At 54.5% G+C, this 57198-nt stretch carries 44 protein-coding genes (1 of these 44 only partly in view); 20 read left to right on the forward strand and 24 right to left on the reverse strand.

Annotation, left to right across the window (positions count from 1 at the left end):
* The 3 genes in view from VLX68_16550 to VLX68_16560 are tightly spaced (at most 1 nt apart) and all read left to right on the forward strand, a layout consistent with a single transcriptional unit that may run on beyond the window.
* Window positions 1–614, forward strand: the final stretch of a protein-coding gene (locus VLX68_16550) for a hypothetical protein (protein ID HUI93855.1). It extends 694 nt beyond the left edge of the window; 614 of the gene's 1308 nt are visible here — the last part of the coding sequence; the start codon falls outside the window, past its left edge; its stop codon occupies window positions 612–614.
* A gap of 1 nt (window position 615) precedes the next feature.
* Window positions 616–1518 carry a cytochrome c3 family protein gene (locus tag VLX68_16555; protein HUI93856.1) on the forward strand — a complete coding sequence of 301 codons (903 nt, stop codon included), beginning with the start codon at window positions 616–618 and terminating at the stop codon, window positions 1516–1518.
* Complete coding sequence (locus VLX68_16560) at window positions 1515–2405, forward strand: CxxxxCH/CxxCH domain-containing protein (protein ID HUI93857.1); 891 nt, start codon at window positions 1515–1517, stop codon at window positions 2403–2405. Before VLX68_16555 ends, VLX68_16560 begins: the two co-directional genes overlap by 4 nt.
* Window positions 2406–2527: 122 nt before the next feature.
* Here the strand turns inward: VLX68_16560 and VLX68_16565 are convergent, their stop codons facing one another.
* The 12 genes from VLX68_16565 to VLX68_16620 all read right to left on the reverse strand — a co-directional run bounded on the left by VLX68_16565 (window position 2528) and on the right by VLX68_16620 (window position 20745).
* Window positions 2528–3847 (reverse strand): glycoside hydrolase family 88 protein, encoded by a 1320-nt coding sequence (locus tag VLX68_16565; GenBank protein ID HUI93858.1) that lies wholly within the window; start codon window positions 3845–3847, stop codon window positions 2528–2530.
* A 96-nt stretch (window positions 3848–3943) separates the two neighbouring features.
* On the reverse strand, window positions 3944–5617 hold the full coding sequence (locus VLX68_16570) for a BNR-4 repeat-containing protein (GenBank protein HUI93859.1): 1674 nt from the start codon (window positions 5615–5617) through the stop codon (window positions 3944–3946).
* Window positions 5618–5752: 135 nt separating this feature from the next.
* Window positions 5753–7318, reverse strand: coding sequence for a BNR-4 repeat-containing protein (locus tag VLX68_16575; GenBank protein HUI93860.1), 1566 nt, complete (start codon window positions 7316–7318; stop codon window positions 5753–5755).
* A gap of 15 nt (window positions 7319–7333) precedes the next feature.
* Window positions 7334–8911, reverse strand: a complete 1578-nt coding sequence (locus VLX68_16580; GenBank protein HUI93861.1) for a BNR-4 repeat-containing protein — start codon at window positions 8909–8911, stop codon at window positions 7334–7336.
* 14 nt (window positions 8912–8925) lie between these two features.
* Entirely contained in the window at window positions 8926–10638 is a 1713-nt protein-coding gene (locus tag VLX68_16585) for a BNR-4 repeat-containing protein (GenBank protein HUI93862.1), read from the reverse strand.
* Window positions 10639–10652: 14 nt separating this feature from the next.
* Window positions 10653–12365 carry a BNR-4 repeat-containing protein gene (locus tag VLX68_16590; GenBank protein ID HUI93863.1) on the reverse strand — a complete coding sequence of 571 codons (1713 nt, stop codon included), beginning with the start codon at window positions 12363–12365 and terminating at the stop codon, window positions 10653–10655.
* 14 nt (window positions 12366–12379) lie between these two features.
* Window positions 12380–14104: a BNR-4 repeat-containing protein gene (locus tag VLX68_16595; GenBank protein HUI93864.1), complete on the reverse strand. Its 1725-nt coding sequence runs from the start codon at window positions 14102–14104 to the stop codon at window positions 12380–12382.
* Window positions 14105–14230: 126 nt separating this feature from the next.
* Entirely contained in the window at window positions 14231–15874 is a 1644-nt protein-coding gene (locus VLX68_16600; protein ID HUI93865.1) for a BNR-4 repeat-containing protein, read from the reverse strand.
* Between the two features lie 40 nt (window positions 15875–15914).
* The gene (locus tag VLX68_16605; protein ID HUI93866.1) at window positions 15915–17087 is read right to left on the reverse strand and encodes a sialate O-acetylesterase; all 1173 of its coding nucleotides are present in this window, start codon (window positions 17085–17087) and stop codon (window positions 15915–15917) included.
* A gap of 79 nt (window positions 17088–17166) precedes the next feature.
* The gene (locus tag VLX68_16610; GenBank protein ID HUI93867.1) at window positions 17167–18288 is read right to left on the reverse strand and encodes a sialate O-acetylesterase; all 1122 of its coding nucleotides are present in this window, start codon (window positions 18286–18288) and stop codon (window positions 17167–17169) included.
* 46 nt (window positions 18289–18334) lie between these two features.
* Window positions 18335–19471 (reverse strand): hypothetical protein, encoded by a 1137-nt coding sequence (locus VLX68_16615; protein HUI93868.1) that lies wholly within the window; start codon window positions 19469–19471, stop codon window positions 18335–18337.
* Window positions 19472–19518: 47 nt separating this feature from the next.
* Window positions 19519–20745, reverse strand: coding sequence for a hypothetical protein (locus tag VLX68_16620; GenBank protein HUI93869.1), 1227 nt, complete (start codon window positions 20743–20745; stop codon window positions 19519–19521).
* Window positions 20746–21273: 528 nt separating this feature from the next.
* Here VLX68_16620 and VLX68_16625 point away from each other — a divergent pair.
* From VLX68_16625 to VLX68_16645, 5 genes are all read left to right on the forward strand, one after another.
* A complete protein-coding gene (locus tag VLX68_16625; GenBank protein HUI93870.1) occupies window positions 21274–22155 on the forward strand; it encodes a TIGR02147 family protein in 882 nt (293 codons plus the stop codon).
* A complete protein-coding gene (locus VLX68_16630) occupies window positions 22152–23600 on the forward strand; it encodes a hypothetical protein (GenBank protein HUI93871.1) in 1449 nt (482 codons plus the stop codon). The genes VLX68_16625 and VLX68_16630 overlap by 4 nt, the downstream gene beginning before the upstream one ends.
* Before the next feature lie 330 nt (window positions 23601–23930).
* Entirely contained in the window at window positions 23931–24983 is a 1053-nt protein-coding gene (locus tag VLX68_16635) for a family 16 glycosylhydrolase (GenBank protein HUI93872.1), read from the forward strand.
* A gap of 313 nt (window positions 24984–25296) precedes the next feature.
* Window positions 25297–26397: a glycoside hydrolase family 16 protein gene (locus VLX68_16640; protein ID HUI93873.1), complete on the forward strand. Its 1101-nt coding sequence runs from the start codon at window positions 25297–25299 to the stop codon at window positions 26395–26397.
* A gap of 461 nt (window positions 26398–26858) precedes the next feature.
* The gene (locus VLX68_16645; protein HUI93874.1) at window positions 26859–27944 is read left to right on the forward strand and encodes a family 16 glycosylhydrolase; all 1086 of its coding nucleotides are present in this window, start codon (window positions 26859–26861) and stop codon (window positions 27942–27944) included.
* 80 nt (window positions 27945–28024) lie between these two features.
* Here VLX68_16645 and VLX68_16650 read toward each other — a convergent pair whose 3' ends face one another.
* A complete protein-coding gene (locus tag VLX68_16650) occupies window positions 28025–32512 on the reverse strand; it encodes a hypothetical protein (GenBank protein ID HUI93875.1) in 4488 nt (1495 codons plus the stop codon).
* Between the two features lie 352 nt (window positions 32513–32864).
* The gene (locus VLX68_16655; GenBank protein HUI93876.1) at window positions 32865–33680 is read right to left on the reverse strand and encodes a hypothetical protein; all 816 of its coding nucleotides are present in this window, start codon (window positions 33678–33680) and stop codon (window positions 32865–32867) included.
* A gap of 257 nt (window positions 33681–33937) precedes the next feature.
* Between VLX68_16655 and VLX68_16660 the strand changes: the two genes are divergently transcribed.
* The 5 genes from VLX68_16660 (at window position 33938) to VLX68_16680 (ending at window position 39203) form a co-directional block, all read left to right on the forward strand.
* On the forward strand, window positions 33938–34738 hold the full coding sequence (locus VLX68_16660) for a carbohydrate binding domain-containing protein (GenBank protein HUI93877.1): 801 nt from the start codon (window positions 33938–33940) through the stop codon (window positions 34736–34738).
* 176 nt (window positions 34739–34914) lie between these two features.
* Window positions 34915–35604, forward strand: coding sequence for a tetratricopeptide repeat protein (locus VLX68_16665; protein HUI93878.1), 690 nt, complete (start codon window positions 34915–34917; stop codon window positions 35602–35604).
* A 117-nt stretch (window positions 35605–35721) separates the two neighbouring features.
* On the forward strand, window positions 35722–36078 hold the full coding sequence (locus VLX68_16670) for a hypothetical protein (GenBank protein ID HUI93879.1): 357 nt from the start codon (window positions 35722–35724) through the stop codon (window positions 36076–36078).
* Window positions 36079–36090: 12 nt separating this feature from the next.
* Window positions 36091–37932 (forward strand): AAA family ATPase, encoded by a 1842-nt coding sequence (locus VLX68_16675; GenBank protein HUI93880.1) that lies wholly within the window; start codon window positions 36091–36093, stop codon window positions 37930–37932.
* A gap of 455 nt (window positions 37933–38387) precedes the next feature.
* On the forward strand, window positions 38388–39203 hold the full coding sequence (locus tag VLX68_16680) for a Cof-type HAD-IIB family hydrolase (GenBank protein ID HUI93881.1): 816 nt from the start codon (window positions 38388–38390) through the stop codon (window positions 39201–39203).
* Window positions 39204–39681: 478 nt separating this feature from the next.
* Here the strand turns inward: VLX68_16680 and VLX68_16685 are convergent, their stop codons facing one another.
* Window positions 39682–40494: an MBL fold metallo-hydrolase gene (locus VLX68_16685; GenBank protein ID HUI93882.1), complete on the reverse strand. Its 813-nt coding sequence runs from the start codon at window positions 40492–40494 to the stop codon at window positions 39682–39684.
* Window positions 40491–42566 (reverse strand): response regulator, encoded by a 2076-nt coding sequence (locus VLX68_16690; GenBank protein HUI93883.1) that lies wholly within the window; start codon window positions 42564–42566, stop codon window positions 40491–40493. Before VLX68_16690 ends, VLX68_16685 begins: the two co-directional genes overlap by 4 nt.
* Before the next feature lie 193 nt (window positions 42567–42759).
* Here VLX68_16690 and VLX68_16695 point away from each other — a divergent pair, with 193 nt between their 5' ends.
* Both VLX68_16695 and VLX68_16700 read left to right on the forward strand, forming a co-directional pair.
* A complete protein-coding gene (locus VLX68_16695; GenBank protein HUI93884.1) occupies window positions 42760–43815 on the forward strand; it encodes a hypothetical protein in 1056 nt (351 codons plus the stop codon).
* Between the two features lie 269 nt (window positions 43816–44084).
* The gene (locus VLX68_16700) at window positions 44085–45188 is read left to right on the forward strand and encodes a T9SS type A sorting domain-containing protein (protein ID HUI93885.1); all 1104 of its coding nucleotides are present in this window, start codon (window positions 44085–44087) and stop codon (window positions 45186–45188) included.
* Window positions 45189–45283: 95 nt separating this feature from the next.
* On the opposite strand, the gene VLX68_16705 is transcribed toward VLX68_16700, so the two are convergent.
* The 6 genes from VLX68_16705 to VLX68_16730 all read right to left on the reverse strand — a co-directional run bounded on the left by VLX68_16705 (window position 45284) and on the right by VLX68_16730 (window position 52127).
* A complete protein-coding gene (locus VLX68_16705) occupies window positions 45284–46045 on the reverse strand; it encodes a tetratricopeptide repeat protein (GenBank protein HUI93886.1) in 762 nt (253 codons plus the stop codon).
* Window positions 46042–47919 (reverse strand): BatD family protein, encoded by a 1878-nt coding sequence (locus tag VLX68_16710; protein ID HUI93887.1) that lies wholly within the window; start codon window positions 47917–47919, stop codon window positions 46042–46044. The genes VLX68_16705 and VLX68_16710 overlap by 4 nt, the downstream gene beginning before the upstream one ends.
* Before the next feature lie 161 nt (window positions 47920–48080).
* The gene (locus VLX68_16715; protein HUI93888.1) at window positions 48081–48953 is read right to left on the reverse strand and encodes a tetratricopeptide repeat protein; all 873 of its coding nucleotides are present in this window, start codon (window positions 48951–48953) and stop codon (window positions 48081–48083) included.
* Complete coding sequence (locus VLX68_16720) at window positions 48950–49972, reverse strand: VWA domain-containing protein (protein HUI93889.1); 1023 nt, start codon at window positions 49970–49972, stop codon at window positions 48950–48952. Before VLX68_16720 ends, VLX68_16715 begins: the two co-directional genes overlap by 4 nt.
* A 153-nt stretch (window positions 49973–50125) precedes the next feature.
* Entirely contained in the window at window positions 50126–51127 is a 1002-nt protein-coding gene (locus tag VLX68_16725; protein ID HUI93890.1) for a VWA domain-containing protein, read from the reverse strand.
* The gene (locus tag VLX68_16730; protein ID HUI93891.1) at window positions 51117–52127 is read right to left on the reverse strand and encodes a hypothetical protein; all 1011 of its coding nucleotides are present in this window, start codon (window positions 52125–52127) and stop codon (window positions 51117–51119) included. The genes VLX68_16725 and VLX68_16730 overlap by 11 nt, the downstream gene beginning before the upstream one ends.
* 286 nt (window positions 52128–52413) lie before the next feature.
* Between VLX68_16730 and VLX68_16735 the strand changes: the two genes are divergently transcribed.
* The 5 genes from VLX68_16735 to VLX68_16755 all read left to right on the forward strand — a co-directional run bounded on the left by VLX68_16735 (window position 52414) and on the right by VLX68_16755 (window position 55835).
* The gene (locus VLX68_16735; GenBank protein HUI93892.1) at window positions 52414–53307 is read left to right on the forward strand and encodes a hypothetical protein; all 894 of its coding nucleotides are present in this window, start codon (window positions 52414–52416) and stop codon (window positions 53305–53307) included.
* A 61-nt stretch (window positions 53308–53368) separates the two neighbouring features.
* Window positions 53369–53530 (forward strand): hypothetical protein, encoded by a 162-nt coding sequence (locus VLX68_16740; protein ID HUI93893.1) that lies wholly within the window; start codon window positions 53369–53371, stop codon window positions 53528–53530.
* Window positions 53527–54693, forward strand: coding sequence for an HD domain-containing protein (locus tag VLX68_16745; GenBank protein HUI93894.1), 1167 nt, complete (start codon window positions 53527–53529; stop codon window positions 54691–54693). The genes VLX68_16740 and VLX68_16745 overlap by 4 nt, the downstream gene beginning before the upstream one ends.
* A gap of 281 nt (window positions 54694–54974) precedes the next feature.
* On the forward strand, window positions 54975–55247 hold the full coding sequence (locus VLX68_16750) for a hypothetical protein (GenBank protein HUI93895.1): 273 nt from the start codon (window positions 54975–54977) through the stop codon (window positions 55245–55247).
* A gap of 87 nt (window positions 55248–55334) precedes the next feature.
* A complete protein-coding gene (locus VLX68_16755) occupies window positions 55335–55835 on the forward strand; it encodes a hypothetical protein (GenBank protein ID HUI93896.1) in 501 nt (166 codons plus the stop codon).
* An 8-nt stretch (window positions 55836–55843) separates the two neighbouring features.
* Here VLX68_16755 and VLX68_16760 read toward each other — a convergent pair whose 3' ends face one another.
* Together VLX68_16760 and ispE are read right to left on the reverse strand one after the other, a co-directional pair.
* Window positions 55844–56083, reverse strand: coding sequence for a hypothetical protein (locus VLX68_16760; GenBank protein HUI93897.1), 240 nt, complete (start codon window positions 56081–56083; stop codon window positions 55844–55846).
* A 120-nt stretch (window positions 56084–56203) separates the two neighbouring features.
* A complete protein-coding gene (gene ispE, locus VLX68_16765) occupies window positions 56204–57070 on the reverse strand; it encodes a 4-(cytidine 5'-diphospho)-2-C-methyl-D-erythritol kinase (protein HUI93898.1) in 867 nt (288 codons plus the stop codon).
* Between the last annotated feature and the right edge of the window lie 128 nt (window positions 57071–57198).

Raw genomic sequence — 57198 nt, forward strand, 5'->3', positions numbered from 1 at the left:
CGAAAACGCTGGACGACTATTACCTCTCGGCCCGCCTGATCCGCTGGGACATGGTACAGTTCGGCCTGCATGCCGCCGGCCGCGCCAGCCAGATCGATTCGGTTGAATATTACGAGCGTATTTTCCTAAACCGCTATAACGAGGGCGGATTTTTTATCGGGTTATATCTTATGAAAAATTTATCGCTCTATGGCACGTATTCGCTGCGGAATTTCGGAGAAGGCGCCGACCATCTTGCCGACTGCCGCATTCTGTTCGAGGGCCTGTCGGTGGTGCTCAATGCCAATACGGGCGTGCACGGCACCATGTACGAGATCACTCCGGGATATACCTTTTCGTATGCGCAACTATTTGATCTCGGCGCAGCGTTCCAATATGATCAATACAAGACGGAGTTGTGGCCGGATTGGCGCAAGGCATACACGGCCGAGGTCTTCATGCGCTGGTTTGTGCCCTGGCTCACGCCGTTAGTGAGCCTTGTTCTCGAGCCGGAAGTGCAATATCTCTCGAACGATTATTACAAAAAAGACTTCAGGGTATTGTTCATGTCGCGTTTCAACTTTCACGGGTTCTGGCAATCGGGACAGAAACAGGTAGCGGAAAATGGGCAATAGGATGATGAGCCGTTCCCGGATAAAAACTTGCTGGTGCAATTCGCGATGGCTGTGCTTTTTACTGCTTGCGTTCGCCGCGCCGTCCGTGAATGCGCAGCTCAATGTGTTTTTTCCGGACACCATCAAGACCGACACCGTGACGATCACGCCTGCCGATTCTTTCGTGACTGCCGCAGACACAGGTATCAATCACCGCGCCGGATGGGAGCTCGGGCCCGTGGGCATGCCGCACCGCGTCCACGAAAAATGGGGCGTCACGTGCATCACCTGCCACCACCGGAAAAACAACGACGAGCGGATCAAGCAGTGCGCGCATTGCCACAAGGGAATCGCGGGCATGGAGAACCTTCACAACAAATGCGGGCAGTGCCACCTTTACCGCGCCATGGACATGACCTGCTCCAAGTGCCATTCGGTCCCGCAAAAAACCATGGGCGGCCAGCTCAAGAAAATAAAGTTCTCTCATGTAAAACACTATGCCCGGCAGAAGGACTGCAAGTTCTGCCACGGCGAGCCGCCGCGCCAGGCATGGCTTTCGGGCAACAACTATCCCGCGATGAAAACATGCCTCACGTGCCACGACGACCGCAAATCCTCGGGACAGTGCGCGGTGTGCCACAACGATGTCGCGCAGCTCAAGCCCGCGTCGCACGACTACCGCTGGGTGGGGCGCTACGGCCACGGCCTCGAGGCCAACTACAACAAACAGGAATGCCTGCAGTGCCACGCGAAGCGGGAATGCGACCAGTGCCACCTCGGCCAGACCTCGTGCCGCGTCCACCCGCCCGGATACCGGTATACGCACGGGCTTGACGTGAGGATGGGAATTGTCAACTGCGCCATGTGCCATGACACGAGACAATCGTGCAGCAAATGCCACGAGAACAGGTATGGGATACAATGAATACCTTATTAAAAATTTTTACTGCCGGGCTGTTGCTTGCAGCGCTTTCCTGCACCGAGAAGGGGAACGAGCCGGTGGTGTCGGCCGAAACCTGCGGCATCTGCCACGGCCTGCCTCCCAATGACAGCAATCATGCGATATACTACAGCGGCGGGCCCAGAAAACAACAGTGTTCCATCTGCCATATGGGATATTCCGCAGATTCTTCGACAGGGCAATATTCCGTTAACAGCGCCACTCACATGAACGGTAAAATAGACGGTCCATCGATTGCTTCCTGCACACAATGCCATGAGCTACCGCCTCAGGACGAAGAACATCTGTATCATGTCGATTCGCTGCATTACAAGTGTTCTTATTGTCACGCCGGATATTCCGTCGATCCGGGTTCGGGAAACTTCGGCATCAGCGGGCAGCTTCACCTGAACGGCGTTGCCGACGTGATTTTCTCAGCGCCCTGGAACGACAGTGGCCGCGCCGCCTACGATGCCGGCCTCAAACAATGCAGCAACGTGTATTGCCACGGCGCGATTCCGCAGGGCACGTACGCCTCCATCCATTGGAACTTGGGAGATACGGTGCACGGAGACTGCAGGCTCTGCCACGATCTGAGCGCGACCGCCCCCGGCATTTATGCAAAGCATTACGGGCATTCGCGGATGGGGCTCACGGTCAACGGCGTCAAGCAATTGGGATCAAACGTGCAATATTGCTTCTACTGCCATGGAGACAAACTTGAAGACACGCTGTACAGCGTTGGCTTGAAAAGGGTCGACCCGGTCCACCATATCAACGGCGTTTTTGAACCGGCCTCTTGCAGGACCTGCCATGCGTGGACGACGTGGGACGAGTATGTGGCCGCCAATCCGGGGGTAACGCCGTACTAAAAAGTCATTGCGGAAGTGGTGCTGGGCCTGGCGCCCACGCGCGGAAAAAGGATTTTTAAACGGAAAAGCCGCCTGGTTTCAGGCGGCTTTTTTTATCGAGCAGTTTATCTTGTCAAGCATCATTAGTAGAATTTCGCGATCAACATCCCGTTTGACTTTTGCAGATTCACCGGCAGCGTCACTTTTCCGGTTTGTAAGACGCGCGTTTCGAAAAGCTTTTGTCCAGCGCATGAGTAAACAACAAGGTGCGTTGCGCCCGAAGGCGCTATGATGATGGACGAAGAACCTGCGTTCCCCAACATCCGGATCGTGGAAACAGGGGATTGAACAGGGCTGACCGTTGTAGTGAAAACGGATACTGCACCTTTGTCGATTCCCTCGGTCAGCAGCCGGTAAAATTCGTTTCCCGCCAAAAAGAAACCGCCCTCGGTGTAATCGTCGTGGTTGGTGGCGTCGAAATTGTTGGACGCAGAACCGCCCACGCCCTGGGACCAGCCGATGCGGTTGGGCTGGGCCGGGTCGGCCCCGATGCAGTCAAGCAGCCCCTTCCACGCCTTTTTTGCCGGCCCGATGAACGTTGCGCTGTCGATGATGCCGTTTCTGATCGCATAGAAATAACCGAACGCGAAGAAACCGGTGCAGCTCGCCTCCTTGTTCCATTCGGGGTGGTTGAGGAGGTCGCTGCGCCACATGCCGTCGGTCTGGTTCTGGACCCTCAGAAGCCGATAGAGCACGGCCCTGAGTTTTTCTTTGTACCATGGAGCGGAATAATGGTTGCGGGGGAGCATCTGGAGTATCCTGCATTGCGCCATCACGCCCCAGCCGCAGCCGCGGCCCCAATACGAGTCCCGAGGCTGCGAGGTGTCGCTGCAGTTGCTGTTGAACAGGCTGTCCTTTACGTTGTAATGCCGCATCGCGATAGTGGTGCAGAACTTGTATAGCGAATCCAGGATCACGCTGTCTTTCGTAACCGCGGCCACGCGGGGGAAATTAGAGGCGGACATGTGGTATTGATCGACGATGGGCCACGACGGCGGGAGCTGATACGTGTACCTGTTGACATACACGATTGGCGCCGCGATCCATGCCGCATTCGCGGGCAGCGGCCTTTGCATGTAGGCTTCCAGGTATGCCTGATAGCACCCCACGTTGTCGGAGTTGGTGGGCGCGCTGTCGCCCGACGAGGAGATCCAGTTGTGGAATTTTCCCCAGGCGATCGTGGAATCGAGATACGCGCTGTCTTTGGTCATGTAATAGAGGGCCATGACGCCCTCAAAGTAGGTGCCGTCCTGCCAGCCGTTGCCAAGGGTCGATTTCAACTGCGCCTTCGCAACGCGCTTGCACGCGCCCTTGATGCTGTCGGGGGTGAATTCAACCTGGGAGAAAGCCGGAAGGCACAGCGCGGCAATTGCCGCGGCAAGCAGAAAGATCCGATTGCGCATACAAGCTCCTCTTCCCGGAAAAGCAGGTGTGCTGAATTATTTCGATTTGGATGATTCGCGGCACGCCGGCAAAAGCGGGCGGGCCTGCCAGGTTCTTTACCTGATGATCACCACATTCCTTTCGGCCGTGCTGTTGCCGTTGTCAAGTTTCGCGACATAGGTCCCGTTGCCCAGCTTCAGCGCCGACAGCGGGAGAATCCCGATTCCGGCGGCCATTCCTCTCAACAGCGGCGTGAGGTCGGCCGCCAGCGTTCCGTTCAATGTGTAGACCCGAAGCGACGAGGCTGCCGGCCTAAGCAGGGTAACCGTTATTCCACGCGGCGATATTGCGATATCGCGTGACACAAGTTTTGCGGGAATGACCGGCGCCGCCATGGCATCAGCCCTGTCGGTCGGGTACATTCTCACGGCCATGTTGTACCCGTCGCCGCCCATGCTCGTACAGGTGCCGTCAAGCCAAATAAGGTTGATGTTCATGTTGTCCTTGTGGCCGCGCGGCACGCAGGGACGGAGGTTTTTATTGGCCGAACCGCGGGTAATGGCGACGGAGTCCCAGGTGAGGCCGCCGTCGGCAGTGGTCCACTTGTCGATTTCGAATTGGGTGTTGACGGTAACGAAATCAGCGGTGGAGATTTTTTTGTAGTTCGCGAAACTCGTGTCTGCAAGATTGAACGGGGTCGCGCTCGGTTTCACGGATTGGCGGGACATATAGATAACATTCGGGTTTTCATGGTCGAAGGTGAAACCGCCGCAGAATTGTTGCCCGGAAACGCCATCGTTCGCGCCGCTATTGACAAGCGGCCTTTTAAACCAATAGCTACCGGTCCACCGCAGATACCAGTACACATGAATCGCGTTATTGGCGAAAAACATATCATAGAGGATACAGGGATTGTCGTTTGCGTCGTACATGATGTCCCACACCGTGCCGCCGCCGCCGTAGTTGCCGGGCATGATCACCGTGTCGAGCACCGTGTTGACAATTGGCAGCTGGTCAATGGTGGCGATGAGCTTCCCGCTCGCCTGGTAGAACGCGCCATTCTTGTATTTCATGTAATAGGTGGGGATAGAACCGCCGCCGGCCCGGTTCTCGCGCTCGATGTCCATGTGAATTTCGTCTACGCCGTTGGACGCGCACTTGAAATAAGGTTTATAGCCGTGAGGATTGTTTGTGTACAGCCATTGTTCCTTGGCCCAGGTTTTTCCCCAGTCATCGCTGGTCCGGAAATGCGGTTCCTGGAGCGAGTCGCGGAAGAAGAGATAATATCTTCCCTGCGTGCCTTCCTTGCTGAGAAAGGAGACGTCCGGGTAGCAGCACCAGTCTTCTATCGTCACCGTAAAGGTATCGAGCGCCGAAATATCTTCGGGCTGCTTGGAAATGTACTCGGAAATCTCCTTGCCGTCGTGGCCGGTGTGGAAGATCATGATGCGGCCGTCGGGCCTTACAATCACGCTCGGGTGGTTGTGGTCGTCCGCCGGATAATGGCGAGGCAATTCAACCGATGCCGTTGTCTTGGTGTCGTGGTCGTAATATCCGACATACTGGGCACCGCTGCTTATGTTGGTGTTCCATCCGATATACGTGCGGCGGTGCGTTCCCTCATAGTAAACCGCCTTGGGCTCGCCATACCAGGTCCACATGCCGTTGTCGGTGATGGCGGTGAAATTTTCACCGGGTTGGGGAATGGTTTGGGCGTGAAGCAATGGTGTGAAAAAGGCGCAAGAAATAATGGATGCAAAAACACATGACAGGATTTTTAAGGATTTCATTGAGCCCCCTCCGTTTTTAATGATTCCAAATTAAACGATTAAATATTGTCGCATCCCGGTCTTTTATTTACACATGACCGAAAGTACCTTCCGTAATATAATAATAAAAAAAAGAAAATGCGCCCAATAGTTTTCTTACCGTTGGGAAACTATGATCCGCTGAAACGAGGTCTTGCCCCCGCTTGAAGCGGCGACCAGATAGACGCCGCTTTTGCATCCCATGCTTGAATAGGGAATGCTCACCGGTCCGGCGTTCATGGCGCCTACCACGCCAGTGAGGTCCGAAAGAAGGCCGCCGTTGAGTTTGTAAACCTTCAGCGAAGAGGCCTGCGGTCGCACCAGGTTGAAGGTTATGCCGTATCGCGTAGCTCTCAAATCGAGCTCGTTTCCGACCGCGGAAGGTTTCGCCGGCACTCCGGCTTCAACCGTTTCGTTGTACGGATACATCTTCACCGCCGTATTGTATCCGTCCCCGGTGAAGGCGGAGTAACTGCCGTACATCCACACCACGTCGATCTTGTCGTAGGGAATATGGTATCTCGGTACGATGGGCCGCGTGTTCTTGTTGGCCGAGCCGCGCGTGATTGCCGTGGAGTCCCAATTGGTGCCGCCATCCGGTGTTGACCATTTGTCAATTTCATGCATGCCGTTTATCTGGCGCGACATGTAGATGTTACCCGTGTTCTCGTGGTCGAGGGTGATGCCGCCGGCGAACCCGTCCTCCGCGCCCATGTCTGCACCGCTGTTGACAAGTTGCTTTTTGAACCATGTCGTGCCCGTCCAGCGGACGTAATAATACACGTGGTTGTTGGCGTCCTTGAACTGGTCGTAGGCGATCACGGGCAGACCGGAATTGTCAAGCGCGATGTCCCAGGCTGAACCGTGGCAGCCCGCGGCCTGCGGGTCCATGACGGTGTCCAGTTCGGTGTTGATGACGGGCAGCTGGTCCATGGTCGCCAGTTTCGTGCCGTTTACTTTCCAGAATGCGCCGTTCTTATACTTGAGGTAATAGAGCGGCCAGTAGCCCGCGCGGTGCCCCTTTTCGATCACGATGTCTATTTCATCCTTGCCGTTGCAGCAGTAATTGGCATAGGATTTTGGCGTGCTGTCAGGATTTGTGTAATAGTTTTTCGTAGGAGTCCACGTTTTCCCCCAGTCGTCCGAGGTGGAAAAACACGGCTTGAGCCCCATGCTCCGGTAGAAAAGGTAGATTCTGCCGCTGTCTCCCTCGTCGCTCAGCCACATGGGGTTGGGATAGCAGTAGGTGACGCCGGGCGCGACTTTTATCAAAGGGTCGAATGCCGAGATGTCCTCCGGGTTGGTGGAGATGTACAGATTCATAGTGGCGCCGTCATGGCCGGAGAAAAACACCATGAGCCGTCCGTCGGGACGAATGAGCAGGCTTGGGTGGCTGTGATCGTCTGCCGCCATGCTTCCCATCACGTGGGTGACCATCGCACCCGTCGTGTGGTCGTAGGTGGCGACGGAGACCACGCCGGCGTTGGAGATCCAGCCCATATAGGTCTTCTTGTACGTTCCCTCGTGGTAAACGGCAACCGGATTGCCGTACCATGTCCATGCGCCGTTGTCGGTGGCGGAGGTGAAATCGGCCCCGGCTTTCGGGATGGATTGGGCATGTGAAAACACGGCGATTAACGCGATCAGGACTGCAATAGCGATGACTGACTTGCGTGCCGGCATTGTATACCTCCGTAACTATCTGGAAAGAACCACGGTTCTTGAAATCAGACCTTTCCCATCATCAAATATAGCAATAAATGTTCCGTTTGCATGACGAATCTTTGCAAAGGGGATAACCGTTTTACCTGACGGATGGGATTGGATGAAGGACGAAAGATCGCTTACAAGACACCCGTTCAATGAAAACACCTTCAGGGATGATGCCCTCGGGTCCTTTACAAAAAGCGAGATGCCGGAACGCATCACAACCATCGGTCCTGCAGCCACGTCTTTGCTTTTCATGACAGGATCTTGCACGCCCACCGCCTGCCTGAACGGGTACACGTTGACCGACATGTTCCAGGCCCCGCCGTCGTAGTTGGTATAGTCGCCGTAGAGCCAGATAAGCTCGAGGTTCCCGCCCTCTTTATGGCCGCGCGGAACGCACGGTCTGCAGTTCTTCTTTGCCGACCCGCGCGTTATCGCCATGGTGTCCCAGGTTGTGCCGCTGTCCGTGGTCACCCATTTGTCAAGTTCAGGCACCGATCCGATCTGGCGGGCAAGATAAACGATTGACGGATTTTCATGATCAAGCGTTATGCCCGAGGCGAATCCGTCCTGCCCGCCCATGTTCATGCCCGCGTTGAGCAGGGTTTTTTTGAACCATGACGTTCCGGTCCAGCGGAAATACATGTAGTAATGGTTGTTGCCGTCCGGGAATTGATCATAGACGATAATGGGTCTTCCGAACGCGTCAATCGCCACGTCCCAAACGGACCCGTTGGCTTTTGCAAGAGCCGGATTGTGCAGCGTGTCAATAAGGTAATTCCAGATGGGGAGATGCGCCGTGTCGGCGATCGGCGTCCCGTCGGCCTGGTAAAATACGCCGGCCTTGTATTTCATGTAATAGGAGGGATAACTGGCCTGCCTATTGCCGCGTTCAATGACCATGTGGACTTCGTCCTTGCCGTTGCCCGCATACTTGCAATAGGGCTTGGGCGTGCTGTCGGTGCTGTGGAAAAACACCCGCGCGTGCGTCCAGTTCTTTCCCCAGTCGTCCGAGTACAGATAGGAGGGAAGCGTTTCAAACCCGCGGATAAAGCAGTACAGCCTGCCGCTGTCGCCTTCGGCGGAAAGCCACAGGAGATTTGGATAACAGAATCCGGCGCCCGGATCGGCATGGACTTGGTTTTCGGGCCCGAACGACGAAACGTCCTCGGGGTTCGTTGCTATGTAGATGCTCAGGATTGCGCCGTCGTGCGCGGCCAGTGCGACCAGCAGCCTGCCGTCGGGCCTCATGATGATGCTCGGGTGCGCGTGGTCGTCGAGATCGTAGTTGGTGCGGATGACATGCGTGAGCGTGTCGCCGGTTTCGTGATCGTAGGACGCCACGGCGACGGTGCCGGCATTGGATATCCAGCCGATATAGGTCCGTTTATGAATTCCCTCGTAGTAAACCGCCTTGGGCTCGCCGTACCATGTCCAGACGCCGTTGGTGGTTATGTTCGAGAAACTCGCGCCCGGCTGCGGAAGCGCGGCGCCCGTCCGGCCCGCCACAAAAAGCGCGAATACCGCCGCACCAGCGCACAGCGCGAAAACCTTGCGGAACATCATGAGATCCCCCTTTACTATTTCGGAACGAACACGCTCCCTTCGGTCCTGGTTTGCCCATTGTCAAGATCAATAATATAGGCGCCCGAGACGGCGCGCATCGCGGCAAACGGTATGGTCGCATAGCCGCGATTCATGGCGCGAACCAATGGAGTAAGGTTAGCCATAAGTTTGCCATTCAGCGAATACACCTTGCACGACGCCTTTGCCGGATCTGTCAGGTAGAAGGTCACGCCCGCGCCGTTGCACACCATTCCGTGCGGCGCAATTGTTGACCGGGCGGCAGGCTGCACGGCAGTGGTCGGGAGCGATTCGCCGTCCTTGTACGGGAATATACGCACGGCGCAGTTATAACCGTCCGGGCTCATGCTCGTGTAAACGCCGTTGAGCCACATGCAGTCCACCTTCATGTTGGGTTTGTGGTTGCGCGGAACGCAGGGCAGCATGTTCTTGTTTGCCGAACCGCGGGTGATGGCGAGGCTGTCCCACGTGATGCCGCCGTCATTGGTGGTCCACCGTTCGAGTTCGTGCACCGCGTCCACCGTTGTCCAGTCGGACGCCTTGATGGTCTTGTAATTGGCAACGGAGGTGTCCATGAGATTGAACGGCGTGCCGGAGGGTTTCAACAACTGCCGGCACAGGTAAATGTTGCGCGCGTCGTCGTGATCAAAGGTGAGGCCGGCAAAGAACCCGCTCTGGGCGCCGCGATACGCCCCGCTGTTGACAAGCGGACGCTTGTACCATGATGTTCCGGTCCAGCGGACGTACCAGTACTCATAAACCGACGTGTCGAGGAAGGAACAGTAAAGGATCACGGGATTGTTGTTCGCGTCGATTGCTATGTCGCAGGCGGTGCCGCTGAATCCGGCTCCATACGCGTATGCATAGAAAACTGTGTCGAGTTGTGTGTTGAGAATGGGCAGGGTGGCCATTGTAGCAAGCACGTGGTTGTCATCCGCGTAAAATGTCCCGTTGCTGTATTTCACGAAATAATCGGGACGACCTTTTCCGTCTCCCTCTCGGTTCTGGTATTCAATGGATATATATATTTCGGAAAGCCCATCGGTCGCATATTTGAGATAGGGCTTGTATGCGCTGCCCACATACAAGTACAACCGTTTTTTTGCGCTCCACGTTACCCCCCAGTCGTCGCTGGTGCAGAAGGCGGGACAGTAATTGTCCGTTTCCCCGGCGTATTGCGTATTGTCACGGTAGAAAATGTAAAACCGGCCCTGGGTTCCTTCGTTCTTGAGGAATACCGCGTTCGGATAGCAGTAGCCGCCGTTGCCGCCCGGGTAATAGGGACCATTCCAGCCGGAAGTGAGGTCTTCGGGATTCTTCATGATATATTCCGTTACCTCATTGCCGTCATGTCCTGTACAAAAGAGAATAAGCCTGCCGTCCGGCCGCATGATGATGGAGGGATGGTCGTGGTCGTCGCCGCCGTAGGGCATGTGCGGCATGATCACCGAGAGCGTCTCCTTCGTGTCGTGGTCGTAATAGCCTACCTGCTTGTCGCCGGTGCTTTTGTTCCAGGCCATGTAGGTGCGGCGGTGCGTTCCCTCAAAGTAAACCGCCTTGGGCTCGCCGTACCAGGTCCACATGGCATCGTTTGACATGGCCGCAAATTGCTCGCCGGGCTTGGGGATGGCCTGGGCATGGGAAGGCGAAACGAACGCCAGCAGCGTGAGTGCGCCCGCATACAAACCAACAACCTTGAAAAGTGACATGACGACCTCCTTGGTTACCGTAGAATAAAGATGCTTTTTTCGATTCGTTCTTGCCCGTTGTCAAGCATTAAAATACATGATCCGGACGCCGCACGCAGGGAATTGAAGGAGAGGCGCGCCCTGCCCGGCGTCATGCCGCGAACCAGCGGCGTGAGATCGGCGATCATCCTGCCGCCGGGAGAGTAGAGAACGCAGGCCGCACGCTCCGGACGCACGAGAACAAACGACAGGCCCGTCCGCGAACATAGCGCACCTTCGGCACGCTGCGGTCTGGTTGGAACGGGCTCCGCCGCGGTCGTCGGCAGCGCTTCGCCGTTCTTCCAGGGAAATACTCTTACGGCGCAGTTGTAACCGCTCGGATCCATGGCGGTGTATACGCCGTTGAGCCACATGCAGTCGATCTTCATGTTGGGCTTGTGGTTGCGCGGCACGCACGGCAGCATGTTCTTATTGAGCGAACCCCGGGTGATGGCGATGCTGTCCCAGGTGACGCCGCCGTCGCCGGTTGTCCATCTGTCAAGCTCGTGCACCGTGTCGACGGTCACCCAGGCCGCGGCCGAAAGGGTTTTGTAATTGGCGACCGAGGTGTCCATGAGATTGAAGGCCGTGCCGGCCGGCCTGAGCAGCTGCCTGCACAGGTAAATATTATCCGGGTTCTCGTGGTCGAAGGTGAGGCCGGCAAAAAAGCCGCTCTGCGCGCCCCGGTACGCGCCGCTGTTGATGAGCGGCCGCTTGAACCAGGAGGAGCCGGTCCAGCGCTCATACCAGTATTCGTACAGGGTGGTGCTCTGGAACGAGCAGAACAAAATCACCGGATTGTTCGTAGCGTCGTAGGCGATGTCGCAGCAGGTGTTGCTGAAACCGGCGCCGTAGGTGTACGAGTAGAAAATGGTGTCGAGCTGCGTGTTGATCACCGGCAGTTTGTCGATGGTGGTGATGACCGAATTGTCGGCGTTGTAGAAGGTCCCGTTGTTGTATTTCATGTAATAAACCGGCCGCGACTTACCGTCGCCTTCACGGTTCTGATATTCTATGCAGATATGGATCGTCGAAAGCCCGTCAGACGCGTACTTGAGATACGGCTTGTATGCGCTGCCGACGTACAGGTACAACCGCTTCTTTGCACTCCACGTTACTCCCCAGTCGTCGCTGGTGCAGAATGCCGGGCAGTAATTGTCAGTTTCTCCGGCATATTGAGTGTTGTCACGGTAGAAAATGTAGAAACGCCCCTGTGTCCCTTCGTTCTTGAGAAACACCGCGTTGCAATAGCAGTACCCGCCGTTTCCGCCCGGATAATAGGGGCCGTCCCATGAAGTGATGTCTTCCGGGTTTTTGGTAATGTATTCGGTCACCTCTCCGCCGTCGTGGCCGGTGCAGAAGATGAGCATCCTGCCGTCCGGCCGGAAGATGATGGCCGGATGGTTGTGGTCGCTGCCGTTATAGGGCATCTTCGGGGTGAAGGTCGTGAACGTATCGCCCGTCTCGTGGTCGTACCAGCCCACGCCCTTGGCGCCGGTGCTTGTGTTCCAACTCATGTAGGTGCGTTTGTGCGTTCCCTCGTAGTACACCGCCTTCGGTTCGCCGTACCAGGTCCACATGCCGTCCATGGAAATGGCGCCGAATTGTTCCCCGGGCTTGGGGATCGCCTGCGCGGGGGAGTTGACATATGCGATAAACACGGCGGCGCATGCTGACGCGAGAATCAGGAATTTATTACGTACCTTCATGAGCGCTCCTTTTATCAGGGAATAATGATCCTGTCCGCAATTGAATATTGTCCATTCTCAAATCTCAGCAGGTAAACGCCCTTTGGAACCGAAAGGGATGAAAATGCTATGAATGACGTACCGGATGCCATTCTGCGGACTAGCGGCGTGAGGCTTTTCGCGAGCTTTCCGTTGAGCGAATACAGCGTGAACGACGAGCGTTGCGGATTTACAAGAGTGAATGAGATTCCGGTCCTGCTCAAGGTAAAACCGAGGTCGCGGGAGGCGTGCGGCTGCGCGGGCTGCTTGGTGCCAACGGGTTCGAGGAACGGATACACGCGCAAGGCCAATTGATATCCGGGAGTCCCGTTGATCGGCGTCGGGCTCATGCTCTGGTAGATGCCGTTGAGCCACATGACCTCGATCTTCGTTCCGGTCTTGTGATGGCGCGGCACGCAGGGAAGGCAGTTGGTGTTCATGTAAATGGTTGAATTAGTGTTGCGGGTGATCGGCATGGTATCCCAGGTGGCGCCGCCGTCATTTGTGGTCCACTTTTCAAGCTCATGCGGATAGGCCGCAGTTGTCCAGCACGTGGCCTTGAGGTTGGTTTTATAATTTGTGTAGCTGGTGTCGGCCATGTTGAACGGCGTCGCCGACGGCTTGAGCATCTGGCGGCACAGATACACGTTGCTCGGGTTCTCGTGGTCGAGGGTGACGCCGGCGGCAAAGCCGCTCTGGCAGCCGCGGTACATGCCGCTGTTGACAAAGGGCGTCTTGAACCAGGTTGTGCCTGTCCAGCGCATGTACCAGTAGATATTAATCGACGTGTCCTTGAACATGTCCATCACGGTAACGGGGTTGTTGTTCGCGTCGAGCGCGACGTCATAACAGGTGTTGCTGCAGCCGAACCGGTTTGCGTAGAAGATCGTGTCCATGTCGTAGTCGTGCACGGGCAAGGTGGCCATGGTGGCTAGTTGCCTGCCGTTGGCGCAATAAAACGTGCCGTTCTTGTACTTCATGAAATAAATCGGCTTGACTGCCGAGTTGCCCTGGCGGTTTTCGCGCTCGACAACCATGTGGATTTCGGTGCTGTCGTCCGAAGCGTACTTGACATATGGTTTATAGCTGCCGCCGGTGAACATGTGGTACTTGCGGCTCCAGGTGACGCCCCAGTCGTCGCTGAAGCAGAAGCACGGTTCCCACACCACCGTGCCGTCAGGATATCCGCCGGCATTGTCGCGAAAGAAGAGGTACAAACGGCCCTGGGGGCCTTCTCCCTTGAGGAAGACTGCGTTGGGGTAGCAGTAGCCGCCGGCGCCGCCGGGGTTGATGGCAGTTTGCCAGGAGGTGATGTCTTCGGGATTCTTCGAAATCAATTCGGTGATGGTGCCGCCGTCATGGCCGGTGCAAAAGATGACAATCCTGCCGTCGGGCCGTGCGATGATTGCCGGGTGATTGTGGTCGTCGGCGCCGTAGGGCATCGGCGGAAGCGTGGTGACGAACGTGTCCTTTGTGTCGTGGTCGTAGTACGCGATGCCCTTGGTGCCCGTGGAGGTGTTCCATGCCATGTAGGTGCGCTTGTGCGTTCCTTCGTAGTAAATGGCCTTGGGCTCGGCATACCATGTGTAAATCGCGTCCTTTGTGATGGAGGAGAACTGCTCGCCCGGTTTCGGAATGGCCTGAGCGCTTAAACGGAAGGCTATGGCGGTGACGAGAAACGTTAATAGACAAACGGGAACAAACATCGTTCTCTTGTTCATAATTCCCCCTGCGAATGAAGAAAAAAATAGTAAAGCCCGCACGCATTCTTTCTTGTCAAAAAGAACGCGTGCCGCTTGTTGCTTCAACCTGTTTTCATCCGCAGTGTTGATCTGCCGATGAAAAAATTACCGCGCTACAATAAAGTTCTGCGAATAATAATTCGCGCCGTCAAACAGTTTTGCAATATACGATCCGTGGGCGAGCCCCATTTCGCTCCATAACGCCGAATTCATCCCCGTTCTCATCGAATGCACCTTGGCAGTCAGGTTTGCGACGCAGCGTCCCTGAAGGTTGTATACACGGAGCGTTGCCGATGCAGGGGAAGCGAGCGAAAACGAAAGACCGCTCACGAGAATGTTGAAACCCGATGCCTTGGGCTCCCGCCGCTCGAACCCGGACTTGATGGGCGTCTGGCCCGCCGCGATTTTCGTGGAATCGAAGGTGTACATTTTCACGTCCATGGAGAACGGGCCGCCCCACGTGGTGTAGGTGCCGTAATTCCAGACCACGTCGATCTTCCCGCCGGGCGTGTTGCGCGGCACGATCGGCCTGCAGTTCTTTGCCGCGGATCCTGAGGTGATCTGCCAATACGTCCACGTCGCGCCCTTGTCCGTCGTCACCCACCGTTCGAGTTCGAATACGCCGTTCACGTGCGTGCTCAGATAGACGATGTTCGGATTCACATGGTCGAGAATGAGGCCGCCGCTGAAGCCGACTTCCTGTCCGCCCTCGGTCATGGGGCCGCCGCTGTTGATGAGGAAATGATGGTTCCATTTTGCTCCGTCCCACCGGTAGTAGTAATAGCGGTGGTTTGCGCCCGACGGATCATAAATGTCGTAAACGAACACCGGATATCCGTCGGGGTCAAGCGCCACGTCCCATCCGGTGCCGATGGTGCCGCTCAATCCGTCCGGAGGGTTTGCCGGATAGTAAACGGTGTCCACCTCCGCCGTGGTGATGGGCGCGGCCGCGTCCTGGGCGACGGTCTTGATGAGCGTGCCGTTCATTTTATAGAACCCGCCGTTATAATAGTACATGAAATAAGTGGGCTTTGGCGGCGGGTTGTTCCGGTTGTCATTTTCGATAAGCATGTAGATCTTGTCTTTTCCGTTCGAGCAGTATTTGCAGTACGGCCGCATGCCCGCGCCTTCGGTGCCGCCGAAGAAATATTTTGTCGCCGTGCTCCAGGTTGCACCACCGTCGTCACTGGTCTGGTAATAGGGCATTCCCGCGTCACCGCCCTCCGTTGAAGGCCCTCTGAAAAACAAGTACAGCCTGTTGTTCTCCGCGCTCAACTGGCAGACGTTCGGATACGTGCATCCGACATTAACGGTTTTTTCCGCGCCCCAGGAAGTGATGTCTTCGGCATTCGTCGAAATGCGGCTGTACCACGACGCGCCGTAATGCTCGCTGTAAAAGGTGATGATGTGACCGTTGGGGAGAATCGTCAAGGTCGTGGTGTTGTGGTCATCAAACCCGAAGCCCGTTTTCAGGTCAAAGGTCTGAATGGTTCCATTGGAATGGTCGAACGAGGCGATGGCGGCCTCGCCCGGGTTGTTGTCGGAGTGGAAAAAGCCTACATAGGTTTTTTCCTTTGTGCCCTTGTAATACACCGCCCTTGGATCATGGTACCATGTCCAGCATCCCTGCGGCGAAAGCGTGGCGCAGGACGCGCCGGTTTTGGGATACTCGGTTTGTGCGACAATGCCGTTTGCAAAGAAGGCTACCGCCAGTGCTGCGAGCATGAGCGGCTTGAAAATCCTGATCATGGGAGGTCCTTTCTTTTAAAGTGGGGGTGATGTTTTTTGGTTATTTATTTTCGATTCTGATGATATACACGCCGGGCCGTACATTGTTTCTTCCTGATGCCGCTACGGCCGACGAACGGATGATTTTTCCATCAAGTGAATATATCGCGGCTATGTTTCCCTCCTTGTCAAACACGGACAAATCGTTACCGTTGAAAAGCACTTTTTGCAATCCGTAAAGGTGTTTTGTGTTCCCCGCCGAACGAATTGTGTTAACGCCGTTTCGTGTGGAGCCGCATTTATTGACCGGCCCCCAGTCGCGCGCGCAAATCGAGTCGGCCACGCGATTCGCCCACTTGTAATCGCCGTTATGGTTGTAATGGGTGTACAATCCGTCTTCGGAGTACATGGTGAGGCTGTCGGTCGGAATCAGCACCGTGTTGGAAATGGTTTTCGCCGCGAGCTTGTTCTGGGCCATGAGGGCCCTGATCGCGCCTGCCCACGGCCCGGTGATGCTGTAATCATCGGTGGTCGGTTTCTTGGGGTCACCACCCATGACGGGATAATCGGACTGTATCAAGGGGAGATTGGGCAGTCCGAGACTGTCGCGCAGGTAGGTTATGACGCTGTCAATATGGCTGCAATAATTAATAATGCTCACATAGTTCGAGTCGCCGTTGCAATATTGAATCTCAACAATATTGAAGATCATCACCACACCCGCGAGATGGCAATTTTGTTCGAGAATTTTTCCCTGCTTCACAAACGCCTTTAGATCACCCGAGTTCGGCGGCTGGAAATGCGTAAGCTGCCACGCCGAGCCCGAGAGCTGCGCCACACCAAAATGATAGCCCGGATAGTCTTTCACCATCCGTTTAAGAAAAGGGGTCCCCGGGCTGTACTTGACAACTGCGTTGAGGGGGTTTTTCGAGTCGAAGCACATCGGGTCGATTCCGGGCTGCCAGGAATATTGCGGCGGACAAGGGTCGGCATACGTGTAGCAATTGTCGGTCATGACGTATTTCCAGGCATAATTGTCGGTGATCGTGTCCGCCGGCGTGTCCCTGCCCGACATGACGGAGTTCCCGAGAAAGAAATAGAGGTAAATCGAATCCTTGGGGAAAAACTTGCCGCCAAGCGTGAGGCCTGCCTGACCAAATGCCGAAAGCGAAAGCAGCATGATGAAAGCAACGGAATAAATCGTTTTTATTTTTCTTCCCCCGGTTTCCTTCATGTAAAAATCCTCCCCCCGCTTAATTTTATCCGGCGCGTGGCCGCCCTGCCCCGGAAGGCAGAGCGTCATGCCGGCACTATTACTTTTCTACAGCCGGTCGCACAATGTAAATACCCGGTGTAAGGTTTTGCCTTCGCACACTCGAAGATGAAAGGCCGAGCATCAATTTGCCGTTAGGTGAATAGAGGCTGAAAGATTTTCCGGCCTTTTCAAATACGGACCAGTTGGTTCCGTCGAACAGCACCTTTTGCATAAGCGGTGTATTATATGAAAGAAGCTGGCGTTGCTGAAAGGGCGAGACAGCCGTACTCATCGGCGGAATCCAAGCCCGCGCAAACACCGTGTCCGCCGTGCGTGTTCCCCAGCCGGCGTTTCCGGCCGAGTCGTAATGATCCAAATAGCCTTGCGGATCACAATTCAGGCAAATTGTCAGGCCATCGGTGGGAATAACCACAGAGTTCGATACAGTGCCTGGAACCTGGGAAATTTGCCTCATAATGCTCTTGGTCTGTGCCAGCGAGGTATCATACTGGGCCGTAGTATTGCTTTGAGCCAGAACAGGGTAGCCGGCATGAATGTAGGGCACTGTATACGAAACCCCCATATAAGACAAGCTTCCCAGGTAGGAACGCATGTTACTCACCATGGTACTGACGTTTTGTAAATAATTGCCTGTGTCCTTTAATTGAACCTCAACAGTATTAAACATGGAGACAAGGCCCGCGATGGTAACATTGGGCTTAACAACATTCGCGTATTTCATCAATGTATCATATTCCGCCTTTGTATTATTGAGAAAGTGTTGACTAAGTTCCCACCCGGAATTTGACAGCTGGATGACCCCGAAATAATAAGTGGGGTACAGTGCATGCAACGCCTTAAGAAAAGGCATGATCGGACCGCCCTTCGGATTGCCAGTAGTATTATATGCATCAGCGCATATCGGCTCTGCCGCAGGCAGCCAATCGTGGTTCGCTGGACTTACCTCATACTTCCAGAGATGAGGTTCAGAAACAAGGTCGTGGGATTTGGTGCGGCCTGACATCGCAGAATTGCCCATGTCAATGAAAAGCATGAAACTGTCTTTGGGGATAAAGTGGCCGCCTAAATTAAGGCCCGGCTGTGCATAACTTGACACGGCGAACATTGCAAGCACCGATAACAACAACGGAACCTTTTTAGTACTAAAATTAGAATACATAAGTAAATCCTTTCAAAAAAGGTTATATGTTTAATTCGTGATTATCTCAATATATCGGAAATTTGAACCCGATTCCCAAGGAAAAACCACTAAAATTGAGCCTGTCATCATAATCCATTTTTACCATTCCGCCGAGGAAAATAGGAAACGACGGGTCATTTTTTTCGATGTTGTATTGCACAATGAACCAGGGGAAGGCTTTGGTGTGAAGCGTGGTTTTGGTTACATACGCCCAAGTACTGTCGGTCTTCTGCCCCGCGACGAACGACTTCTGGTCGGCCACGGTGTCGCTTGCGTCAAGAAATGCCTGGGCGAGCGTTCTTGTGGCAAAGGGGGAGGCGGTGTTGCCCCTTGAAAGAACGTCGTAGCCGGAGAATAACTGGGTCGGATAATAATAGCCGATGCTGAATCCGTGATTTACCACTTCGGTCTTAATTCCAAAATCCGCAAACAATCCGATGCGGTCCGGCGTGACCACCCCTGCGTCGTTTTTCGCGCCCCAGCCGTCGCGTGCTACCTGGAAGGCCTTGGTATCGTAGGTGATCTCATCCGTGACCTGATCATACCCGTATTCCGAAGTTCGTATCGCAAAAAGTCCGGCGGCGTACGACGCGCCTATGTTGATAATTCCCCAATCCGGCGCAAACGCATAGCTGGCCCGCGCCGTTGCGCTGAACAGGCCGTTGCCGACCTGGTTCTCGGAAGAGAGGAATGTCGTGTTGTCGCTCATGATCGTGGAATATCCCACCGGGAAACCAAGGGTGAGCCCGGCCGAAAACAGATTTGTCGTACCCCACGACCTGCCGATATCAAGCATCAGGTCGCCGAACGGACCGGTTTTTCCTTCCGGTCCCTGTTTGATGAGAAACGGCATGCTAAGCTTGAGGTCAAGCACTTTTCCCGGATGAAAATAAAGACTTGCCAGCGCCTCGGTTGTCTTAGTGCGGAAGAGTCCGTCGTATGCGGAACCGTAAAGCTTTGAACTGTCGGCGATCATTCCCTCACTCAGGATGACATCGGCGTCGAACAATTTCCCGGGAATTCCTTTTCCGATCCATCTCAAATTCATGTCGCCCGACACTCCAAGGCTGTTTTCACCGACCTGCATGGTCTGGCTCGACGCTGCAAAAACCAACGCCACTACCGCGATGAAGGGGATGGCTTTGCAAGTATGTGATTTCATCTAACGATCCTTTCTCTTTTACCCCGGCTCGCCGTGCCGCATTACCGTTAATAGACAGGGAATTTGAATCCCACTCCAAGAGAAATTCCCGCGAAATTAAGCCTGTTTAGATATTCTAGTTTGACAATGCCGCCCACGAGTATCGGGAACAGCATATCGGTCTTTTCTAGACTGTACTGTAAGGTGAGCGTCGGGGGCGTCGATCGCGGCGTAGGAGCTTTGATCAGGTAATCCCATGTGCCGTCGCCCCTTTGACTGAGCAAAACATGTGAGGTATCACCATGGGGCACGTCTCCGGTTCTGCATGTGTCAAGATATCGCTGCGCATCCGCTCTTGTGGGCAAGCTTGTATAGGTGGTAAGCACGTCCCATATTTGCACATTTCCCTGGGCCATCGGATACGAGTAAGTAACGCAAAAGCCGTGGGTATAGCCCTCTGTTCTGATACCGAAATCCGCGAATATGCCGAGAAAGTCGGGGCTATAAACACCGGCGTCGTTTCGCGCGCCCCAGCTTTCGCGAGTGAATTCGAGGTTCTGTGTCTTTGGGGATAACGTAAGATCTCTTATTTCCCTGTTGTTGTAATCCACGGCAGTATCATAATTATATTCGGTGGTTTTTAACGCGAAAAGCCCTGCCGAGTAGGTGGCTCCGAGATTGATTATCCCTCTGTCAAGGTCAAAAGTATAACTGCCGCGAAGACACGCGCCAAACAACCCTCCGCCTAATTGATTCTCGGATGCAAGCGGGTCTTTGCTTGTATTCATGATGGTGGCATACCCTGTCGGGATGACAAGAGAGAGGCCGGTTTGGATATTTCCCGATGTGCCTAATTTGCGGCTAACATCCAGTAGAAGGTCTCCAAACCCTCCGGTATTTGTGCTGTTTCCTTCTTTGAGCAAAAAGGGCATGCTCAATTTGATGTCCATTATCCTCGGCGGGTGATAAAACACGCTAAGCAATGCGGTAGTGGTTTTAAGGCGGAGCCTCCCGTCGTATGCGGAGCCGCTTATGAGTGAACTGTCCGAAAGCGTCCCTTCGCTCATGATGAGCTCGGCATCGAACAACGTTCCGGAAACGCCGTTGCCGATCCATTTCACGATGACATCGCCTGTCGCGCTTCCCGCGCTTGATCCGCATCCGCCCACGGCGGACCAGGGCATCATGGTGCTTGATATGTGCGAATGAAGACGGCTGTGTCCAAAAGCCACGATGCAGACGGCGATGCTAGCCGAAGCCAGTATTGCAAGGAGCTTCTTTGCCACGTCTTTCATTCTCATTCCTTAATAGGTAATAAGCCGGAGAATAATTCTTGCCTTAAAAAGAGCGTCCATGTTTTTTGTTTCAATAATACCACTAAATATTTGTTCAGGCAATAGTTATATATTAATAATTACAGGAAAAACATTCAAGGACTTCTTCTGCCCTTGAATAATTTATTAAATATTTGTAAAAGTGACCATGTATTTTTTCTTACCCCTAGTAAGATAAAACCGCGTTTTTCCGCGCAGGATATCTCATTGATTATTAAGTAATTATTTGCTGCGGTATAATTTGTGGAAACCAGGAATTGTCAGCCGAATCCGGTAAGATTGTAATCCGACTTTATTTTTTAATAAAAGTTGATTAATTTCCAAAGAATAATCTAGAGATATGTTCGCAAAAAAAAATATTAATATATAGTTTAAAATAAAACGTCTTTTAAAATCAACTTGTTACAACTAAATATGTTCGCAGAAAATAGATGAATTTATAAAAAAGATATTTCTTTTTAATGGTTTTATGATTATATTTATTTTGGTATGAGTTCAAAAAACATAAAAATATTTGAATACACCGATTACCGTTTCTTTTTAAAGGATTATTATTCTTTTCAAAAGAAGAATAACCGCCGTTTTTCATACCGGTCTTTTGCCATTCAATCCGGCGTTGCTCCCAGCTTGTTCAAGGACGTTGTATCGGGCCGGCGGCAGCTCACGCTTAAGGTCATGGAAAAATACGCCGCCGCCATGCAGATGTCTCCGCGGGAGCAGAGTTATTTTAAGGCCCTCGTCGAGTTCGTGAATGCAAAAAACAACCAGAAGAAAAACGAGGCCTTCGGCCGGATGATGCAGCTCAGGCGGCACATTCCACTGACCTTTCTCGACGAAAAACAATATGAATTTTTTTCCAATTGGTATTACAGCGCGATTCGCGAACTGATCTCGCTGCCCGAGTTCCGCGAGGACCCCGAATGGATCGCCAAGGCAATTACGCCGCCCATCACCGCGGGCCAGGCCAAAAAGGCCCTTGAGGTACTTTTACATCTGAAGCTCGTGAACAGGAACGCAAACGGAAGGCTGGAGCTTTCCGATACGGTGGTTTCTTCGCGGACTGAAATGAATTCAATGCTGCTGAGGAATTTCCACCATTCCATGATCCAGATCGGGCAGGAGGCGCTTGAGCGGTTCGATCCGCAGGAAAGGGAAATCAGCTCGCTCACCCTCGGCGTTTCCAATGCGAGTTTTGAAAACATCAAACAGCGGATAAAAAGCTTTAAGGAAGAAATTCTGAATGTGGTGGTTGAGGACAAGACCGATTCGCAGACCGTTTGCCAGCTCAATTTCCAGCTGTTCCCGCTTGTCGCAAAGGGAAAAAAGCAGCCTCCTGCGGATGTAAACCCAGAAAATCCCAAGGTGGTATGATGAAACGAATATTCCTTTTTTCCGCTGCAATTCTCACCGAGGTGGGCCTCTGCATTCTCATGCATTGTTCGTCGCAGCGCATTGCGGGCACTGGGTCTTCGGCGGGCAACGGCAGGGTGGAATGTTTTGTGACCGACAGCACGGGCGGCGGCTGTTCCGGTTTGGAGGTGGTTCTCAAAAGGATCTCGATAACCGGCCACAACGATTCCGTCATCGGGGAATGGACCACTTCAACGGATATCAACGGCTTTTGCGGGTTCGACAGCCTTCCTGCGGGGAGTTTTGTCGCGGGGTGTCAAATAAAAGCCCTTGGTGTCGTGGCGATGAACTCAAAGGTCCGATCCAATATGGATTCCACGATTACGCTGAACCTCAACCGGCCGATCGTCTATAAGGGGCGCCTCCTTTTGGCCGCGGGAGTAGATTACCGGACGGTTTCGGCTTTTATACCCGGCATGCTGGCGCCCGCCGGCATCGATTCAAACGGGTTTTACGTTTTGTCAAACGTCCCGCTGGGACAGAACGACATCAGCTTCCGGTATGGCGCAATTGTCAATTACCTGCCGGTGAGCGTCGATAAGGCGACGGGCGATACGCTGTTTGTCCGCGACGCTGTGTTCGCGCAGGATGGGTCTCAGGCAAGTGCAACGTATAGCTTCTACCAAACCACCCTGCCCCGGACCTATGCGGTCCTTTTCAAGGACTACGACACGCTTAATACGCCTTCATGGTATGCTGGGAAGGATTTCTCTTCAGTACAATATTACAAAGTGGTGAATGGATCCCTTGTCGAAGTTGATGCCGTGGGAAATCCCTTTGTGATCCTCGACAATTTCGATGACGGAGACAGCCTCACGTGTATCAACCCGATAACGGGCCACAGCGGATGGCAGGTGGTGACGGACGCCAAGGACGGCGGCACCACGAAACTGCTTCCCGACAGCACGGCGTGGCATTTTCCAAGGGCGATCACCGACGTCAACAGTTACAGCGGAAAGAGTTTGAACATCACGTTTCTGATGGGCACCACTCCTCCGACGCTTGCGCCTTATTCCTACATCACCTGCTCGGTCTCTCCGCGCGGAAGCGGCTATCTCGACCTTACCCCTATGACGGAATTTTCATTCTTCTGCAAGGGCAAGAACAGGATACGGGTGGTGTTCCGTTCCCATAAAGCGCTCGCAAACTATGCGCCGGGCGACTGGTGGGGCCAGATGAGCGTCGTGTTGACTTGCCCGCCGGATTGGCAGAGAATTTCGATTTTGCCAAGCGACATAAAGGCCCCGGCGGGATCGAAGCAGGCGGCCGACGGTTTGACCTGGCCTGCGGTGCGGGACAGTATTGACAGAATAGAATTCGCGGCATGGATGAACGCTGGCGATACGGTGGTGATGGGCCTGGACGACATCGTCATCCACGGTGTTTCCGACGAGGATTTCAAATGAGGCAGGAAGCATGCGCTCATTTGAGTATTTTTTCTTGAATGGCACAGCCCGCGCGTTGTCACTACGTTCCATAAGGTTAGGTAGTTGCGCTGCGCGCTTTTTATTATGCCATTTGCCTTTTCCCCGCTACTTGGGGCGGCATTTTTCAATATTCGCTCATCCTTGATAAAGAGGAGATCAGAAGCATATCATACTTAACCGATTTAAGAACACCGCTGGCGTCGTCAAACTGCGGCTCGGCAAAGGAGAGTACCTTTTGATAATAGAGAATAACCGGAAGACCGGGACGCTCAGGTTCATTTTCCCGTAATACGAAGAAAGAGACCCCCGATGACCATAAAATCCTTTTTGCTTTCCGTACTGTTTGCCGCATGCATGACGGCCCAGGCCGCGGGAGCAGGCGGATGGAAGCTGTTCTGGTCCGACGAATTCGACAGCACAGGATTTTTGGACCCGAATAACTGGTGGGTCCGCGTTGCCAGTCCGGGCTGGGTCAACGGCGAGCAGGAGGCATATACGGCCGGCCACGACCAGGCAAACGCGAATATTTTCGTGAAGAACGGCTGCCTCATCATCGAGGCGAGAAAAAGCGGCAGCGACATCACCTCGGGACGCATCGAGGGAGAAAACTTGCAGAATTTTGAGTACGGCCGTATGGAGGCGCGGGCGCGGCTCCCCCTATCCAAAGGAATGTGGCCCGCGTTCTGGATGGAGGGGTGGGATATCAACAAGGGGGCGGGATGGCCGGGCGCCGGCGAGATTGACATAATGGAAGGTAAAGGCAGGCTGCCGAGCTGGACGTCGGGTGCGTTCCACTGCTCCGCCGGCGGGCCGGCGGGCAACTACACCCTGCCCGCGGATGTGCCGAATTTCCACGACGCGTTCCATACGTTCGCCATCGAATGGAGCCAGGATTCCATCCGGTGGTACGCCGATACCGTGAATTTCCTCACCATGACGAAGTCGCAGATTCCTACTGCGCCCATCAACAAGAATTATTTCTTTCTTGTCAATCTTGCCGTCGGCGGCGGGTTCGACGGCAACACCGACGCGACGACCATTTTTCCCGAAAGCCTCATCGTTGACTACGTGCGCGTGTATCAATGGGACCCGAATGTGGGAACAGGTGCGGGTCCTGCAAAAGCGCCTTCCCTGGGAGTAAAGCTCGCGGAAGAAAAAACTTGTTTTACTGTTTCGCTTCCCTCGTTCCAGCGCTACGCCTGCCGCGTGGTATCGGTCCAGGGTAAAGAAGTGATTTCACGAAACGGTTTAGGGAAGTCATTTAAAATGGAAACCGGCTCTTTAGCGCCGGGTGTCTATTTGATAACCATACACGGTGGTTTCGGTGTGTTTACCGAGCGTTTGGTGGTGCGGTGTTCGTGAGCAAGTCTGTTACGGATAAGAGAAACAGCGAAGAAAAATGATGTAGTGTAAAAAGGCCGCCGTATGTGATTGTCCGGTTTAACTGCCCCCCCTCACAAAGCAGACCGGGCACACATGCGGCGCGCCTCTTTATAAAAATCAATTGGCTGGAGTGATTTTTTATTAAAGCATCGTGAAAATAATCGTATATTTTGTTATATTAAGTTATCGTGGGGAGAAAGGAGAAATCACTGATAAAGGAATCTAAGAATATGAACCAGGTAAGGTTAGATTGTTTTTACAAAATTAACCCATTTTTTTAAAGGGGGATAGGATGAAAAAAAATTTAATGTTGGCTATGTCGGTTCTTTTTGTTGGCGCCGCCAGCATTTATGCCCTGCCCGCCAAGGTCGCGGGCTGGGGACTTGCGTGGTCCGATGAATTCAACGGCACCGCGCTGGATACGGTAAACGCCTGGAGTTACGACACGACGTACCCGGAGCCTAACGCTGAACAGGAACATTATACACGCGGCTGCGTTGAAGTGAGCAACGGCACTTTGAAAATTTGGTCCAAGTTAAACACGTATGGGGTTCAATACGCTTCGGGCCGCATTGATACCCATGACAAGAAGATTTTTACCTACGGTTACTTTGAAGCCGCCATCAAGGGCCCTGTGGGCTCCGGGACCGGCGCAAATGCAAACGGCCCTTGCTTGTGGTCCGCCGTATGGCTTTTAGGCAACAGCATCAACCACGGCGTTGCATGGCCGACCTGCGGCGAAATGGAATTGTATGAACAGAGAACGGGCCCGCAAACGTATGGCGGATCTCCGGGCGATGATTGCTTTATCGGGACGTGCCATTACGGGAACGGCGGCGGCGGGCCGGTTTATAACAGCAAGCAATACAACTACACGCAATGCCTGTGCAATGATTTTCATAAATATGGCATTCTGTGGGATTCAACGTATGTGGAATACTACTTTGACGACCAGGTGTACTGGCCGGAGGGAAGCACTCCAAGTATACTTCAATCGATAAATTATACGGCGTTCCATGCGCCGTTTTACTGGATCATCAACTCCGCGATAGGCGGCAACTATCAGGGGCAGAACATCAACACATCGACCTTCCCGTTGCATATGGACCTTGATTATGTCAGGGTGTACCAGAAGTCGGTAAAGAATATTGCATACGAAAAACGGCAGGAGGTGGCGCGTACCTTTACCCTTGTGAACCCGGCATCGGCCAAGCTCAGAATTTTTAACGTCCAAGGCAGGATGGTCGCCGATTATACCGACAGGGTGAGGATGATGGCGCCAGGCGAAAATGCCATGAAGGCGATACCGCTCGCGCTGTTCAACGGCACGTATGTTGTGCGGTTGCTTGACAACGGCAAAACGGCTTCACATCTGCTCGTGGCCGCCCGGTAAGCGGCAAATATTTTTCAAGTCCGCATACCCTCTGACCAGAAAAAGTCAGGGGGTATTTTTTTTAAGAGGAAAATCCCCTTTACAGGAGGACAGTGCGGCGTTTGATTAATATCCGGAAAAAACCACTATGATTGCTTTGAATGATTTGTTGTCCCGGTTTCTCGGCACAGGGGAAAATGGTCACTCGATGAATTGAATAACATTAGCAATATTTCTTCCGGTAAAAATAAATATAGTGTCAAAAGAACAAAATTTTGTTATATTAAACAGGCCAATTTGAAAGAAAATCATTGGAAGATCTTGCTTCATTGCAAAAATTGGGGGATGTCATATATGAATTTTAAGAAAAAAGGGAGGTGGATAAAGAAAATTCAGGCAGAGGTCAATGAAGTTGGCAAATGAAGAAAAATGCAGATTAAAAATGCAATGACAACCTACACCATCTATGTAAAGGGGCAACAATGAAAAAGACGATCGCATTGATTTTTTCCGTCCTTTTAATTTTTGCCGCATCGGTTTTCGCGGCCCCGCCCGCCGGTTACGATCTATTATGGTCCGACGAATTCAATGGTACCTCGCTTGACACCTCACTCTGGACCAACGACGTCGGTACCGGTGTCAACGGATGGGGAAACCAGGAACTTGAATATTATACCGACGGCGCGAACCTGCAGTTTGACGGCAGCACCGTGGCCATGATCGCCAAAGCGGAACCGATGGGCGGCGCCAGCTATACCTCGGCCCGTTTCACGTCGCAGGGGAAAAAGTTTTTCACCTACGGGTATGTCGAATGCAAAATGAAGGCCGCGAAGGGATTGGGGCTGTGGAACGCGGTCTGGATGCTGGGCGAGGACTTCCAGAATCCAAATGTTCCCGGAACCTCAACGCCCTGGCCGCAGTGCGGCGAGGTGGAGCTCTACGAGCAGAGGACGGGCACGCAGCAATATGAAGGGTGCATGGGCGATAATTATTTCATCGCCACCTGCCATTACGCGGCGAACGGCACCGGCGGACCGGTGTACAATTCCCAGTCGCATTGCAATCCGTCGTGCTTGTGCGACGATTATCACATTTATGCCGTGCAATGGGACGAGCAGAATTTCACCTATTTCTTTGACGGCGTGCAATTCTGGCAGTACCCGATCACGGCAAGTTACCTCACGTGCTTCCACGGCGACATGTTCATGCTCGCCAACATGGCGGTCGGCGGAAACTACCAGGGCAACAGCATCGACGCCGCCACGTTTCCCGCCACCATGTACATCGACTACATCAGGGTGTACCAGAAGAGTGCCGGCGTAGCCAAGGACGTCAAGAAACAGGCGGCGCAGCATTCTTTCACCCTTGTCAATCCCGCAACGGCGCAGCTCAAGGTTTTCGACCTGAGCGGAAGACTGGTGGGGGATTTCACCAGCAGGGTGCGCCAGATGAAGGCCGGGGACAACGTGATGAAGATGATGCCCGCCGTGCTTTCGAACGGCGCCTATGTGGCGCGGTTGATTGACAACGGCAGGACTGTTGCGCAGAGACTTGTCGCCGAAAGATAAGAAAATTAGGATTGTTCGGTAAAAACCTCCGGCGCTTTCTGCCGGAGGTTTTTTATTCGTCGATCATTTGATTGCGTGGCCTACTTCGAAAACACCAGCCTGATGGTCTTTATAAACTTCGTCTCGCCATCGTCCGCGTCGTTCGCCTTGAACCTGCAGAAGTAAATGCCGCGGGAAAATTGGGAGGCGTCCCAGGTGAACTGGTATTCGCGGGCGGCCTCGGTGAGTTCGAGGGGCCGATCGATGAACCTGCCGATGGCGTTGTAAATGTCAAGCGTGACGTGGGAGGCTGAAGGCAGCCCGTATTTGAAAATCACGGACTTTCCCATCACCACTGCGTCAGCCAGAGAAAAATCCTTTGGGATGGCCGGAGAAGCGGCAGCCTGCGAAGCGGGCGGGGGCCCGATCTTTCCAAGCACGGCGAGGGTGTCAAGCGGTGTGACGCAGTTGCTCTTTACAAGAAATAATGCCGAATAGACGCCGGCCTTTTTCGGAAAAAACCTGACCGTATCAAGGCAGGAATCGCCGGGAGCAAGGTCGCTGATCGCCGAAAGGGTGAACATGCTGTCCCAAATGAAGTCGCCGGTACCGAGGCGCGTCACCTGTGATACGCGCAGCGTGTCGTTGCCCGCGTTCTTAAGCAGGACCGTGCGGAACGCCGGTTTAGTTGGATCGGCAAGTTCGAACACCACGGTATCGAGGCTTTTTGTCAAACGCGGCGATAGCCCCTCGCCAAACACCCTTATCGTGTCCGGGCTTGACGCCGCGTTGCTCAGGTAAACTACCAGGCCCGAATCGGGGGCTCCTGTTTTAGGGGTGAACCGCAGCGTGTCCTGGAGGGAATTCCGCGGGGGAATCCTTATTGCTTGTAAATGCCGGGTAAACGCGGCTGAACTGAGAACCACCAAGGAGACCGCCAGGGTGTCGCTGCACCCGTTGTACAGCGTGACGATGCTGTCGCGCGAAGCACCGAGCGGGACCTTTCCGAACGATAATCGGCTCGCGCTGATGTCGAGCAGGCCCGAGTCGGGCACCCCCGAGACCGGGCCGGAACAATCGCTTTCGTAACCGGCGCTGTCGAGCACCGAGACGCAAAAACTGTAGGTTTTCCCGTTGGTGAGTCCGCTGATGGTTGCCGTGGTGTCAATTGCCGAGCGCGTGGAATCGAACTTGGCCGCCGCGCCGGTCCCTGAGGCGGAGTAGATGAGATAGCGCATGACATCTGGCTCCGGGCTGCGGTTCCACGCCAGCGTTATTAAGCCGTTGCCGCGTTTGGCCGCGAAGCCGGAAAGCGGCGAGGGCTTGTTGGTGAACGACCATCCGGCATTGCCCAGGCTGTCGGCCGAATTGAACGCCGCGCCTTTCTGGCGGCCCGCCAAGCAGTTTTTGAGCACCGCATACCGGGCTATGAGCGCGCCCCCCGCGTTGACCGTGCATGCCGGCGCATTCGTAAAGGTGCAATAGCGCCTGAGGCTGCCGCTCACCGAAATGGTTCTGCCCGCCTCTATCCTGAAGCCGGCCGAAGCGGCGATGGTGGAGTCGGTTCCATTGACAAGAAGGAAATCGTTCTCGGGCAGGACGGAGTTCCCCCTGAAGTCAAGAGCGCCGGCCGACTGCGTGAAGTTCCTGCACCTGACCGCCGAGGCGAGCGACAGCGTGCCCTTGCCGGAATGAACCAGGTCGGCAAGTGGCAGCGGCGCCGTGAGGGTCTGCGTGCCGCTGTCGCGCGAGAAAACGATTTTTGCGTTGTCGCGCGCGTAGTTTGAAAGTCCGAAATTTCCCTGGAACGTCCATGCGCCGTTTCCCATGTAGATGCCCCCCTTGTCGGGCCCTGAACCGAGCGCCCTGGCGTCGGCGGAATCCGCGACGGCAAGGCCGGCGCCGTTCTGGCGGAAATCGAACACGGCACTGTCGCCGCCTTTGCCCCATTCGAAGGTGCAGTACCTGACAAGGTGGGTGCCTGCCGCCGCGATGATGCGTGCGCCTCCGCCTGAGGGCAGCGCGGACAGAACAAGCCGGCCGATGGTCTGGCCGGTGCAGGAGAATATTGAAACGGGGGAAGTCGAGCCGGCTCTCACCACCACCGGCCCTGTTCCGCAAAAAAGTCCGCTCAGTCCGGTGAACAGCGCGTTTCCGGTGATGATGAGACTGTCGCTTCCCGTTGCGAGCGTGCCCCCGATGGCGGAAAATCCGGAAAGCGCGCATTTACTCGCGCCGAAGTCAAAGGTGCCGCCGGAAATCCAAAGCTTTTTCGCCGTGCACGGCCCGGAAAGCGTCACGGTGCCGTTGCCGGACTTGATTAGGTTGGGGTGCAGGGCATTTTTCTTCGGGACAAAAATCTGGGTCCCGCCGGAGCCGGTGAACGACAGGGTGCCGTTTCCGGGAACGAGCGTGTCGCATCCGGAAAGGTCGACCGAGTCAGCGCCGACGGCAAGCGTCGAGGTGCCGAAATCGAGTCCGCCGCCGGTGATCGCCAGGTGCGAGGCGACGGTGTGCGAAAGGGCGGTTCCGAGGCGCAATACCCCGCTTTTCACCGCGAGCCTGTTGCACGAAAATCCGTTGGCGATGACGCTGGTTCCCGCGTTCCCGCTCTGGATGATTGACGGAAACACGGCGTCGGTCTTGGGAACATAAACCTGCGCCGCTTTTCCGCCGAACTCGATGCCGCCGTCGTCCTGGCGGGGCGGTTGCGTCGAAAGCCGCGACAGGTCGGCGGTGTCGCCGGTGAACACGAGCGCGGAGCCGCCGAAACTGATGCCGCCGCCGCTGGCGGAGAGTGCGCCGGAGACCATGGAGAACGGCGCCGCGGGGTTTTCCCCTAAATCAAGAAGTCCGGAGCGGATGGCGAGAGTGTCCACGCCCACCCGCGCGTCCTTTTGCGCGTTGATCTGGCAGCTCCCCGAACCCATCACGACGAGCTTTACAATATGGCTGTTTCCGTCGAGCCGGAGCTCCTGGCCGCCCGCGCCCGCCATCTCGAGCCTTATGCCGCCATGCACCGAGAGATTGTCGAGATAGACGCACCCCCGTGCGCGGAGGAGCGACGCGGACGAGGTCCCGAACTCAAGCGTGTCGTTTCCCGCAAGCGAGGACCCCTTGACAGAGTCGACAGACGCGAAAAAGCCGTTAAGGTCGAATTTCCCCCCGTAGACGAGGAGGTTCCCCGCGGCGAGGTTGCGCGACAGCAGCGTGGTCCCTCCGGCGCCGCTCTGGACGATGGCGGGGTGAACCTGTCCCGATTTCGGGATCAACGCCTGCGGCGTTATTCCGGCAAATTCAATGGCGCCGGAGCCGGGAACGAGCGTACCGGCACTTGACAAATCGAGCGTGTCTCCGTTAAACCTGAGCGTCGATGATTCAAAATTGATCACCGCGTCGCTTGCCGTCTCCAGGTCATTCACATTGTGGATGAGCGCCTTTCCAAGGGAGAGCGTACACGCCGGGGAAACGGTCACCGTGTCGGCGACAATCCCGGAGACTGCCGCCTGCATTTTGCCCTTGGCAACGACAAGGGAAGGGATGGAGGTATTGCTTTTGGGGATAATCGTGACAAAGGATTTTTGAGCCTCGCAGATCAGGGCACCCTTTACCTGAAGAGAATCGAGAGCGCTGAAATCCGCAAAGGCGCAAACGGTAAGGCGATGGGAGAGGGGAATGTTCAATCCGCCATGGGACGAGAGGAGCACGTTTACCGTGATGCTGGCCGAGTCGACCATGGCCAGCATGCCGGATTTTATTTCCAGCGAGTCGATGAAAATGCCCTGGCCCGAGGCTTTCGACAAAGCGGCGCCGCCCGTTCCCGCGAGAGCAAGCAGGTGGATGGTCTGGGAGTCTGGAGAGAAAACAACCTGCTGCACGCGGCTGCCGGCAAGTACCAACGCGCCCTTTTCGCAGGAAAGCCAGCGGACTCCCGACAGGTCGGCGCCCGCGCCGGTAAGCACAAGGCTCGAAGAGCCAAGGTCGAGGCCGCCGCCCGCGGCCTGCACATTTCCAATGCGGTGCACAAGGCTGTCGCCGCACAGCAGCGCTCCTGAAACGATCCGCAGCGTGTCGGCGGTCATCCCGTTGACAAAACAGCACACCGAACCTTTCGGTCCGCACCGCACCGTTACGCCGGGGAAAAAGACGCCGGCGCCGCCGCCAAAGAATTTTTGCTGGCCGGCACCTTCAAAGGAAAGGCCGCCTCTTCCGTTTCCGGATGAAACGGATCCACCGGTGCGGAAGTCCGCGGTGTCTCCGGTTATGGCAAGGGTGTGGCCGTTGAAATCAAACTGCGCCGCATATTCCCTGCGGAAGATGATTTTCGCCACCGACGCGTCTAGGTCAAGGCCGCATGACGCAAGGATCGAGCTTTTATTGCCGAATATCACCGTATCGCCGACGGCGGGCGGTCTGCCGGCGCTCCAATTGGTGCCGTTGCTCCATACCGTATCGCCCTGCTCCGGGCTTATCCAGAAGATAGTGCCGGAAAATGACGCTGGAGCGGCAAAAACGGTGACAATCGCTGCGGTAAGCAGCGCTCTGCGCAAGGGCAAAAGCAGGAGGGCGGATTTTCTATTTGTCTGCATTATCAAATTCTATTGATCTCATGTCTTCAATGAAAACAATAAGAAAGATTAAATGACCCGGGGAGAAGAAAATGGAATTTGAAAAGAACCGGCCGGCATGTTTAAAAAAAGGAAGAAAAATTCTCCCCACCTTTTTATCAAGCATATCTTCGTTTCCATGATACGCTTAGGTGGGATCCCAATCCGCCCCCCGAATAATTAATATAAAGAAAAATGACAAAAATTGCGTTTTATTTAAAAAAAGTTGCAACCGGGTTAATCGCGTAAATTTCTCTTGATAAATGAAAAAAGGCATTGAAAACCCTTCAATGCCTTATACTGAAATAAGAATAAAGAAAAATAATTATTGGATTTAGAAATATTTAATCTGGTAAATACCCTTTGAAAATTCCGCTGGCATCCTAAAGGTTTTATTATTCGCACTTGTGCCGCGGAGAAAAGTTAAAACCTTTTTTCCCTGGATTGTAAAAAGGTCGGCACCCAAAGCATGATCGGGCAGAATTATAAAACTGTGATCGCCGGGTAGATAACAGAAAATCCTTGTATTATTTATACCTGAAATTTTTTCGGCCTTGATAAGGTTTACCGCGGATGTCGGCGCGTCGTATCCCCATGCCTGTACCTCGGCGAATGCGCACCATTTGTTCTCATTATAGACCAGGTTGGTGATGGTAAGGCTGTTGGTGACACGGCTTGAAAAGGTGAATGGCTGGCCGATGGAGACCGAATCGGGATGGATGGCCACCGTGCTGCTGTCGGAGAACACGAGCGTGGCGTCCTTCCACCAGCTGTCGTGCGGAAAGTCATGGCGGATCCAGATGACCACTTTGTCAAGCTGAACGTCATGGCCGAAATCAACGCGCCACCACAGGCCGGCGATCATCTGCGGGCCCCATGATCCGCAGTTGGGCAGGCTGCCGTGGCACATGTTGCCCGTTCTCCCGTCAATGGCGTTGAGGGCGAGAAAGGTGGTGTCCGGAGCGCACCCCGCGGGAGATGACGGCTCGCAGGGATATTCGCTGTTCGATGACGCGTGGGGAAAGCCGTGTCCTGCTGTCCGCACATCGTTGGGATTCAGGGCGACGTTCATATACTGTCCGAATGTTTGTACGCATAGACAAATGGTAATCCCCATTGTCAACGAAACAATTTTTTCTCCGATTTTCATTTTCAGCTCCTTAAAATAAGTACATCAATAAAATAAGCTTTTTTATTGAAAAAGCAGAAAAAATTTACGCTGTTATCTTAAAAAATGGTGTTTATGCGTTAAAATGATCAAAAAAACCGTCCCATCGATATTTTTCCGCTTTGTATAAAATAAATTTTATTTATATTTATAAACTTGCAGGCCGTAAAAATGGAGGCATGCGGCATTGCGGCATGAATTAAAAGTCTCCAATTACTTTTTATTTATAAGGGAGGGGTATGCGTAAACTTTTTCTCGTTCTGTGTGTTTCTCTTTTGACCGTCTCGGCGATCCATGCTCAAACGAACCTCGTTGCGAACGGTGATTTCTCGGCCCCGCTTGGCCCCGAATGGATCGTTGGAAACTGGGGCACGGGGTACAGCTCTTACGGGATCTCAAACGGCGTTTTCCATTTGACGGTAACTGCAATCGGCGCGGCGGCCTGGAACGTTTTCTTCTACCATTTTGAGGACATCAAACTCACCGGCGGTGCCAATTACATTTATTCATTCACTTCACACGCTACCGCCGCCTGCTCCGTCTCCACCCAGGTGAAGACCGTCGGCCAGCCGCCGAATGCGGCGGTTTGGTTCTCAGATTCCGCGGTGATCATCGGCGCCACCGACTCAACTTACTCCTTTCCCTTCTCGCCCACCGCCGACGACGATTCGGGCCAGGTCAATTTCTCACTCGGGTTCGGCAATGTTCCCCTCAATCAAACGATCTACATAAAAAACGTGTCGATAACCGAGGTTTCGTCGGGTATCGTATCAGGCAAACAGGCAAAGAAATCATTTGAATTTGTGCGCATGAACGGGAACCAGGTGACGGTCACTCTGGCCAATCCTGCAAATGCCGAAATGAAACTTTTTTCACTTCGGGGTGTCCAGATCGCAGACTATTCTGCGGTACTGAGGTCCATGAACGCTGGTTCGCATCAGATCAATTTAGGATCGCTCCCGGTCTGCAACGGCATTTATCTGTTAAAAGTCAATAACGGCGTTCAGACCGTGTCAAAAACCGTCACGTTGACCAAGTAGCAATTGTTCGAGGGTTTAAAAAAAGGGGCTGATGCCCCTTTTTTATTTTTTTCGCCGGCATTGTAAAGCGCGCCGTGCGATATCTTGGCCTGAAAGCGGGCAATCATGTATTTTAATCACCCGGCAACCGTTTTTTTACATGTGCGCTATTGCATGTTCGTGCAGGGGAGGAATTTTTGGAGATAAAATACAGCAAGAAAAAACAGGAAATCAGAAAAGACGCGTTCCTTGATTTTGTCGGGCAGGCACGGCAGTTTATCGATGCGAAAAGCAACACCCTCCTCGCGGTGGGCATTGCCGTGTGCCTGGTGGTGGCGGGCTTCGGCGTGTATCGGTATGTGAGCAAGACAGGCGAAGTACAAGCCAAGGACGCTTTTGGAAAAGCGATGGTCTCCTATATCAACGGGGACGACAGGAACGCAGTTGAAGGATTTAAAAATGTCGTTGACAACCACAAGAATTCCCCGCAGGCGGTGTACAGCGCCTACATCCTGGGAAACATCATGCTGCGTCAGGAAAAAATTGACGAAGCCGTACAGTGGTTCAAATCAGCCGTCTCCGCCAGTCCGAAAACGGGGTTTGTGGGCGCGGACGCCTATGAGGGCCTGGCTGCCTGTTACGACGCGAAGGGCAACCGCGAGGAGGCGCTCGACTGCCTTAAAAAGGCCCTTGCCGATTCCCGCATACGATACCGTTTTCCGTCCCTTGCATGGAAGGCGGCCCTGGTGAGCAAGGAACTTGGCCGTGATGAGGACGCGAAACGGTACTGCCAGCAGATTGTGGCCGACACGATTTCCCAGGCTGCGGCGTACCGCCAGAAGGCCGAAAATTTTATCGTCGAGATCGATGCTCCCCGGTCTAATTGAACGGTCCAGCACCGCCGTTGATGCATCGCGCGCCGTGCAGGGGAGTGTATTTGATGAAAAGAGATAATGGAAATCCGAACGGGTAATTGAGCGTTTTTGCTCGAAACAGGAGGAACAGTGATGGAAGTTCTTATTCTTGACGAACTGAAAAGCCGAAAAAACAAGCTGGTTGAATCCCTGGAAAAACGCCGGTACAAGGTGGTGCAATGCGGCACGAGCAACGATCTCCTGAACGCCGTCGGCCATTCGCTTCCCGGCCTTATCCTGCTCGATTACGATACCTGGCACCGCGGTCGGTCGATCACCGGGTATTTCCAGATCGGAAAAAAAATAGAGCATGTGCCGGTGGTGTTTTACAATGCGCCTCCGAATTTTGTCGCCCTCAACGACAGAAACCGGCACGAAAAAGACTATGCCCTGCAGAAGCCCTCGGAAGTTGATGCCATCGTAGAAGCGATATCGCACACCCTGTAACGGGGGATACGGATGGCCATCCGTTCCAAAACCACGCTATTCCTCGCCGAGCGTGACAGCGGCGGCGTCATTCATGTCGCCAATATAAAGGGCGGGGTGGGAAAATCCACCGTCGCCACCAATCTCGCGGCGGTGTTCGCGAAAAAGGCTCCCACGCTCCTCATCGACCTTGACGTGCAGGGGAGCGCAACCGTTGCACTCGGCAAGGACCCTGCCGGCGTGAAGCTTTCGTCGTGGCAGCTGTTCAGGCGCAGGTTTTCACCGGCCGGCGCGGCGCTCCCGGCGGATCCGTCGGCCGCAAAGGCCCGCGCATTCCTGCGCCGCACGGAAGCGTGTCTTTTTTCGCAGGTGGTGGGGAGCGGGGAGGTGAGGCGGCTTGCCCTGACCGTCCGTCCGGGCCTCGATCTCATCCCGGCGAATTCCGATTTATTCAAACCCGTGTTCTTTTTCCATCTCCAGAATTTTCTGTTCAACCTCGAGCTCTGCCGCAGCACCTACACCTACATCGTCATCGACACGCCCTCGGTGTGGAACTCCCTTACGAAAAGCCTGTACACTAAATGCAGCCTCAACCTGATTCCGGTGACGCTCAACGCGCTCGCCACCAAGAGCCTCAAGGATTATTTCCGTAATGTAAAGAAGATGGCGCAGAAAAACCCATCGGTGCGCGTGCGCATTGTCAAGAACGAGGTGTTCGGCAGGCAGGACTCGAAGATAAAGGGCAAGACCCGCACCATGAGCGAGAACCGCAAGTTCCTCGACGGCCTGAGCGAAGAGGTGCAGATCAGGACGCAGACGGGCCTTTCCATCATCCCGCAGTCGGTGATGTTCGACCTCGAGATTCCGGAATCGGCGGGGATCCGCGACGCCCAGGACGAGGGGAAAACGCTGAACGAACTTCACCAGTACGGCGCCGCGGCCAGGGCGTTCGACGAGCTCGGCCGCATGGTGCAGTACGTGCTCAACAGCCCGCCCGCGAAATCGCCGCGGCCGCTGTGGCGGCGGCTCGCCGCGCTCCCGCCGCTTGTTCCCCGGCTCGCTGCCGCCTGCATGGTGTTTGCCGTTCTTTTACTCAACATTCCCGCGACCAACGAACCGGCGCCGCGGCCCGTGGCTCCGCAGCAGCTGATCGAACCGGTCCGGCCGCTCATTGCCCATGCGTTCTTGCCCGGCGAGTCGCTTTACAAATACGCAAAGTTCATCATCTGCCGGTACCGGGCGATGGTCCCGGCGCAGTCGGAGGTGCGCGAGTACGCGCAGGAAGTGATTGACGTGTACAACCGCACGAGGCTGCCGGGAGAACGGAAGATAACGGGAAGCGACTGGGTGCCGCCCGGCGTGAACGTCGTGTTTTACCCGCCGCTCAACATCGTGAACCCGCGCGAAAAGCAGCTGCTGCCCGCGTACGAGTATTTCATGGCCATGGTCGACGACCCATGCTCCTATATAACGGGGGACTGGTGCGACCGTGGCATGGGCGGCGGCACACCGCATTACGGCATCGACGTCGCGGCGGCGCTCGGCTCAAAAATCATCACGCCCGTCGACGGCGTCGTCATCAACAAGGAAAGCGCCTCCGCCGGCCACACCCTCGGCGTTGCCCGCGACGACTTCATCGTGACCTTCTCCCACATGGACCGGCGCTATTTCCAGACCGGCCAGTCCGTGAAAAAGGGGACCGTCGTGGGCACGATCGGCCTCACCGGGCAGACCACGGGCCCGCACGTGCACGTCGGGTACGGCGTGAAAAGCGCGGCCGGCGACGGGATTGACTTTGGAAAATTCTTCTATAAATTTACTGATCCTAAATTGTTTTTTTACCGGGAACAGTACCTGGCGAATGTAAACCGTTAAGGCGATGGGCTGCGGCGGTCCTGCGATATTAATAGCATTTATTTTTTGAAAAGAACAACAAATATAAATTCAGAATGTGGAAGGGCCTCGCCGGCCCTTAGACCGGGCAAGGAAAATGCTTTTTGTGGCCCGCCCTCCCAACCTCCCGCCGGGGAGGCTTTCAAAGCGTAAATTTCAGTTTTTAAGTTGTGTCTGCATGAGGTTGACGGTAAATTCGTTTGAAACATCACACTGTTGCGCTGCCGAGAGGGGGAAAAACAAGTGGCAATTGACTTATGCCACGCGTTAGGTGGACCGGAGGGTGAGCAAGAGCGAATTGCCGGCCGACCCTTCGCCGAAGGCGACTTCGGGCGGTCCGGCAACGAGGCGAACAGCCGAGCCCGGAGGGAGACCGACCCCGCGAAGCGGGGGAACGCCCGCACTATTTTAGAATTAAAACAATCGATGTTTTACTAATGCCGCCCTCACTCCTCGCCTTTGACCTCGACGGCACCCTTCTCACCTCCGACAAGCGTCTTTCCCGCGCCAACGCCGCGGCGCTCGCCGACATGGCCTCGCACGGGTGCGTGGTCGCGCTCGCATCGGGAAGGCTCGGCTCGAGCATGATGCAATACCTTAAAGGGCTGCCATGCGATCCGGCGTTGCTCACTCTCAACGGCGCGGCGGTTTATGCCGGCAGGAAACGGGGAAGCAGGCTCATTTATTCGGCGCCGCTTTCCGCCCGGCATGCCGATTCCCTCATCGAATATTCCGAGGGAAGGGAATTCGCGGTGAATTATTATTTTTCCGGCTCCCTTTACACCGTGCGCAACGAGAAGACCGCGCCCTTCAACGACCTGTATTACGCCCAGACCGGATCCGAATTCCACCTGCTCGATTCGCTCCTGCCGATGCGCGGCAACTCGCCGTTCAAGATCATTTTCGTGGGAGACCCGCCGGTGCTTGACAGGGAAGAGCACGAACTGCGCCTGAAATGGGGGGGCGAGCTTTACATCGTGCGCACGTGGGAGTATTACCTTGAATTTTTAAACCCGCTCGCGACAAAGGGCAACGGCCTGGCCGCCATCGCGGAGGCGTACGGCGTCGATCTTTCCAACGCCGTGGCCTTCGGCGACGCCAACAACGACATCCCCATGCTCAAGGCCGCGAAAACGGGCATCGCCCTGAAAAACGCCTCAGAAGAGGCAAAGCGCGCCGCGTCGTATGTTTCCGAATGGACAAACAATGAGGACGCGGTGGCGAAGGAGTGGGAGAGATTGAAGAGATCGTAAAATATTTATTTGGTGGGGGGAAGTCTACCCCTTCGGGTACTTCCAAGGGTCGTTCCCCTGACCCCCGGCTTCCACCGCATCCCATATGTCAAGACAAACGCTGCCACAGGATGCGGCGGCGATCCGGGGGCACACCCCTCTTTGGCGCCGGAGTCCCGTGTCTTGCGGAGACCTGGGGGGCCGGCGAACTGCCTACGCAGGTCATGCTTTACACGGTGGAAGAAGAAATATTACAGACACCGGCATTTCCTAACTTTGTGTTTTCAAGCGCAAAATTAATACACAGGATGATGTTCTGCGCCAGTACGGACGGGAGGGTGAGCAGGAGCGAATTGCCCGCCGACCCCTCGCCGAAGGCGACTTCGGGCGGTCCGGCAACGAGGCGAACAGCCGAGCCCGGAAGGAGGCACGGTGCCGTGACCGGCAGGCGCCATGATTGTTTTTATCCTGAAATAATACCAGCTAAAGAGAGCAATATTTATCCGAATCTTATAAACTCCATCCTTTTATCCCTATAAGCTGCCAGTAAATTTGCAGGTATTCCATGTTCTCTTAGTCTTTCAGCCACATGCCCTATCGCCATTTCAGGCGAATTGTGGTCGGCGCTCAGGTGCGACAGCACGATAGTGCGCGGCGGCCGTTTTGACGCGGCGTAAATCTTGACAAGCGCCTGCGCCGCCTGCTCGTTGGAAAGATGGCCCTCGTCGGAGGCCACCCGCACCTTGTGGAAGTACGGCCGCCGCGGGTTGTCCCAGAGCAGGCCCGTGTCATGGTTGGATTCGAGCACGATGCATTCGCAGTCGGCAAAGTGAGGGACGAGGTCGTCGGGAAAGCACCCGAGGTCCGTGGCGAACGCGATCCTTGACAGAGGGGATTCCTTGGCCCAGAACGTGAACCCGCAGGTGGTCTCCCTGGCGTCGTGGCCCACCACGAAGGGGGAGAACACGATGCCGCCCACCGTGAAACGGGCGCAGGCGAAGGGGCGCACGGCAAGGCCGGCAATGCGGTGTTTATTCGTCATGTCCGCGAGGGCGTGTACGTTGGATTCGTGAATGTGAAGCGGCACGCCGTGGTCCCGGCACAGCACCAGCGAATTCTGGTTGAGGTGGTCGCTGTGCAGGTGCGTCACCACCAGGGCGTTGATGTCGGCGAAGCGCTCGTTGATTTCCGCGAGGACCGCCGCCATGCCGCGCATGCTCATGCCGCCCGCGTCGAGCAGGATCTTCGTGCCCCCGTGCTCCAGAAACGTGCAGTTGCCGCTGGAGCCGCTGCGCAGCATGCAGAACCTCATGAGTGCGCCCCTTTCAGCGCGTCGGCGACCGCCTGCGTGATCCGCGCGCTGTCGAACGGCTTCTGGAGCACGCCGCAGATGCCCTCGGAAAAAATCTCCTGCTTGTCGCCCTCGTAGCTGTAGCCGCTCGAAAGAATGGCCTTAACGCCGGGATTGATCTTCTTGAGTTCCCTGAAGCATTCCCTGCCGTTGATGCCCTCCATGATCATGTCGATGATGAAAAGGTCCACATCGCCGGCATGGCCGCGGTAATACTCGATGGCCTGTTTCCCGCCCTCGAATTCGCTCACCGTGTATCCGGCGGCGGTGAGCATTTCCCTGCTGATGATGCGGATGGCTTCGTCATTGTCAATCACGGCGATCGTGCCGCTCCCGCTGAGAACGCCTTCCGTTTCGCTCTCCCGGTGCCGCGCCGGAGCGCTTGCGTCGGACGGAAGATACACCGTGAACGACGTTCCCCGGTCCAACGCGGATTCCACGCACACATACCCGTTGTGGCTCTTGACAGAACCGTAAACACTGGCGAGCCCGAGGCCCGACCCCTTGCCCACGTCCTTGGTGGTGAAAAAAGGCTCGAACAGCTTCGCTTTTGTCGCTTCGTCCATTCCCACGCCCGTATCGCTGACGCAGACCGCGATATAGGGGCCAGCGCCGGCACCTGGGTGCGACGCAAGGAGCAGGCCGTCGGCGCCGGTGTCTCGCGTTGCCAAGGTGAGTGTTCCGCCCTCGGGCATGGCATCGCGTCCGTTCAGCGCCAAATTGAGAAAAACATTCTGCATCTGTGTGGGGTCGCCGGTGAAATAGGGGTTCTCTGCCTTCAGGTCGAGCACGAGCGTCACCTTTTCCTCAAGCGTGTGCTGCAGCAGGAGCGACACGTGAGAAAGCACCTGGTGGACGTTAAGGCTTGTTTTCTGGATCTTGCCCCTTTTACCAAAGGCGAGGAGCTGGGCAGTGAGCTCTGCCGCCTTGCGCGAGCCTGACAGGATGGCGGTGGCGTATTTCTCGAGCTTGGGATTGCCGGCCGCAAATTTCTGGCGTATCATTTCCGCATAACCGGAGATGGCGCCGAGGATGTTGTTGAAATCGTGCGCCACGCCTCCAGCCAGCTGGCCGATGGCCTCGAGCGTCTGCGTGTGGCGGAGCTGTCCTTCGAGCGCGGCCTTTTCCTGCTCGGTTTTTATCTGGTCCACGCGCAGCGCGACGATTTTCATCATCTCGAGGACGAGCGCGGTTTCGGTGTCGTCCCATGCGCGCTCGCGCACGCAGTCGGAAAACGAAAAGAACGAAAACGGCTCTTGCCTGAACAGCACGAGCAGCGCCGACCGTATGCCGTAGGTTTCGAAATGGGAAAGAAGCGTCCCGCGGAATTCGGCGGGGATGTTGCTCCTGGTAAGCCTTGTGACGTCGGCGCCGGCGCCTTCGCGGATGCCTTTGACAAGCGCTATCGGGAATTTCTGGCCGAGGTAGCTTTCGAGGCCCGGCGCGCACCACTGTACCGTGCATGCCGTGCCGCTGCCGTCGGCCGCGGCCTCGTAGTATCCCACGCGGCTCACATTGAAAAACTGTCCCAGGATGCCGAGGAGCCGGCGGATGAGTTCCTCTTTGTCAAGAGTCTTGTCCGCCGCGGCCCTCCAGATCTCGGCCCGCGCCGCGCTGTAGCGGTTCTGGTCGAAGTAGAGGTCGGTGCGCCATTCCTGGATCGTAGTGTCGAGGATGATTTCGATTGCCCGGCCGACCCCGCCGCCGGCGTCCCGCATCGGGATATGGCGCACCTGCCGCTCCATGCCGTTGGGAAAGGTGACGGTCGCGGTCCGGGAAACGCCGGTTGAAAAAACCTCCTGCGCGGCGCAGGCGCCGCAGGGCGACGAGCGGGAATGCCACACCTCGTAGCAGTGCCTGCCCCGCATCTCCTCGAGCGGCAGGCCGCGCTCCGTGAGCGCCGCGCGGTTCGCCCATTCGATCGCGAGCTTGTCGTCGAGGATGATGGCGCTCTCGGGGATGTTGTCGAGGATGTCGCGGCAAAGGTCGGGGGCGATGGGGTGGGGGAAAGGTTTTGGAACTGGTTTTTTCATGGGAACGGCTTATAAAAATATAATAATCTCATGGGGGAAAAGTGTCAATACCAAAAAGGAAACAGGGGATGAAGGGTGGCGGGGGGAGTTTTCTGGCAGAAACCGGAATTTGTGATTGGAGGTCGAAAAGGGGGAAATTTTGAGTATATTATGAGAAAGAGATAAATTCCGTTTCCGACAAGTGAGGTTGAAAATGAATGCAAAAAATGTGAGTGCAGGGTGCTTGGTGATTTTTATAATGGTTTTTTCAAATGGCGCGATTGCGGATTATGTTGAAGGTCTCGATACAACAGACGCGAACGGATATGGGTTGGATTCAGCGTTCAGGGTATATTCGGACACTTTTTTTACGGTGAAAGCACATATATTATGCTATGAAGGAATTTGGTTCTGCAATTCCTTTGACGACGAAAATTTGGCCCCTCAGATTTATTCCTACTATGATTCTTTCTTCGGTGGAACTAAATTTCCGGTCTCTTATCATAATTTTATTTTAAAGAAAGTAGACAGCACTTTCTGCAAGGTCCAACTCGCGGGCAGGATTTCCGGCAACCAGTATATTTTCAGGTATGGGAAGAACACTACGCCGAATGACAGGATGTTGGAAAGACCGGACTACGACCGGTCGATAAGATACAAGCCAAATAATTTTGTGCATAATTCCTTCAAACCCGACCTCACCTTTGATTCACTTCTTTGGGATCCTCCCTTGCCAAATGATAATCATCTGGTGGGCTATATTTTTTATTGCTCTAAATACGGAGTACCGATTGATACGACAAAACCGATAGATCTCAGTCAGTGGGATTCAGTCGCCTTTATCTCCTCAACGAAGTTCAGCCCTCAATTGAATGTGGAGTACTTCGGTAATGGTTTTTTCCTGAATCTCGCGGCTGTTTACACCGAGGGAAAATCGGACTTTCTTGAAGGGTGGTTTTACTTTTATACAACAGCGGTTGGCGTTCAAAACCGCGTGACAGGATCCCGCGAATTTCAATACAAACTTGCCGTCGCGAAAAATTGCTCCGGTTTTGCTTTTAATGTTTACCCGTCAATTGCAAACGGCTCTTCGGCATCTTTTTCCATTTTCTCTCCCGCCGGCCGTCAGCTTGCCCGTTTCACCGATATCAATTCAAGCGCAAATGTTTGGAATCCTTTTGCACAACACTTGGGCCCCGGCTTATATATTGTAAAGGCGGAGTTACCGGACCGCACCGTCCTCACCCGGCCCTTCATTTACACAAAATAGATGAACTTTCACTTGGTACCGGCGACTTTAAAAGCAAGCCCTCATCGTACAATGGAAGATTTTAATGCGTCGGCTATTGTCAATATTCTTTCTCCTGTTTCTCCAGCCGGCTTTTCGCCTCTGATTTCTTCAGCTTCGGTGCCAAGAAGGACCGATTTTCTTCCAGAAAACGATATTTGATCAAAGAACTTGTAAAATGCAAAATTAATGGTATATTATAGGTAAAATTGATGTAAGGAGATATTTCAATAGTTAAGAGAGGAGCACATATGCGAAAGTTTTACAAAATCGTTCTTTTCAATGGAATCATGATCGTGGTACTATTTAATATTAATATTTTTGCAGGTTATATTGAATCAATTGACACGACTGATATTCACGGATTTCCACATGACTCGTCATTCTTGGTTGACTTTCAATGGAACATTATGGGGCTAAAAGGGCCATATTTTACCTATTCACCAAACGGTTGGTTTTTTAATGCCTTTTTTAATGATATCAACCTTGCACCGGATCTCAATGACAGCAATGTCATGAAACTTTCCGGGCGTGGGCACCCCATTTCTCCAAAAGAATTTGTAAGCTGTGTTATTAGAAAAGCAGATTCTACTTTTGAGAAAATTAATATTATTAACAAGTTGTCTGATGGCAGATATGTATTTCAATTTGGGCATAACACATTTCCCAACAATAGGATTCTTGCAAATTCAAATTATGACAGGAGAGTACTTTATAGGCCAAACAATCTAAGAATTACACCGGTAGATACCTCTTTTGCAGTCTTTAATTTTCAGGTTGGAACAATTTTTAATTGGGAACCTCCCTTAGATAATGATAATCATCTTCTTGGCTACATTCTCTGCGTCACTAGGACATCCATAATAGATACAACAAGACCGATTTACCCATCCCAATGCTGTTCAACACACCTGCTTACTAACACCAATGTATTCTTGCCTACGAATTCTCCGGTGCCGCCCGATACGTCCTGTTTCTATAATCCTAATTGGGGACCACAATACTTTAATGTAGCTGCCGTTTACCAAGAAGGTGTTTCCGACCTAAGTTGGCCTTGGGGGTATTTTGTACCCCCGGTGTCTACCATTGAAATCAAAAACAATAAGACGCAGGCAATAAATCGAATCCTAGTAAAAGACAACAAGGTTTTCTGCATTTGGTCGGACAATATTGCTGGAAACAATGCTTCGGCTAAACTTACAATTTACGACCTTAAAGGCGAACAAAAGGCAATATTCACAATGAAATCAAACAATCTGGTTACCCTCGGCCGTTTGTCGGCAGGTATTTATCTCATTCGTGCCGAACTTTCCGACCGCACCGTCCTCACCCGGCCCTTTATGTACACAAAGTAACCGAACAAACAATAAGAAATCAAAAGGGCATGATTACACCACATCATGCCCTTCATATCCATAATCGGATTATCCAGAATAATTTCTACGCTCGCCTAAATCTTCCCCAGTGACGCCGTCTGCACCCATCCGCTCATCCCCGTGGGCAGGCTCACCAGCGACCATTCGCCGATGGTCTTGCGGATGCGGAATTTGGTGCCCTCGTGCACGGTGAAGATGAGCTTGCTGCCGTTGGGCTCGTTCTTGGCGTCGAGCGACGGCACGAGCACGATGGCGTAGGCGGTGCGCTCGCTTGCGTAAATCTTGGCGCCGGCGGAGGCGCCCACGGCGCAGGCGACGAGCAGCAGCAGGGAAGAGAGGTAGACAATCCACAGCCGCGCGTTCCGCGAAGCGTAAAGGCCGGCGGAAAACAGGCCTGCAAGGGCAAGCAGGAGAAAAAATAAAATCCATAATTGGGTGTTGAGCGGGAACAGCGTGTGCAGCCTGAACAGGATGGCCCCGGCAAAGCTCTGCTGCGGTATTGGTATTCTGTCAATGAGCACCGAATTCGCGAATTTTATATTTGCCAAAACATCGGCGTCGGTGGGCGCGAGCTTGCGCGCCCTTTCGTAGTTGAGCAGGGCGAGCCCGACTTTTTTTTGCCTGAAATAGGAGTTTCCGAGGTTGTAATACACCGCGCTGTTGGCCACGCCCGACGAAAGGATCTGCTCGTAATACCAGGCGGCGCTGTCGTAGGACTGCTGTTCGTACAGCTTGCCCGCCTTTTCGAACCAGAAGCTGACGGGCGCGCATGAGGCTTCCTTGACTCCTGCGAACAGGAGGAGCAGCGCCGCGCATGCGGTGATGAAAGGCTTCATGACGGTTTCCCCTTTTTCTGCTTTGCAAGGTCCCGGATGAACCCTTCGGTTTGATTCAGAATGCCGTTCCGCAAAGAGGTATCCAAAGCGGCCCGGCCGAAGCGGTAGGCGTCGAGACCTTCGAGAAAGGAAACGAGTTTTTTCACCAGGTCATCCTGCGCGCCGCGGTTCTTTAATTCCTCCTGCAGCTCAAGGCGTGTTTTCCCGGTTGCGGCGAATCCGAATTTGTGCGTGATGAAGTCCTCAAGGCATCCCGACACGCCGGCGAGGAATTGTTCCACGGTCAGGGATTGGCCTTTCTTTCGTGCCGTTGCAACGGCCCTGCAGGCCCTGCGCACCGCCTTTTGCCGCAGCGCGAGCGAAGCGTCGCGTTCGTACCGCTTGGCCTGTATCTTATACAAAAGGGAAAAGAGCGCCAGCAGGAAAGGAAGCGGAAACAGGATGAAGAACACTGGGTTTTTGTACGGCTGGTCGGTCTGCTTCCTGATGCCGGCGCCGGTCTTGATGAACCGGATGTCCTGCCCCACCTGCTGGATTTCCTCCTGCGTGAGGTACCGCGTCTGGCCCGCCTGCGCGGTTTTCCCTTTTGTCACGGCAACGCGCAGGGTGTCGGACCGGAGCGTCTTGTAGGCCTGGGCGGCGGGGTCGAAGTAAATCCACGAAAGGGGCGGAATGGAAAGCGTCCCCTCCTGCCGGGGAATGATGGGGTATCTGTAGGTCTTGACGCATGAGATACCGTTTTGCGTCGTGTCAAGAGATACGTGCTTTTCCGGCGCCAGCACTTCGCATTCGGCAAGCTGCGGCAGCGCGAGGTCGCCCATGTTTCCCGGCCTGGTGGTGCCGCGCACCGTTGCCGTGAGCGTGACCGCCTCGCCCGAGGGCACCTGCCTGGGGTCGACGCCTGCGTTCATGGAGAACGAACCCACGGCGCCGGAAAAACCGGCGGGCGGCGGCGGGAGCATGGCCGCGTGGATGATGAGCCTGTTCGACAGAACGCTTTTCGGAATCTGCTGGACGCCGCCGCCGAAGAAATCGTCGCCGAAGAAATCGCCGAACGGATCGGAGTTCCGGCGTGGCTGCACCCTCTTGAGCACCACATATTCAAAGGGCACCGGCTGGATCGATAGGTCGCCGGTTGAGATGGGGAACAGCGCGTACTGCACTTTCACCACAAACTCCTTTTCGCCGTTCACCGTTTCCATGGCGCTTTTGGAGGGAAGCTGATTGAACAGCCGTGCGACGGCGAAGTCCTTGCTCAGGTTTTTTTCCAGTTTGTCGTACAGGCCGGCAAGCCCCTGCTGCGAGAGCTGCGCCTGCGAGCCGGCCTTCTGGCAGACCTTGACCGTGAGGATGGTCTGTTCGCCGGTAAAAAGGCTCTTCTTGCCGGTCTGCAGCACCACCCGTACGTCCGTGGTCTGCACCGCCTCCTTGCCGATGGTGATGGCGAAGGGCGCGGAGGAATACGGTTTTCCGTCGACGACGGCCTGAAGCGCCGGGAAGGTGAACGTGCCGGTTTTCTTCGGCGCAATGGCGTAATTGAAAAAGTAGGTCGTGGTGACGCTCTGCGTCATGGCGCCATTGACAACCGAGATTGACGTGGACGACGACTGGTTGCGGTTCACGCCCAGCACGTCGAAGTCTTCACTTTTGGGCACCTGCGGCGCGGCAAGGCCGGCGAGCTGCTTGCTGCTGGTGATCTGGGCCTGAATCTGTATCTGCTCGCCGAGCATGGCGCTGGTGCGGTCGGCGGTGACGGAAAAGGAGATGTTCTGGGACCAGGAAATGCCGAACGCAATTGGAATGATGGATATGAGGCGGGGAAGAAGGAATCCCGCACCTTTTTGAATTAAGGAATGTTTTTTAGAATCAGTCATATGCTGAATTTCTATTGCCTGACGCCATTCGAATCTCTCTATATCAACGAATAACGGTGTCATTCCCTCGAAAGCGGGAATCCAGTCTTAACTGGTTACTGGATGCCCGTTTTCGCGGGCATGACAGTGTGTCAACCAGTCACACAGAAATCGAAAAATAATTACCAGTCTTTCTCCACTTTTTTCTGTCCCGCAACGCCCATCTTTTCCGGCTTCTTGTTCAATTCCTTGTCATCATCTGAAAACTGCTCAATGATCCTTTTCGCCTCGTCCTTTTTCATGTCTTCCTGTTTCTGCTGCGGCGTGGGCTCGGGTTTTTGTTGCTCCTGGTCTTTTTTGTTTTGGTCCTGCTGCTGGTTCTGCTTGTCCTGCTTATTGTCGTCTTTCTTGTTCTGATCTTGCTTTTGGTCCTGCTTGTTTTGGTTTTTCTTATCCTGATTCTGCTGGTTTTTATTGTCCTGTTTGTTTTGATCCTTGTTGTCTTTGTTCTGCTTGTTGTCCTTGTTGTTTTGCTGTTGCTGCTGCTCCATCTGCTTTATTTTCTTCTGCGCAAGCTGCACGTTCCATTTCGTGTCCCTGTCGGAAGGCCGCAAATCAAGAGACTTAATATAATTTTCCAGCGCGGCCTTGTACTTTTCCATGGCCTGCTGGCCGTTTTGAGCGCCGAGGCGCTCACCCTGCATGAACTGGGCGTTGCCGAGGTTGTAATACAGCGCGGCAAGCGCTTTTTTGTCCTTGATTTCTTTTGCCTGGCCGTACGATTCTTCCGCTTTGTCAAAGTCGCCGAGCCGGTATTGCGCGGACCCCTTGTTCATTTTGAGCTTCTGCTCGGCCGGATACTCGAGGATGAGGTTGTCATACGACTTTAGGGCCTCGTCATACTTTTTGCTCTGATAAAGGCTGTTCGCATTTTTATTCTTCGAATACAATTCGTCGGAAAAGGAAGACATTGCCAAGCCGCAGAAACATACAATGATGCAGGCGCCGATGAACAGCGTGGATTGCTTTTGACGGTATCCTGAAAAATTGCTCACCCGATTCTCCCTTTCCATTCCTGCATGGACCGCGCAACGGGCGGAACGGCGGATTCGAGGAAAAGGAACAGCAGCGCGATCGCAAGGAACCACTGGTACTGTTCCTCGAACACGTTCATCCGGTCGGCGCCGAGCTCGTTTTTTTCCATTTTGGAAATTTCACGGTAGATGCCGGGCATGTCAAGCGTCGTGCCGGCGTGAAAATACTTGCCGTGTCCCTCCATGGCGATTTTTTCGAGCATGAGCGAGTTGAGGCGCGTCATGACGAGGTTCCCCTCGGCGTCTTTTTTGTAGGCAACGTTGCCCTTTCCTTTACCGACAGGAATAGGCACGCCGCTTTCCGAGCCGATGCCCACGGTGAATATTTTTATCCCCTGTTGTGCCGCCTTCTGCGCCGTGACCTCGACGTCGCCGGTGTGGTCCTCGCCGTCGGAGAGGAGAACGAGCACCTTCGACTTGTTCTTCTGGGTCTTGAACGCGTCGATCGCCTGGTTGATCGCGTCGGCGATGGCCGTGCCCGGCGTCTGCACCCAGTCGGTGTTCACCGCGTCGAGGAACATCTTCGCCGCGCCGTAGTCGAGCGTGAGGGGGCACTGCACGAAGCTCTCGCCCGCGAACACGATGATGCCCACCCGGTCCCCCTTGAGCAGGTCGATGAATTTTTCGGTCTCGAATTTCGCGCGGTCGAGACGGTCGGGCGCGACGTCCTCGGCGAGCATGCTTTTTGATATGTCAAGCGCAACGATGATGTCCACGCCCTTCCGTTCCACCATTTCCATTTTCACGCCGAACCGCGGCCGGGTGAGCGCCAGCACCGCGAAAAACACGAACGCGAGGAACAGCACCCATCTGACCACCTGCCGCTGCAGTATTTTCTCCGGCGTCAGGCGCTTCATGAGCGCAAGCGAGGCGAAACGGGAAAGCGCCGCCTGCTTCCATTGGTGGGCGAGGATGAAGATTCCGACCAGCAGCGGGATGCAGAGCATCAGCCAGAAATAGGTGGGGCTGCCGAATCTCATGATCTGTTGCCTTCGTTTCTTAAAGTATATGCGGACACGAGTGTATGCGTACATGCGGAAAAAGCAGTCTGATGGGCCAAACGCTTCCATGTATTTCCGCATTCACGCATCAGCGCATCCATGCTTTCTCGCATTTCCGCCTTGATTTTTTCATCACGGAATCCTCCTGAACAGCGTAAGCGACAGCAGGCTTTCCACGAACAGCACGATACACCCGGCGATGAGCCAGCCGAAGAACCGGTCGGCATAGCTCGTGTAGAGCTTTGTCTTGATCATCGTCTTTTCCATTTTGTCAATGGTGTCGTAGATTTCCTTGAGCTTCTCCGCGTTCTGCGCCCTGAAATATTTTCCGCCGGTTGCGGCCGCGATGTCGGTGAGCAGTTGCTCGTCGAGGTCGGAGCGGATCATCTGCATCTGCACCACCTTCTGTCCTGTAAAGGGGTTGATCCCCTCGGCGGGAAAGGGCACCTCGCCCTCCCTGCCCACGCCGATGGTGTATATCTTTATACCGAGCGCGCCTGCCGCCTTCGCGGCCGCGAGCGGCGCGATCTCGCCGAAATTGTTCGCGCCGTCGGTGAGCAAAATGATCACCTTGCTCTTTGACGGCGAGTCCTTGATGCGGTTGGCGGCCGTGGCGATCGCGGTGCCGATCGCGGTGGCGTCGCTGAACTCCTCGAAATCGGTGCGGTCGAGGAATCCGGTAAGGATGTTGTAGTCAAGCGTAAGCGGGCACCGGGTGTAGCTGCGCTTGGCGAAGATGACGAGGCCGATCCGGTCGTTGCGCCGCTTCATGATGAAGTCCTTGATGGTCTCCTTTGCCACGAACAGCCGGTTCTTGGGCTGGAAATCGAGCGACTTCATGCTTATCGACACGTCGAGCGTGATGATGATATCGACGCCTTCGGTGGTCACTTCCTCCTCCGACGTGCCCTGCTGCGGACGCGCCAGCGCGACGACGAGGAGCGCGATCCCGGCCATGCGCAGCGCGAACGGCACGTGGCGGAGCCGGATGAACCAGGAAGCGGGGAGTTTCTGCAATATTGACAGATCGGAAAAACGTACCGCCGGCCGTTTTCGCTCGCGCCGGATATAGGTCCATACCATGGGGACCAGCGCGAGCAGCAGGAGAAGGAACCATTTGTTCTCAAGATGCATGGGTATCGTTCCTTCCATTTCCCGTCGGCTTTGCCGCAACCGGCGCCGATGGGGCCGATTCTTTCTCGGGCTGTGCCGCGGGTTTGGTTTTTTCAAAGAAGTCCCGCATGCTCGGGCCGAACCGATACACGGTGTCGCTGTCCGGGAGGTGCTTCGCGAATTTCACCGGATCCGTTGTAAAGAAAAACCACTCCGCGTTTTTACGGCAGTCCGAGTCGAGCGGCGATACCTTGATCCAGTCAAGCATTTCCTCGGTGGTGAATTCCGCCGCGTTCACCGCGAACCGCCGCTCGATATAGCGCTTGACAATGTCGGAAAGTTCAAAGGCGTATTCCCTGATCAAGCCTTTTGCGATGTACTGCTTCGCCTCAAGCGCGGCAAGCGCTTCCATTGCCTCCTCGTACGCCGGCCGGGGAGGCTGCGCCTTGACGATTTTTCCCTTTTTGGGAAAATAGTGACGAACAAGAAAAAACGCCGCCGCTGCCGCCGCGGCCGCGATGTTGATCCACAGCCACAGCAGTGAGGGCTTGCCCACGGTCTGCTGCGGCTTGAGATCCTTGATGGACGCCGTGTCGGGCGAGGAGACCAGAATCAGGCGCATGGGAACGGGCTGCGTGCGAAGCGTCTCGGCGCCGGCATCCTTCGGCACGATGAAATCGACCGCGGGAAGGGTGCAGTTTTCCGCCGAATACGTGGTGATGATGTAGTGGAAGGTGAGGCTGTCGGCGTTCTTCTTTTCAACCTTGTCGGAGGTCCATTCCTTGACCGCGAACTTGCCGAAACCGTTTTCGGTCGACGGCGGCACGACCTGTGAGGCCTTAGGGACAAGCAGCACCACGCCGAAATGGACCCTGTCGCCTATGTAAAGGGTGTCCTGGGAGACGGCGCTGAGGATCGTGCTGCCGGAACAGAGCGAAGGCGCGGCGGCGATAACAATGGATGACAGGATGGAAAAAATATGACACCGCATGGTGATGGAAATCATTGATCGATAATGCATAAGGAAATCTGTCATTACTGCAATAAAATCATTCAATGATATATGGCTGAAAATCAGTTAATTACGTTTTGATAACTTCATTTATTATCAGTGGTTAGACATAAAAATCTTGGTGTCATTGAATTGCAAAGGAGGTAAAAAATAAATAAAGGATGGCAGGGAATGATGATAATCAAAGGATGAATTTGCAATTAAGGACTTTACAACAGTGGAGCGGGCTTTCCATGTATTAATTTCTTTTCAGGATTTGTCCGATAGATCTTGGATTGCTATGATAAAGCCGCTGATGAAATTCCTTAATCGTTACTGCGCGTTTTTGTCGTTGTTGTCGCTCTTGTCTTTTACGGCGCCTTGGTTTGACAGTTACGCGGGTGATTCGCTTTCATCGCCAAAGTCTCCGGCCTTCCGGCTTGCGCCCGAATTCCATTTCAACGAGGACCTTCACGCCTTCTTTTTACAGAAAGACTCCACGTACAGACTCCGGTATTTTGTCGAATGGATCAGCGCCGCGGAGCTTGCGTTTTTTTCCGTCAACGACCGTTTTTTCTTTTTCGGCGAGATGGCAATGACCATGGGCGTGAGCAAGTGGGCCACCAAGGCCATCCTGTTCGACCCGCGCCTGGTTGACGCCGGGTTCGGGCCGCTGCTCGAATACCGTTTCGCGCCGGTAAACGTGGCGCTCGGACTCGACCACCATTGCTTCCACGAAATCGACACGCTCGACCTGACGCCGGTGTACTGGAACAGGCTCTACCTCAGCGCGTCGTCGCCGGATTTCAGGCCCGGAGACTTTAAAAACGCCATCGCGGACCCCGCGCCCCTGACCTGGAAAAACCGGATTGCGTGGCAGGCAACGCTGGGCTATTATTTGCATGATTTGTTCGGTATCGACACCTCGATCGTTTCCTGGAACGAGGACTACGCCCTCGACATCATAGGCGAGGCGCGCTGCGCCGTTTACAAGTGGCAAGGTTTCGCCGGCGTCGTGAGCGCGAAAACCGGCGCCTACCTGACCCGGGTGAGCGGCGTCAAGTGGAGGCAGGAGATAGGGGCTGAGATCACGGCGACGCAGGGAAAGTTTGGATTGAGTCTATTCGCCGACTGGATGGTGGTGGACCAACTGCAGGTGCGCCTGAACCGGGATAAACTGCTTGCAGTGGGGATCAGAGGATTCTTGTAATTCCTGGTCCGTAGACTCCGCGAACCGCCATCGTCCATAGAGGATTTGACGATGGAATTGCATGCTCCTTTCCTGCATTGCGGGAATTTATTTTTCCCTTGGAGGCGGACAGGCGATCGCGCTGGTGAAAAAGAACCGCCAGCCCTTTGACACCGGCATGCAGGGAGAGTTCGTATGCCGGTTTCTCGCCGGTAAAGCGGCATCGGAACAAAACAAGGCATGAAGACCGAGTTCGACATAATAAAATTCCTCAATCAGAACGAGGAAACGCTTTCGCCCTTTGCAAAAAGGAGCAGCCAGTCGCTTGGGCGGAAGAATCCCATCCGGCGCGACCCGTTCCGTCTCGAGTTCTCGCGCGACGAAACCAGGATCCTTCACTGTCCGCCCTTTAGGCGGCTCAAGCAGAAGACGCAGGTGTTCCTGTCGCCCGACAACGACCACATCTGCACCAGGCTGGAGCACGTGCTCCACGTTTCCAGCATCGCCTACGTGATCGGCCGCTGCCTCAATCTCAACATCGACCTCATCAACGCCATTGCCAAGGGGCACGACCTGGGCCACCCGCCGTTCGGCCACGCGGGCGAGCGCGCGCTTGACAAGCTGCTCAAGGCCGACGATGTGGCGCAGGGGTTCAAACACGAGATCCATGGCCTGCGCGTGGTGGACATGCTCACCAACTACGGCGCGGGCCTCAACCTCACCTACGAGGTGCGGGACGGCATCATCACCCATTGCGGGGAGAGCTTCGACCGCGTGCTCGAGCCGGACCGCAAGCGCGACTTGACTAAACTGGAATCAATCACCGAGCGCGGTGCATTGCCGTCGACCCTCGAAGGGTGCCTCGTGCGCATGGTTGACCGGACCGCGTATCTCGGCCGCGACCTCGAGGACGGCATCAAGGCGGGCCTCATCCGCAAGTCCGACATTCCCGCCGCCGTCGCACGTGACCTGGGCTCGGACAACGGCGCGATCATCGGCCGGTTCGTCAACGACATCATCGCCAACAGCATCGACAAAGACGCCATTGTTTTAAGCGGGGAAGTGCTGGAGCTCATGGAGGCGCTCAAGGACTTCAACTACGAGCGCATCTACAATCATCCCGACGTGGCGGGCAAGGGAAGGAAATCCGGGCACATTCTCGACCTGCTCTACCACGAACTGAAAGCCATTTTCAAAAAAACCGACCGGGGCAGGGATGCCGGGGCAACGGCGGCGGCCGAGCGGGACGCGCCGAATCTCGGCGTGTTTTTCCATTTTATCAAGAACACGAACTACAACGACGAGACGCCGCCGTGGCGCATCGCGGCGGACTATATCGCGGGCATGACCGACCATTTCGCGGAAAGGACGTATATACAGCTGTTTGTCCCGACGCCGGTGATATAATATTGGTTGATCTGAATATTCGAAAAGCTTCATCGCAGAGACGCCGAGAGCGCAGAGAAGAGGTATTAATGAGGTCAGAATGTCGATAACATTTTTAATGGAAACCTATACCACTCGTGGTGAGCGAGTTTACCCTGAGCCCCGCCGAAGGGAACCATGAGCGTTCACCCTTCGACAAGCTCAGGGCGAACGGTTGTCATCTGTTTAATGGCAGGATTAATAAATAGAATTTATTATTACAACTTTTATCTCAGGTGAATTTATAAATAAGGACGGCGGTGATGGAATCACCCCATAATCATTATTATCGCAATAACCGCGAACCGGAATACCAGTCCATGCTCGAGGAATTGTGGGACTCGTTCTGGAACGGCCCCCGGCTCGACTGTCCCAAGTGCGGGAGCAAGGCGGTGGAATATTACGATCCGTTTTTCTTTTCGCCCATCCGCACGCTCAAGGGCCACCGGCGGGTGAAGTGCACCGCCTGCAAGTTTATCTGGCGGCCGAGCAGGAGGAGAAAATCGTTCTGGAAGGGGTTAAGGCCTTTTATTTAACAATGTCGTATTGTATAATTATAACGGGGCAATAAAAAATTATTTCTTTCCGTAGTATGTATGGTCAAAAAGGGGAGAAATACTTAAATGATCCGGGGAATTATCTTCATACTTTATATTGCCGCGCTTTCGTTCGGCCAGAACGCGAAAGCATACGACGTGAAGACCGATTCGATCAAGGGCGGTCTTCTCGACCCGTCACGGTTTTCCCTTCAGCACAGCCTGAGCATGGGCATGATGTCCGCGAGCGGCGCCTCGCTGCAGTCGCAGGGGTTGTACAGCACCCTGCTCACCTACAAATTCTCCCAGCCCCTCACCCTGAACCTCAATTTCGGGTTCCCGCTCTTTTCAACGTTTGCGCCTGGGCAGAACCTCACGGCGGGGAACATCACGTCGGCGGAATATTTCAAGAACATGCCCCTCGAGGCATCGCTTTCGTGGAAACCTACCGACAATATGATTTTTCAACTGAGCGTCGTCCATGCTCCGGGGAATTATTATTACGACAACTACTATTCGCCCTTCTCCTGGTTTCCCATGAGCAGGGCGCCGGTCGCGGCCGCCGACAGCTCCCGCACGGGCCGCTGACCCGGCGATCACTTGACATTATACATTGTGCGGAATTTTCTTTCGATGGTGAGCCCCACCTTCTGCCATAATTCGGTGGTCCTGATCGCCTGTCCTTTGCGCAGCTTGAACACCTTCATGGACGCGGCGATCTCCGATTCGATGATTTTTTTGCTGAGGCCGTAGTGAAATTCAAAGTAATCGCAGAGCTCCTGTTTGGAATGCCACCTGAACTTTCCGCGACGCAGGTCAAGCGCCTCGTCAATCATGGCACGCTCCTTTTTTACTAAAAACAAAAGTTTGCCACAGAGACAAGGAGATCAATAATAATTTTAAGTTTAACGTTGAAAGTTGGAAGCGGCTGTGTCTCCGTGTCTCATCTGCTTTTATTATGCATTCGCGGGTTTTGATGATACAAGCATTGTTTTCATTCCCGCCTTGGCGCTGATCCTTTTAAAGTCTTTCGGTGATTCGAGGATGCCGATCACGCACGACCCCGACCCGCTCATGACGGCGTTGGCGCACCCGGCTTCGAGAAGGCGCTTTTTCACGAGTGAGAGTTGCGGCAGGCGCCCGAACACCGAAAGCTCAAAGTCGTTATGCATGGCGTTGACAACGCTGGCGCGGTCATTATTGACAAATGCCTGTTGCATGGCGCCGGTTTTCTCCCTTTCGCGGCCGATGCGGGTGTAATCGAGGCCGCGGTATGCCTCCGCGGTTGAAACGCCGAAATCCGGCATTACCAGTATGGCGTCAAAGGAAAGGCTCGAGGCGATCGGCTCCAGCTTGCCGCCCGCTTCGCTGTCAAACGCGGTGTCGCCCGAAAAGTAAAACGGAACGTCCATGCCCGCCGTGCGGGAAAGCCGGATTATTTTCTGTTTGTCAAGGCCGAGTCCCCAGAGCTCGTTGCATAGCGCAAACGTCGTGGCCGCATTGGCGCTGCCGCCGGCCAGCCCTCCCTGCACCGGAATATTTTTTTCTATGAAGATGCTGACGTTTTGCGCGATGCCAAAGGTGCTTTTAAGGATGTCGCAGGCCTTCCAGCAGATGTTGGCGCCGTCCTTAGGCACCCGCGGGTCGCCGCAGACGATCCGCATGTCCTTGGATTCCTCGACGGTGATGACGTCATGCAGGCTTATTTTGTGCTTGATGGCGCCGAGTTCGTGAAATCCGGCATACGGGCCCGACGGTATTTTTCCCACGATGTCAAGGGCAAGGGTGACGCGGGTGTAGGATTTGGCGGAAAGTTTCTTCATGGGGTTAAAAATAAATAATGGTGGTGGCTCAGGCCCCGGGCCATTATCGAACTTGAAATGTTCAAGATTCACCGCTGAGACGCTGGGAACGCAGAGAAGACAAATGGTTAAAAGTTGGAGGTTGAAAG

The organism is Chitinivibrionales bacterium, assembly GCA_035516255.1.
Classification (GTDB): domain Bacteria; phylum Fibrobacterota; class Chitinivibrionia; order Chitinivibrionales; family FEN-1185; genus FEN-1185.

Coding starts and splice junctions, on each gene's coding strand:
- VLX68_16645 (HUI93874.1), top strand. CDS start 26,859: ATGAAAAAGACGATCGCATTGATTTTTTCCGTCCTTTTAATTTTTGCC.
- VLX68_16595 (HUI93864.1), bottom strand. CDS start 14,104: ATGAACAAGAGAACGATGTTTGTTCCCGTTTGTCTATTAACGTTTCTC.
- VLX68_16725 (HUI93890.1), bottom strand. CDS start 51,127: ATGCATCTTGAGAACAAATGGTTCCTTCTCCTGCTGCTCGCGCTGGTC.
- VLX68_16585 (HUI93862.1), bottom strand. CDS start 10,638: ATGTCACTTTTCAAGGTTGTTGGTTTGTATGCGGGCGCACTCACGCTG.
- VLX68_16655 (HUI93876.1), bottom strand. CDS start 33,680: ATGAAAATCGGAGAAAAAATTGTTTCGTTGACAATGGGGATTACCATT.
- VLX68_16740 (HUI93893.1), top strand. CDS start 53,369: ATGCTCCTTTCCTGCATTGCGGGAATTTATTTTTCCCTTGGAGGCGGA.
- VLX68_16730 (HUI93891.1), bottom strand. CDS start 52,127: ATGCATTATCGATCAATGATTTCCATCACCATGCGGTGTCATATTTTT.
- VLX68_16695 (HUI93884.1), top strand. CDS start 42,760: ATGAATGCAAAAAATGTGAGTGCAGGGTGCTTGGTGATTTTTATAATG.
- VLX68_16675 (HUI93880.1), top strand. CDS start 36,091: ATGGCCATCCGTTCCAAAACCACGCTATTCCTCGCCGAGCGTGACAGC.
- VLX68_16680 (HUI93881.1), top strand. CDS start 38,388: ATGCCGCCCTCACTCCTCGCCTTTGACCTCGACGGCACCCTTCTCACC.
- VLX68_16660 (HUI93877.1), top strand. CDS start 33,938: ATGCGTAAACTTTTTCTCGTTCTGTGTGTTTCTCTTTTGACCGTCTCG.
- VLX68_16600 (HUI93865.1), bottom strand. CDS start 15,874: ATGATCAGGATTTTCAAGCCGCTCATGCTCGCAGCACTGGCGGTAGCC.
- VLX68_16760 (HUI93897.1), bottom strand. CDS start 56,083: ATGATTGACGAGGCGCTTGACCTGCGTCGCGGAAAGTTCAGGTGGCAT.
- VLX68_16705 (HUI93886.1), bottom strand. CDS start 46,045: ATGAAGCCTTTCATCACCGCATGCGCGGCGCTGCTCCTCCTGTTCGCA.
- VLX68_16750 (HUI93895.1), top strand. CDS start 54,975: ATGGAATCACCCCATAATCATTATTATCGCAATAACCGCGAACCGGAA.
- VLX68_16710 (HUI93887.1), bottom strand. CDS start 47,919: ATGACTGATTCTAAAAAACATTCCTTAATTCAAAAAGGTGCGGGATTC.
- VLX68_16690 (HUI93883.1), bottom strand. CDS start 42,566: ATGAAAAAACCAGTTCCAAAACCTTTCCCCCACCCCATCGCCCCCGAC.
- VLX68_16755 (HUI93896.1), top strand. CDS start 55,335: ATGATCCGGGGAATTATCTTCATACTTTATATTGCCGCGCTTTCGTTC.
- VLX68_16735 (HUI93892.1), top strand. CDS start 52,414: ATGAAATTCCTTAATCGTTACTGCGCGTTTTTGTCGTTGTTGTCGCTC.
- VLX68_16575 (HUI93860.1), bottom strand. CDS start 7,318: ATGCCGGCACGCAAGTCAGTCATCGCTATTGCAGTCCTGATCGCGTTA.
- VLX68_16685 (HUI93882.1), bottom strand. CDS start 40,494: ATGAGGTTCTGCATGCTGCGCAGCGGCTCCAGCGGCAACTGCACGTTT.
- VLX68_16555 (HUI93856.1), top strand. CDS start 616: ATGATGAGCCGTTCCCGGATAAAAACTTGCTGGTGCAATTCGCGATGG.
- VLX68_16565 (HUI93858.1), bottom strand. CDS start 3,847: ATGCGCAATCGGATCTTTCTGCTTGCCGCGGCAATTGCCGCGCTGTGC.
- VLX68_16625 (HUI93870.1), top strand. CDS start 21,274: ATGAGTTCAAAAAACATAAAAATATTTGAATACACCGATTACCGTTTC.
- VLX68_16720 (HUI93889.1), bottom strand. CDS start 49,972: ATGAGATTCGGCAGCCCCACCTATTTCTGGCTGATGCTCTGCATCCCG.
- VLX68_16650 (HUI93875.1), bottom strand. CDS start 32,512: ATGCAGACAAATAGAAAATCCGCCCTCCTGCTTTTGCCCTTGCGCAGA.
- VLX68_16590 (HUI93863.1), bottom strand. CDS start 12,365: ATGAAGGTACGTAATAAATTCCTGATTCTCGCGTCAGCATGCGCCGCC.
- VLX68_16605 (HUI93866.1), bottom strand. CDS start 17,087: ATGAAGGAAACCGGGGGAAGAAAAATAAAAACGATTTATTCCGTTGCT.
- VLX68_16640 (HUI93873.1), top strand. CDS start 25,297: ATGAAAAAAAATTTAATGTTGGCTATGTCGGTTCTTTTTGTTGGCGCC.
- VLX68_16580 (HUI93861.1), bottom strand. CDS start 8,911: ATGATGTTCCGCAAGGTTTTCGCGCTGTGCGCTGGTGCGGCGGTATTC.
- VLX68_16745 (HUI93894.1), top strand. CDS start 53,527: ATGAAGACCGAGTTCGACATAATAAAATTCCTCAATCAGAACGAGGAA.
- VLX68_16700 (HUI93885.1), top strand. CDS start 44,085: ATGCGAAAGTTTTACAAAATCGTTCTTTTCAATGGAATCATGATCGTG.
- VLX68_16620 (HUI93869.1), bottom strand. CDS start 20,745: ATGAAAGACGTGGCAAAGAAGCTCCTTGCAATACTGGCTTCGGCTAGC.
- VLX68_16570 (HUI93859.1), bottom strand. CDS start 5,617: ATGAAATCCTTAAAAATCCTGTCATGTGTTTTTGCATCCATTATTTCT.
- VLX68_16635 (HUI93872.1), top strand. CDS start 23,931: ATGACCATAAAATCCTTTTTGCTTTCCGTACTGTTTGCCGCATGCATG.
- VLX68_16630 (HUI93871.1), top strand. CDS start 22,152: ATGATGAAACGAATATTCCTTTTTTCCGCTGCAATTCTCACCGAGGTG.
- ispE (HUI93898.1), bottom strand. CDS start 57,070: ATGAAGAAACTTTCCGCCAAATCCTACACCCGCGTCACCCTTGCCCTT.
- VLX68_16610 (HUI93867.1), bottom strand. CDS start 18,288: ATGTATTCTAATTTTAGTACTAAAAAGGTTCCGTTGTTGTTATCGGTG.
- VLX68_16615 (HUI93868.1), bottom strand. CDS start 19,471: ATGAAATCACATACTTGCAAAGCCATCCCCTTCATCGCGGTAGTGGCG.
- VLX68_16560 (HUI93857.1), top strand. CDS start 1,515: ATGAATACCTTATTAAAAATTTTTACTGCCGGGCTGTTGCTTGCAGCG.